This is a genomic window from Streptomyces sp. NPDC050418, from assembly GCF_044458745.1.
Lineage (GTDB): Bacteria > Actinomycetota > Actinomycetes > Streptomycetales > Streptomycetaceae > Streptomyces.
This window is the reverse complement of record NZ_JBITIG010000009.1, coordinates 115,344-173,014: the sequence shown is the minus strand read 5'-3', so window position 1 is coordinate 173,014 and position 57,671 is coordinate 115,344. Positions and strand designations below refer to the sequence as shown.

At 70.4% G+C, this 57,671-nt stretch carries 46 protein-coding genes and 2 pseudogenes (2 of these 48 cut by a window edge); 16 read left to right on the top strand and 32 right to left on the bottom strand.

What is annotated here, in order from left to right; translation table 11 throughout:
- The 4 genes from ACIBI4_RS23015 to ACIBI4_RS23000 form a co-directional block, all read right to left on the bottom strand.
- Nucleotides 1-312 carry the 5' end (the start) of a hypothetical protein gene (locus tag ACIBI4_RS23015; RefSeq protein ID WP_399205864.1) on the bottom strand. 1,866 nt of this gene lie to the left of the window's left edge, so only the first 312 of its 2,178 coding nucleotides appear in the window; the start codon lies at nt 310-312; the stop codon falls past the left edge of the window.
- 203 nt (nt 313-515) lie between these two features.
- Complete coding sequence (locus tag ACIBI4_RS23010) at nt 516-887, bottom strand: DUF6113 family protein (RefSeq protein ID WP_399206080.1); 372 nt, start codon at nt 885-887, stop codon at nt 516-518.
- A gap of 101 nt (nt 888-988) precedes the next feature.
- Entirely contained in the window at nt 989-1,906 is a 918-nt protein-coding gene (gene mshB, locus ACIBI4_RS23005) for an N-acetyl-1-D-myo-inositol-2-amino-2-deoxy-alpha-D-glucopyranoside deacetylase (protein WP_399205863.1), read from the bottom strand.
- Nucleotides 1,907-1,945: 39 nt separating this feature from the next.
- The gene (locus tag ACIBI4_RS23000; RefSeq protein WP_399205862.1) at nt 1,946-2,140 is read right to left on the bottom strand and encodes a hypothetical protein; all 195 of its coding nucleotides are present in this window, start codon (nt 2,138-2,140) and stop codon (nt 1,946-1,948) included.
- Between the two features lie 224 nt (nt 2,141-2,364).
- On the opposite strand from ACIBI4_RS23000, the gene ACIBI4_RS22995 reads away from it, so the two are divergent.
- Nucleotides 2,365-4,491, top strand: coding sequence for an alpha/beta fold hydrolase (locus tag ACIBI4_RS22995; protein WP_399205861.1), 2,127 nt, complete (start codon nt 2,365-2,367; stop codon nt 4,489-4,491).
- Between the two features lies 1 nt (nt 4,492).
- Here ACIBI4_RS22995 and ACIBI4_RS22990 read toward each other — a convergent pair whose 3' ends face one another.
- The 6 genes from ACIBI4_RS22990 to ACIBI4_RS22965 form a co-directional block, all read right to left on the bottom strand.
- On the bottom strand, nt 4,493-5,503 hold the full coding sequence (locus tag ACIBI4_RS22990) for a hypothetical protein (protein ID WP_399205860.1): 1,011 nt from the start codon (nt 5,501-5,503) through the stop codon (nt 4,493-4,495).
- 215 nt (nt 5,504-5,718) lie between these two features.
- A complete protein-coding gene (locus ACIBI4_RS22985; protein WP_399205859.1) occupies nt 5,719-6,810 on the bottom strand; it encodes an ABC transporter ATP-binding protein in 1,092 nt (363 codons plus the stop codon).
- Nucleotides 6,803-7,810 (bottom strand): ABC transporter ATP-binding protein, encoded by a 1,008-nt coding sequence (locus ACIBI4_RS22980; protein ID WP_399205858.1) that lies wholly within the window; start codon nt 7,808-7,810, stop codon nt 6,803-6,805. The genes ACIBI4_RS22985 and ACIBI4_RS22980 overlap by 8 nt, the downstream gene beginning before the upstream one ends.
- Before the next feature lie 7 nt (nt 7,811-7,817).
- Nucleotides 7,818-8,807 (bottom strand): ABC transporter permease, encoded by a 990-nt coding sequence (locus tag ACIBI4_RS22975; protein ID WP_399205857.1) that lies wholly within the window; start codon nt 8,805-8,807, stop codon nt 7,818-7,820.
- A complete protein-coding gene (locus ACIBI4_RS22970) occupies nt 8,800-9,723 on the bottom strand; it encodes an ABC transporter permease (RefSeq protein WP_399205856.1) in 924 nt (307 codons plus the stop codon). The genes ACIBI4_RS22975 and ACIBI4_RS22970 overlap by 8 nt, the downstream gene beginning before the upstream one ends.
- Before the next feature lie 59 nt (nt 9,724-9,782).
- Nucleotides 9,783-11,402 carry an ABC transporter substrate-binding protein gene (locus ACIBI4_RS22965; protein WP_399205855.1) on the bottom strand — a complete coding sequence of 540 codons (1,620 nt, stop codon included), beginning with the start codon at nt 11,400-11,402 and terminating at the stop codon, nt 9,783-9,785.
- 481 nt (nt 11,403-11,883) lie between these two features.
- Between ACIBI4_RS22965 and ACIBI4_RS22960 the strand changes: the two genes are divergently transcribed.
- Together ACIBI4_RS22960 and ACIBI4_RS22955 are read left to right on the top strand one after the other, a co-directional pair.
- Nucleotides 11,884-12,981 carry a HesA/MoeB/ThiF family protein gene (locus ACIBI4_RS22960; RefSeq protein ID WP_399205854.1) on the top strand — a complete coding sequence of 366 codons (1,098 nt, stop codon included), beginning with the start codon at nt 11,884-11,886 and terminating at the stop codon, nt 12,979-12,981.
- Nucleotides 12,978-14,216, top strand: a complete 1,239-nt coding sequence (locus tag ACIBI4_RS22955) for a hypothetical protein (RefSeq protein ID WP_399205853.1) — start codon at nt 12,978-12,980, stop codon at nt 14,214-14,216. The genes ACIBI4_RS22960 and ACIBI4_RS22955 overlap by 4 nt, the downstream gene beginning before the upstream one ends.
- Before the next feature lie 85 nt (nt 14,217-14,301).
- Here the strand turns inward: ACIBI4_RS22955 and ACIBI4_RS22950 are convergent, their stop codons facing one another.
- From ACIBI4_RS22950 to ACIBI4_RS22915, 8 genes are all read right to left on the bottom strand, one after another.
- Entirely contained in the window at nt 14,302-15,450 is a 1,149-nt protein-coding gene (locus ACIBI4_RS22950) for an ABC transporter ATP-binding protein (protein ID WP_399205852.1), read from the bottom strand.
- A complete protein-coding gene (locus ACIBI4_RS22945; RefSeq protein WP_399205851.1) occupies nt 15,443-16,501 on the bottom strand; it encodes an ABC transporter ATP-binding protein in 1,059 nt (352 codons plus the stop codon). The genes ACIBI4_RS22950 and ACIBI4_RS22945 overlap by 8 nt, the downstream gene beginning before the upstream one ends.
- Nucleotides 16,502-16,512: 11 nt before the next feature.
- Nucleotides 16,513-17,469, bottom strand: a complete 957-nt coding sequence (locus ACIBI4_RS22940; protein WP_399205850.1) for an ABC transporter permease — start codon at nt 17,467-17,469, stop codon at nt 16,513-16,515.
- On the bottom strand, nt 17,462-18,391 hold the full coding sequence (locus ACIBI4_RS22935; protein ID WP_399205849.1) for an ABC transporter permease: 930 nt from the start codon (nt 18,389-18,391) through the stop codon (nt 17,462-17,464). The genes ACIBI4_RS22940 and ACIBI4_RS22935 overlap by 8 nt, the downstream gene beginning before the upstream one ends.
- A gap of 142 nt (nt 18,392-18,533) precedes the next feature.
- On the bottom strand, nt 18,534-20,159 hold the full coding sequence (locus ACIBI4_RS22930) for an ABC transporter substrate-binding protein (protein ID WP_399205848.1): 1,626 nt from the start codon (nt 20,157-20,159) through the stop codon (nt 18,534-18,536).
- 518 nt (nt 20,160-20,677) lie between these two features.
- Nucleotides 20,678-22,585 carry a translational GTPase TypA gene (gene typA, locus ACIBI4_RS22925; protein WP_399205847.1) on the bottom strand — a complete coding sequence of 636 codons (1,908 nt, stop codon included), beginning with the start codon at nt 22,583-22,585 and terminating at the stop codon, nt 20,678-20,680.
- A gap of 175 nt (nt 22,586-22,760) precedes the next feature.
- Entirely contained in the window at nt 22,761-23,414 is a 654-nt protein-coding gene (locus ACIBI4_RS22920) for a hypothetical protein (protein WP_399205846.1), read from the bottom strand.
- A gap of 197 nt (nt 23,415-23,611) precedes the next feature.
- The gene (locus tag ACIBI4_RS22915) at nt 23,612-25,765 is read right to left on the bottom strand and encodes an ABC transporter family substrate-binding protein (protein WP_399205845.1); all 2,154 of its coding nucleotides are present in this window, start codon (nt 25,763-25,765) and stop codon (nt 23,612-23,614) included.
- Between the two features lie 308 nt (nt 25,766-26,073).
- Here ACIBI4_RS22915 and ACIBI4_RS22910 point away from each other — a divergent pair, with 308 nt between their 5' ends.
- The 6 genes from ACIBI4_RS22910 (at nt 26,074) to ACIBI4_RS22885 (ending at nt 32,974) form a co-directional block, all read left to right on the top strand.
- Complete coding sequence (locus ACIBI4_RS22910; protein ID WP_399205844.1) at nt 26,074-26,361, top strand: hypothetical protein; 288 nt, start codon at nt 26,074-26,076, stop codon at nt 26,359-26,361.
- 45 nt (nt 26,362-26,406) lie between these two features.
- Entirely contained in the window at nt 26,407-27,246 is an 840-nt protein-coding gene (locus ACIBI4_RS22905) for a hypothetical protein (protein WP_399205843.1), read from the top strand.
- Nucleotides 27,246-29,210: a fumarate reductase/succinate dehydrogenase flavoprotein subunit gene (locus tag ACIBI4_RS22900; protein WP_399205842.1), complete on the top strand. Its 1,965-nt coding sequence runs from the start codon at nt 27,246-27,248 to the stop codon at nt 29,208-29,210. Before ACIBI4_RS22905 ends, ACIBI4_RS22900 begins: the two co-directional genes overlap by 1 nt.
- Nucleotides 29,210-29,998, top strand: coding sequence for a succinate dehydrogenase/fumarate reductase iron-sulfur subunit (locus ACIBI4_RS22895; protein ID WP_399205841.1), 789 nt, complete (start codon nt 29,210-29,212; stop codon nt 29,996-29,998). The genes ACIBI4_RS22900 and ACIBI4_RS22895 overlap by 1 nt, the downstream gene beginning before the upstream one ends.
- 67 nt (nt 29,999-30,065) lie before the next feature.
- Complete coding sequence (locus ACIBI4_RS22890) at nt 30,066-32,174, top strand: TPM domain-containing protein (RefSeq protein WP_399205840.1); 2,109 nt, start codon at nt 30,066-30,068, stop codon at nt 32,172-32,174.
- Nucleotides 32,175-32,260: 86 nt separating this feature from the next.
- The gene (locus ACIBI4_RS22885; RefSeq protein WP_399205839.1) at nt 32,261-32,974 is read left to right on the top strand and encodes a PspA/IM30 family protein; all 714 of its coding nucleotides are present in this window, start codon (nt 32,261-32,263) and stop codon (nt 32,972-32,974) included.
- A gap of 45 nt (nt 32,975-33,019) precedes the next feature.
- Here ACIBI4_RS22885 and ACIBI4_RS22880 read toward each other — a convergent pair whose 3' ends face one another.
- The 7 genes and pseudogenes from ACIBI4_RS22880 to ACIBI4_RS22850 all read right to left on the bottom strand — a co-directional run bounded on the left by ACIBI4_RS22880 (nt 33,020) and on the right by ACIBI4_RS22850 (nt 40,907).
- The gene (locus ACIBI4_RS22880) at nt 33,020-35,608 is read right to left on the bottom strand and encodes a SpoIIE family protein phosphatase (RefSeq protein WP_399205838.1); all 2,589 of its coding nucleotides are present in this window, start codon (nt 35,606-35,608) and stop codon (nt 33,020-33,022) included.
- A 227-nt stretch (nt 35,609-35,835) separates the two neighbouring features.
- A complete protein-coding gene (locus tag ACIBI4_RS22875) occupies nt 35,836-36,243 on the bottom strand; it encodes an ATP-binding protein (protein WP_399205837.1) in 408 nt (135 codons plus the stop codon).
- 167 nt (nt 36,244-36,410) lie between these two features.
- Nucleotides 36,411-36,809, bottom strand: a complete 399-nt coding sequence (locus tag ACIBI4_RS22870) for a (deoxy)nucleoside triphosphate pyrophosphohydrolase (RefSeq protein ID WP_399205836.1) — start codon at nt 36,807-36,809, stop codon at nt 36,411-36,413.
- A 36-nt stretch (nt 36,810-36,845) separates the two neighbouring features.
- Nucleotides 36,846-37,052: pseudogene (locus ACIBI4_RS22865) on the bottom strand (SPOR domain-containing protein); the annotation flags it as partial.
- 149 nt (nt 37,053-37,201) lie between these two features.
- Nucleotides 37,202-38,902 (bottom strand): purine-cytosine permease family protein, encoded by a 1,701-nt coding sequence (locus ACIBI4_RS22860; RefSeq protein ID WP_399205835.1) that lies wholly within the window; start codon nt 38,900-38,902, stop codon nt 37,202-37,204.
- Between the two features lie 192 nt (nt 38,903-39,094).
- Complete coding sequence (locus ACIBI4_RS22855) at nt 39,095-39,847, bottom strand: GntR family transcriptional regulator (protein ID WP_399205834.1); 753 nt, start codon at nt 39,845-39,847, stop codon at nt 39,095-39,097.
- A 94-nt stretch (nt 39,848-39,941) separates the two neighbouring features.
- Nucleotides 39,942-40,907: a septum formation family protein gene (locus ACIBI4_RS22850; RefSeq protein WP_399205833.1), complete on the bottom strand. Its 966-nt coding sequence runs from the start codon at nt 40,905-40,907 to the stop codon at nt 39,942-39,944.
- Nucleotides 40,908-41,073: 166 nt separating this feature from the next.
- On the opposite strand from ACIBI4_RS22850, the gene ACIBI4_RS22845 reads away from it, so the two are divergent.
- The 3 genes from ACIBI4_RS22845 to ACIBI4_RS22835 all read left to right on the top strand — a co-directional run bounded on the left by ACIBI4_RS22845 (nt 41,074) and on the right by ACIBI4_RS22835 (nt 45,339).
- Nucleotides 41,074-41,652, top strand: coding sequence for an RNA polymerase sigma factor (locus ACIBI4_RS22845; protein ID WP_399205832.1), 579 nt, complete (start codon nt 41,074-41,076; stop codon nt 41,650-41,652).
- Nucleotides 41,649-42,551 (top strand): hypothetical protein, encoded by a 903-nt coding sequence (locus ACIBI4_RS22840; RefSeq protein WP_399205831.1) that lies wholly within the window; start codon nt 41,649-41,651, stop codon nt 42,549-42,551. The genes ACIBI4_RS22845 and ACIBI4_RS22840 overlap by 4 nt, the downstream gene beginning before the upstream one ends.
- An 88-nt stretch (nt 42,552-42,639) precedes the next feature.
- Nucleotides 42,640-45,339 carry a glycosyl hydrolase family 65 protein gene (locus tag ACIBI4_RS22835; RefSeq protein ID WP_399205830.1) on the top strand — a complete coding sequence of 900 codons (2,700 nt, stop codon included), beginning with the start codon at nt 42,640-42,642 and terminating at the stop codon, nt 45,337-45,339.
- Between the two features lie 9 nt (nt 45,340-45,348).
- Here ACIBI4_RS22835 and ACIBI4_RS22830 read toward each other — a convergent pair whose 3' ends face one another.
- On the bottom strand, nt 45,349-45,888 hold the full coding sequence (locus tag ACIBI4_RS22830; protein ID WP_399205829.1) for a MarR family winged helix-turn-helix transcriptional regulator: 540 nt from the start codon (nt 45,886-45,888) through the stop codon (nt 45,349-45,351).
- Between the two features lie 106 nt (nt 45,889-45,994).
- Between ACIBI4_RS22830 and ACIBI4_RS22825 the strand changes: the two genes are divergently transcribed.
- Nucleotides 45,995-47,251, top strand: coding sequence for an MFS transporter (locus ACIBI4_RS22825; RefSeq protein WP_399205828.1), 1,257 nt, complete (start codon nt 45,995-45,997; stop codon nt 47,249-47,251).
- A gap of 96 nt (nt 47,252-47,347) precedes the next feature.
- Nucleotides 47,348-48,732 (top strand): annotated as a pseudogene (locus tag ACIBI4_RS22820) (VWA domain-containing protein).
- 41 nt (nt 48,733-48,773) lie between these two features.
- Here ACIBI4_RS22820 and ACIBI4_RS22815 read toward each other — a convergent pair.
- Nucleotides 48,774-49,346, bottom strand: coding sequence for an ATP-binding protein (locus tag ACIBI4_RS22815; protein WP_399205827.1), 573 nt, complete (start codon nt 49,344-49,346; stop codon nt 48,774-48,776).
- Between the two features lie 168 nt (nt 49,347-49,514).
- Here ACIBI4_RS22815 and ACIBI4_RS22810 point away from each other — a divergent pair, with 168 nt between their 5' ends.
- Nucleotides 49,515-49,754, top strand: coding sequence for a DUF397 domain-containing protein (locus ACIBI4_RS22810; RefSeq protein ID WP_399205826.1), 240 nt, complete (start codon nt 49,515-49,517; stop codon nt 49,752-49,754).
- Between the two features lie 116 nt (nt 49,755-49,870).
- Nucleotides 49,871-50,803: a helix-turn-helix domain-containing protein gene (locus tag ACIBI4_RS22805; RefSeq protein WP_399205825.1), complete on the top strand. Its 933-nt coding sequence runs from the start codon at nt 49,871-49,873 to the stop codon at nt 50,801-50,803.
- Nucleotides 50,804-50,837: 34 nt separating this feature from the next.
- On the opposite strand, the gene ACIBI4_RS22800 is transcribed toward ACIBI4_RS22805, so the two are convergent.
- The 5 genes from ACIBI4_RS22800 to ACIBI4_RS22780 all read right to left on the bottom strand — a co-directional run.
- The gene (locus ACIBI4_RS22800) at nt 50,838-51,257 is read right to left on the bottom strand and encodes a VOC family protein (RefSeq protein ID WP_399205824.1); all 420 of its coding nucleotides are present in this window, start codon (nt 51,255-51,257) and stop codon (nt 50,838-50,840) included.
- Between the two features lie 4 nt (nt 51,258-51,261).
- A complete protein-coding gene (locus ACIBI4_RS22795) occupies nt 51,262-51,720 on the bottom strand; it encodes a helix-turn-helix transcriptional regulator (RefSeq protein ID WP_399206079.1) in 459 nt (152 codons plus the stop codon).
- 49 nt (nt 51,721-51,769) lie between these two features.
- Nucleotides 51,770-53,110, bottom strand: a complete 1,341-nt coding sequence (locus tag ACIBI4_RS22790) for an SPFH domain-containing protein (RefSeq protein ID WP_399205823.1) — start codon at nt 53,108-53,110, stop codon at nt 51,770-51,772.
- On the bottom strand, nt 53,107-54,702 hold the full coding sequence (locus ACIBI4_RS22785; RefSeq protein WP_399205822.1) for an SPFH domain-containing protein: 1,596 nt from the start codon (nt 54,700-54,702) through the stop codon (nt 53,107-53,109). Before ACIBI4_RS22785 ends, ACIBI4_RS22790 begins: the two co-directional genes overlap by 4 nt.
- A gap of 259 nt (nt 54,703-54,961) precedes the next feature.
- A protein-coding gene (locus tag ACIBI4_RS22780) for a hypothetical protein (RefSeq protein ID WP_399205821.1) crosses the window boundary here: on the bottom strand, nt 54,962-57,671 show its 3' portion. The gene runs 281 nt beyond the window's last position; the window shows 2,710 of its 2,991 coding nt (coding positions 282-2,991); the start codon falls outside the window, past its right edge; its stop codon occupies nt 54,962-54,964.

Genomic DNA, 57,671 nt, shown 5'->3' with positions numbered 1-57,671 from the left:
GGGCACGCCCGGGATGTCCTGGGTGGACGAGGAGGCGCCGCCGCTGCCGCTGCCCGGCTCGTCGCTCATGGGCTTGCGCACCACGACGGGCGGGATGGGGCGCGAGCCCGGGATGTTGATCCGGATCCGCGTCGTCAGCGTGGTCTGCGTCTCGGGCTCGTCGGCCGGCGGCTCGGCCGGCTCCATGCGGTCCGCGTCCAGGCCCGCGTCCGGCCCGCCCGACGAGGTGCCGTACGGCGGCGTGCCCGAGGGGTAGGCGGCACCTCCGCGCCCCTGGGGCCCGGAGGACGGACTGTCAGTTTCTCGGCTCAAGGCAGGTTCTCCCGATCGGCTTCACCGCCCGGCCCTCGTCTGTACGGACTTCCGAGTCCCGATCGATCCGAGTCCCGTTCTGCAAACGACCGTGTGGGGACGGCCCGGCGGCGCGCACCACCATACTGGCCGCGCCCGACGCGCAACCGGTGACCGCCGTCAAACGGCGGTCACCGGGCCGCGCACGGGCCCGCGGTGGTACGTCACTTGGCAAGTCGGGCGGCCAGGCCGCCCGGTTGCGCGGGCGCGCCGAGCGTGGCGCACATCACAGCAACTGCCATGCCACCGAGGAGATACAGGTACGAACTCGCGGTCGAGCCGAAGAGCAGGTCACCCTCGGGGCGGCTCATGCTCAGGAACAGCACGGCGACCAGCCAGCTCGCGGCCGGCGCATAGGCACCGGAGCGGGCCCTCAGCGCCCGCGCGCCCCCGTAGAAGACACCGGCTGCGCCGAGCAGCGCGAGCAGCAACCCGCCCGGGAACCAGGCGGATTGGACCAGAACACCCGCGACCGCGACCAACACCCCGAAGAGCACCAGCAGGACGAAAAGGGCGATCCGCACTCCGGACGCCATCTCGCCCGCAGGCTCGCGCGCCGCGGACCGAGCGGACGTACCGGACGCACCGGCCCCCTGCGCCTTGGGTCCACCCGTCGCGCGGGACGGCTTGGGCGTGCTCATGCGTTCTCCTCCCGAGGTCCTGCGAGCCCCAGGCCCGCGAAGAGGTCGTCCTCCAGCTGTCCGTCCGCGGCACCGGACTCCCCTTGCACCAACTCGTAGTACTCGTCGGTGAAGAGCGGCTGGGCGAGCATGTTGGAGAGCGCGAACCAGGGTTCGAGCACCTCGATCTGGGTGGCGTGCGCGCGCATCGCGGCGGCCTTCACTCCGCAGTACCGGCTGCCCGCGATCTTCGTGGTGACGGCCGCGTCGTCGACCACACCGGGCACGTCGTCGATGACGGCGGCCTCGGCCCACGGCAGATGACCGAGCGCGCCGCGCAGCACCTCGAAGCGCTCCTCGGCGACCGAGCGCGGTACGCGGTTGTAGTAGACCTTCGCGATGGCGTGCGGCTCGCCGAGGTCACGGCGGAAGGCCTGCTCGGCCGCGAGCGCGGCGGCGCGCAATGCCACGCGGTGGGCCTTGATGTGGTCGGGGTGCCCGTATCCCCCGTTCTCGTCGTACGTGACGAGGACCTGCGGGCGGACCTCGCGGATCACGGCGACCAGCTCGGCGGCGGCCTCGTCGAGGTCGGCGCCCCAGAACCCGGCCTCGTTGGTGGCCAGGCCCATCATCCCGGAGTCGCGGTAGCGGCCGGTACCCCCGAGGAAGCGGTGGTCCGCGACGCCGAGCTCCTTCATCGCCTGCGCGAGCTCGGCGATGCGGTGGGTGCCCAGGGCGTTCTCGCGGCCGGGGGCGAGATGGGCGAGATCATCCGGAATGACCTCGCCCTCCTCGCCGAGCGTGCAGGTCACGAGCGTGACCCGGGCGCCCTCGGCCGCGTACCTGGCCATGGTGGTGCCGTTGTTGATCGACTCGTCGTCGGGGTGGGCGTGCACCAGGAGCAGGCTCCGACGGCGGGCGGGGTCTTCGGTCATGGGCCCCAGCCTACGAGGCGCCCGGGACCACCCCGGGGCTCAGAACCTGATGTCGCCGAGCATCGCCGCGATGTTCGTCGTCACGTCACTGATCGTGGGGGCCACCGAGGAGCTGGCCAAGTAGAAGCCGAGCAGGATGCAGACGATCGCATGGCCGGCGTTCAGACCCGACTTCTTGATGAAGATGACGACGAGGATCGCAAACAGCACCACCGCCGAGATCGAGAGTGCCACGCGGCCTGCCTCCAAGCTCAAGTCCTGTGGCCCGTAAGGGAGTACGGGCCTCCGCCAGGTTCCTACCACCCGGCGTGACGGATCATAACTTTCCGCGGTGCCGCATGGTTGATGCACGGCAGCACAAGGGGGCGCACGCATTCCGGACAGGGAGGCCTGGCGGAGAGTGGAGGAGGTCCGATCACAGGGAGGCGCGGGGGCGTCCGGATCAGTAGCCTCGGGGGATGACCACCGGACAGCAGTCTTTCCCCCGCCGGCACGCGCGTACACAGCGGTTCTCGCTGGGCACCCCGCGCGCGTTCACCGTGTCACCCGATGGAGAGCGTGTGAGCTTCCTGCGCTCCCGTTCGGGTACGGACCGGGCGGGTCTGCTGTGGGTCCTCGACATCGAGGACGGTACGGAGCGGATCGCGGTCGACCCGGAGGTGCTGCTCGGCGGCGCCGAGGAGGAGCTGTCGCCCGCGGAGCGCGCGCGGCGCGAGCGCAGCCGGGAGTTCGGCGCGGGCGTGGTGGCGTACGCGACGGACGCGGCGGCGGAGCTGGCGTCGTTCGCGCTGTCCGGGCGGCTCTTCACCTGCGAGCTGCGCGCGGGCACTTCGCGTGAACTGCGCGTTCCCGGCCCGGTGATCGATCCGCGCCCCTCTCCCGACGGCCGGCTTGTCGCGTACGTGGCGCAGGGCGCGCTGCGGGTGGTGGGCGCCGAGGGCGAGGGTGACGTGGTGCTCGCGGAGCCCGAGGGTCCCGAAGTCACGTACGGTCTCGCGGAGTTCATCGCCGCCGAGGAGATGCACCGCTACCGGGGCTTCTGGTGGTCGCCCGAGTCCGACCGGCTGCTCGTCGCCCGTGTGGACAACGCGCCGGTGCAGCGCTGGTGGATCGCCGATCCCGCGCACCCCGAGGCAGCGCCGGTGCAGATCGGCTATCCGGCCGCGGGGACGCCCAACGCTGACGTACGGCTCTTCGTGCTCGGCCTCGACGGCACCCGCACCGAGGTGGCGTGGGACCGCGACCGCTATCCGTATCTGGCCCGCGTGCACTGGTCGTCGGCGGGTGCGCCGCTGCTGCTCGTGCAGACGCGTGACCAGGGCGGGCAGGTGTATCTGGCGGCCGATCCGGACGACGGGTCCACGCGCATGGTGCACGCCGACGAGGACCCGGCCTGGCTGGAGCTCTTCGCGGGCGTGCCCGCGTGGTCGCCGAGCGGACGGCTCGTAAGGATCGCGGACGAGGGCGGCGCGCGGGTCCTGACCGTGGGCGAACGGCCGCTCACCGGGCCGCAGTTGCAGGTGCGCTCGGTGCTCGACATCGGCGACAGCGATGTGCTGCTTCAGGCGTCGGCGGGCGGCGAGGCCGCCGAGCCCGAGACGGGCGAGGTGCACGTCTACCGGGTCAACGAGCTGGGTGTGGAGCGTATTTCGCAGGAGGCCGGGGTGCACTCCGCGGTGCGTTCGGGCCCGGTGACGGTGCTCGTCTCGGCGCGGCCGGGGCACCCCGGCGCGCAGGTGCAGGTCCTGAAGGACGGCAAGCAGAAGGCGGTCGTCGCGTCGTACGCGGAGCAGCCCGGCATCACCCCGCGCATGACCCTGACCGAGGCGGGCGAGCGGCGCATCCCGTGCGCCGTCCTGCTCCCCACCGGGTACACGGAAGGGGACGGTCCGCTCCCGGTGCTGCTCGACCCCTACGGCGGCCCGCACCACGCCCGCGTCGTCGCCGCGCACGACCCGTACCTCACGTCGCAGTGGTTCGCGGACCAGGGCTTCGCCGTGGTGATCGCGGACAACCGCGGGACGCCGGGGCGGACGCCCGCCTGGGAGAAGGCGGTCAAGGACAATCTGGCGGCGGTCGTCCTGGAGGACCAGGTCGACGCGCTGCACGCGCTCGCCGAGCGCTTCCCGCTCGACCTGGAGCGCGTGGCGATCCGCGGCTGGTCCTTCGGCGGCTACCTCGCCGCGCTCGCGCTGCTGCGCCGGCCCGATGTCTTCCACGCGGCCGTCGCGGGCGCCCCGGTCACCGACCAGCGCCTGTACGACACCCACTACACCGAGCGCTACCTCGGCGACCCGAACAAGCAGCCCGCCGTGTACGCGGAGAACTCCGTGGTCACCGACGAGGGGCTGTCCGGCGCGGCGGAGCCCGCGCGGCCGCTGATGATCGTGCACGGGCTCGCGGACGACAACGTCGTGGTCGCGCACTCCCTGCGGCTGTCCTCGGCCCTGCTCGCGGCGGGGCGCCCGCACGAGGTGCTGCCGCTGTCGGGGGTCACTCACGCGACACCGCAGGAGCAGGTCGCGGAGAACGTGCTGCTGCTCCAGGTCGAGTTCCTGAAGCGGTCGCTGGGGATGGCCACCTGAGCTACCAGCCCGGCGGGAGCGTGGACGGGGGCGGCGGCCCGTAGGTGCCGTCCGCCGGGTCCCAGCCTCCGTACTGCGGCTCGTAGCGGCGCTCGAAGGCGAAGAAGAGGGTGACAAGGGTGATGGCTCCGGCCAGGGCGAACCAGAACGCCGTGAGGACGTCCAGCCGTACCGTCCAGGACAGGTCCCCGAACCTGTCCAGCAGACCGCCCTTCGCCACCGAGTAGATGCCGAGGGAGCCGTACGCGAGATAGACGGCGGACGCGCACATCCCCAGCGCACGGCCGAAACTCGCCCGCTGCAGCACGGCCACCGTGGCCGCCAGGGCGAACAATGACGTGGACCAGGCGATCCAGCCCTTCGGCGGGGAGAGCGGTGTGGCGAGCGGGCCGGTCCCGGTCAGCAGGCCGCGGTAGAACTCCCAGCCCAGTTCCCGGGCGCCGTATATCTCCCACGCGATCCCCGCGAGGGCAGCCACGCACAGGAAGACGAAGGTGGTGCGCGCGGCGCCGAGCGTGGGCCGTACCGGCTCCCGGTCCTCGCCGAAGGCGGACGAGTACCCGGCGCTCTCGCCTGCAGGGCGGCGCCCGAAGGCCGCGAGCAGCAGCAGGATCACGCCGAGTCCGACCGTGGCGCCGGCGCTCGCCAGCGCCCGTACCCGCAGATCGAGGGCGTCGAACCGGTCCACGTCCATCATCAGCCAGACACTCGGGGCACGTGCGATGACCGCGAGGATGCCGACCGCCACGAGCGAGGAGGCGGCGGACGAGGAGCGGACGGCGGTGACGGCGACAGCCGAACCCACCAGGAACAGGACGATGTCCACCAAGCCGGAGTACGGGATCGTCTGAGGCGGCGGCCCGATCACCGCCCACAGCCGCCAGAGCGCCCCCGCGCTCTCCAGCTCGTACAGATCGCGCACGATCCACCCGGCGCTGATCAGCGCGATCGCCGCGGACGCCACGGACCCGGTGACCCGCGCGCCGCGCGTGAGTATCTGCGGCTGCCCCATACGCGGCGATAATCCCGGCAATCGGGGCGTCCAACAAGAGGACGTGCAGCTTCAGCCGGAACGGGATCCGGGTGGGGTGGCCGGCCGGACGACATGGCGCGTCCGGCCGGCCCTACGGCACCCGCACGGCCGTACACGGATCAGCGTGCAGAACGCGTGCTTCACCGCCGCGACAGCCAAGTTGCCTGCGTGTTAACGCACTTGCCGTCCCCGCCTCACGGCGCGTCCGGCTCGTCCGCGTCCGGCACCACGTGCTTCTCCTCCGCGAAGTGGCACGCCGACGGATGCGCCGCCGGGCCCGACGACAGCCGGAAGACCGCCGGGACCGCGAGCTCCGGCACCTCCAGCTCGCACCGCTCCTGCGCCTTCCAGCACCGCGTGCGGAAGCGGCAGCCCGACGGCGGGTTCGCGGGTGAGGGGACGTCGCCGCTGAGGATGATGCGTTCGCGGTGGAGGCGCGCGTCGGGGTCGGGTACAGGCACGGCGGAGAGCAGTGCCTGGGTGTACGGGTGCGTCGGGTGGTCGTAGATCTCGCGGTCGCTGCCGACCTCGACGATCCGGCCGAGGTACATGACGCCGACCCGGTCGGAGATGTGCCGCACGATCGACAGGTCGTGCGCGATGAACACGTACGACAGATTGAACTCGTCCTGGAGCTTCTCCAGGAGGTTGACGACCTGTGCCTGGACGGAGACGTCGAGCGCCGAGACCGGCTCGTCGGCCACGATGATCTCGGGGCGCAGCGCGAGGCCGCGGGCGATGCCGATGCGCTGGCGCTGACCGCCGGAGAACTGGTGCGGGTAGCGGTTGATGTACTCGGGGTTGAGGCCGACCACGTCCAGGAGTTCCTGGACCCTCTGGCGGCGCGAGCCCTTGGGGGCGACCTCGGGGTGGATCTCGTACGGCTCCCCGATGATGTCGCCGACGGTCATACGCGGGTTCAGCGAGGTGTACGGGTCCTGGAAGACCATCTGGATGTTGCGGCGCACCGCCTTGAGCGCACGGCCGGACAGCTTGGTGATGTCCTCGCCCTTGTAGCGGATCTGCCCGGCGGTCGGCTGCTCCAGGTTCACCAGGAGCTTCGCGACGGTCGACTTGCCGCAGCCGGACTCGCCGACGATGCCGAGCGTCTCGCCCGCAGCGAGGTCGAAGTCGACGCCGTCGACGGCCTTGACCGCGCCGATCTGCTTCTTGAAGAGGATCCCCTGGGTCAGCGGGAAGTGCTTGACCAGGCCGCGCACTTCGAGGATCGGCTCGGCGCCCGCGGGCACGGCGTCCTGGAAGGCCTCCTTCGTCAGCTCAGGCATCGCGCAGCGTCTCCTTCCAGAAGTGGCACGCGCTCTGGCGTGCCCCGGCAGCCGCGGCGTCCACCGGTCCGTCCGGGGTGACCTCGGCGAGCGGCGGGACGTCCGTACGGCAGATGTCCTGGGCCATCGGGCAGCGCGGGTTGAAGGCGCAGCCGGGCGGGATCGCCATCAGGTTGGGCGGCAGGCCCTTGATCGCGTAGAGGTCCTGGCCCTTCTGGTCGAGGCGCGGGATCGATTCGAGCAGGCCCTTGGTGTACGGGTGCGCGGGGGCCTTGTAGATGTCGTGCACGGGGGCGCGTTCGACGATGCGGCCCGCGTACATCACGGCGATCTTGTCGGCGACGTCCGCGACGACCCCGAGGTCGTGGGTGATCAGGATCAGACCCATGTTGAGCTCGCGCTGGAGCTCGGCGAGCAGGTCCATGACCTGGGCCTGGACGGTGACGTCGAGGGCGGTGGTCGGTTCGTCGGCGATGATCAGGGCGGGTTCGAGCGCGAGCGCCATAGCGATCATGATGCGCTGGCGCATACCGCCGGAGAACTGGTGCGGATAGTCGCCCACCCGCTCCTTCGCGGCCGGGATGCGCACCCGGTCCATCAGCTCGATCGCCTTGAGTTTCGCGTCCTTGCGGGATGCCCCGCGGTGCACCACGAACATCTCGCCGAGCTGGTCGCCCACGCTGAGCACGGGGTTGAGGGAGCTCAGCGCATCCTGGAAGATCATCGCCATCTCGGCGCCGCGGACCTTGCGCCGCTCCTCCTCCTTGAGCCGGAGCAGGTCACGCCCCTGGAAGAGGATCTCGCCGCCGGTGATCTTCCCGGGCGGCATGTCGAGGATGCCCATGATCGCCTGCGCGGTGACGGACTTGCCGGAGCCGGACTCACCGAGCACGGCGAGCGTCTCGCCGGCGTCCACGGAGTACGTGACCCCGTTGACGGCCTTGGCCACCCCGTCCCGCGTACGGAACTCGACCTGCAGGTCCTTCACTTCGAGCAGCATGCGCCACTCACCTCAGCTTCGGGTCGAGGGCGTCGCGCACCGCGTCGCCGAGCATGATGAACGCGAGCACGGTGATGCTCAGGGCGCCGGCGGGCCAGAGGAGTTCGTGCGGGTAGTTGCGGATGACCTGCGAGGCGTTGGAGATGTCGATGCCCCAGGAGACGGTCGGCGGCCGCAGGCCCACGCCGAGGTAGGAGAGCGTGGCCTCCAGGGCGATGTACGTGCCGAGCGCGATGGTCGCGACGACGATCACCGGGGCGACGGCGTTGGGGGTCACATGCCGCAGCAGCATCCGGGAGTTGGAGGCGCCGAGGGCGCGGGCCGCCTGCACGTAGTCGTTCTGCTTGGCGGTGATCACGGCGCCTCGTGCGATACGGGAGATCTGCGGCCAGCCGAGCAGCACCATGAAACCGACGACCGGCCAGATGGTGTCGGAGACGACGACCGACAGGAAGACCAGACCGCCCAGGACGACGGGGATCGCGAAGAAGACGTCCGCGAGCCGTGAGAGAAGACCGTCCCACCAGCCGCCGAAGAAGCCGGCGAGTCCGCCCATGACCGAGCCGAGGATCGCGACGCCGAGGGTGGCGCAGATGCCGACGGAGATGGAGGCGCGGGCCCCGTACACCGTCCGCGTATAGATGTCGCAGCCCTGCTGGTCGGTGCCGAACGGGTGGCCCGGTCCCGAGCCCTGGTTGGCGCGCGAGAGCTGGCAGGAGTTGGGGTCGCCGCTCGCGAGCAGCGACGGCCAGATCGAGATGAACACGAGGAACAGGATGAGCAGCGCCGAGATGATGAAGACGGGGTTGCGGCGCAGCTGGTGCCAGGCGTCCGACCAGAGGCTGCGGGCCTTCTCCTGCGGCCCGGTGCCCTGCGGTCCGCCGGGCGTCTTCTCCAGTGTCTCGGCCTCGCTCATCGCCAGGTCCATGGCGCCTCCCGCGCCGGTCGGCGCGATGGCCTCCTTGGCGAGGTCCTTCGGGTCGTAGGCCTCAGGCATAACGGATCCTCGGGTCCAGGACCGCATAGAGCAGGTCGACAAGGAGGTTGGCCACCAGGAAGACGATCACGAGGATCGTCACGAAGCCGACCACGGTCGGGGTGTTGCCGCGCAGGATGCCGTTGTAGAGCTGGTAGCCCACGCCGTGGATGTTGAAGATCCGCTCGGTGACGATCGCGCCGCCCATCAAGGCGCCGATGTCCGCGCCGATGAAGGTGACGACGGGGATCAGCGAGTTGCGCAGCAGGTGCTTGGTGATGACGCGGCGCCGCGGGAGTCCCTTGGCCACGGCGGTACGGACGTAGTCGGCGCGGGCGTTCTCGCCGATCGACGTGCGCGTGAGGCGGGTGACGTAGGCGAGGGAGACGAGGGCGAGGACGATGCCCGGCAGGATCAGCTCGTTCAGGGGCGCGTCGGAGGAGACGGTCGGGCGGACCCAGCCGAGTTTGAGGCCGAAGAGGAGCTGCAGCAGATAGCCGGAGACGAAGGTCGGGACCGAGATCACGATCAGCGTGAGGACGAGCAGCGAGGTGTCGAGCGGACGGCCGCGCTTGAGGCCGCTGACGACGCCGAGGGCGATGCCCACGATGATCTCGATGACGATCGCGACGAAGGTGAGCTTCATCGTCACGGGGAACGCCTCGGCCATCAGCTCGGTGACCTTCTGCCCGTTGAACGCGGTGCCGAAGTCCCCCCGGAAGATGTTCCCCATGTAGTGCAGGTATTGCTGCCACAGGGGCTTGTCGAGGCCGAGATCCTCGCGGATGCGCGCCGCCGTCGCCGGGTCGGGCGCCTTGTCGCCGAAGAGCGCGGCGACCGGGTCGCCGAGCGCGTACACCATCACGAAGATCAGGAAGGTCGCTCCGATGAACACCGGGATCATCTGGAGCAGCCGCCGGATCACGTAGCGTCCCATGACAGCTCCGGGGGTCGGGGAAGGGGCCGCCCTGGCGGGCGGCCCCTACGGGGAGTGGGTCAGTTGACCTTGATCTGGTCGTAGACCGGGACGCTGAACTGGTTGAGGGAGACGTCCGAGACGTTCTCCGAGTAGCCGGCCGAGCCGTTCTGGTACCAGAGCGGGATCGCGGGCATCTGCTCGGCGAGGATCTTCTGGGCGTTCTGGAAGTCGGTGACGGCCTTGGCCTGGTCGGCCTCCTGGTTCGCCTTGTCCACCAGGTCGTTGAACTCCTTGTTGTCGAACTTCCCGTAGTTCGACGAGGCGTTCTTGTAATAGAGCGGCTGCAGGAAGTTCTGGATGAGCGGGTAGTCCGCCTGCCAGCCGGAGCGGAACGGGCCGGTGAACTTGTACGCGCCGAGCTGGTTCTTGAAGTCGGCGAACGTACCGATCGGGTTGACCGTGCAGGAACCCTTGCCCAGCGCGTTGTTGATGGAGTTGCAGACCGCGTCCATCCACACGCGGTGCGAGCCGGTGTCCACGTTGGAGGAGATCGTGACCTTGCCGCCGGGCAGCCCGCCGCCCTCGGCGACCAGCTTCTTCGCCTCGTCCGGGTCGTACTTGCAGGCGTCGCCGCACATGTCCTTGTAGCCGCCCTTGTCGCCGAGGGCGGGGGACGTCCAGTCCTTTGCGGGCGTACGGGTCTCCTGGAAGATCCCCTTGGTGATCTCCTCGCGGTTGATCGCCATGGACACGCCGCGGCGGACCTTCTCCATGCCGGCCTTGGACCAGTTCTTGTCGTACATCGGGAAGACAAGGGTCTGGATGATCAGCGCGGGCTGGTTGATGTAGCGGTCGCCGAGGTCGTTCTTGACGTTCTTGAGCTGCTGCGCCGGCACGTCGTCGACGAGGTCGAGGTTGCCGGCCATCAGGTCGGTGTACGCGGTGTTGTTGTCCGTGTAGACCTTGAGGTCGACGCCGTCGTTCTGCGCCTTGTCGTCGCCCTTGTAACCGTCCCAGGCGCGCAGCTTCATCTCCGAGCCCTTGGCGTACGACTCGACGGTGTACGGGCCGTTGCCGACCGGCTTGGAGAGCCAGCCGTCGTGGTCGTCGAAGAAGGACTTCGGCAGCGGCATGAACGCCTGGTAGCCGAGGGTCTCCGGATACGTGGAGAACTTGTCCTGGAGCGCGACCGTGAAGGTCTTGTCGTCCTTGACCACGAGTCCGCTCATGGTCTTCGCCTTGGCGGCGCCGGACTCCGGGTGGACCTCGTCGTAGCCCTTGATGTTCGAGAAGAACGGCGCGTTGTTCTGCTTGCTGTCCACGTGCGCGCCGTAGTTCCAGGCGTCGACGAAGGACTTCGCGGTCACCTTCTCGCCGTTGGAGAACTCCCAGCCGTCCTTGAGCGTGACGGTGAAGTTCTGCGAGTCGGTGGTCTCGATCTTCTCGGCGATGAAGTCCTTGGCCTCGCCGGTCTTCGGGTCGTACTTCTTCAGACCGCGGAAGAGCATGTCGAGGACCTTGCCGCCCTGCACCTCGTTGGTGTTGGCGGGTTCGACCGGGTTCTGCGGGTCACCCCACGAGGACCGTACGACCCCGGAGCCGTCACCGCTCCCGCTGCCCCCGCCGCCGCAGGCGGTCGCCGCGAGTGCGACGGTCACCGCGCATGCGGCCCACTTGGCGTGTGTGGCTCCACGCATGGAGTGCCTCCTTCACAGACCTGATCTCAGTTAGGGCCTAATAGACCCTTACCGGGACAGACCCGCATTTCTTCTGCACCCTTCCGGGGCACCTCACAGGCGCGGGGCCGACGCCCGCGCCCGCACGGCCCGTCCAGATAACGGACACCACGGTCGAATCTCGGCCATAGCTTGATCCACTGGCGTTGTCCGACTTATTGACAATCCTGTTCGACATGCGGAACTTTGTGTCCTGCGCAACGCATGGCCTCGCGAGGCATCAATTCCCGCTCTGACGAATGGAGTTGACGTGGAGAAGACCAAGCAGCTCAAGGCGGTCCCGGCGCCGGAGAAGAAGAAGGTCAGCCTGGGCATCCGCAAGCTGGAGAAGCTCGAGACCACCGGTCTGCGCAACAACGGCTGATCGCTTGGCGGGCGGGGCGGCGGTCATGTCCGCCGCCCCGCCCCGTCCGTCCCGCCCCCTGCCGACTGGAGGTACTCCGTGCTGCGTCCGCGGATCAAGAGCGTGCACGCACCGTTCGCCGTTCCCGGCAACCGCATCGTCATCGGCCTGATGCAGTACGGCATCGCGTCGGAGATGGAGGACGACGCGGACGGCACGATCGAGCGGCTCATCACGTTGCTGGACGGCTCCCGCGACATCGACACGGTCTGCGCGGACCTGACCGCCACCCATCCCGACGTGGACCCGGAGAGCGTGCGGGAGGCCGTCGGCGACCTCGTCGCGTCCGGTTTCGTCGAGGACGCCGCCGCCCCGCTGCCGGCCAACCTGACGGAGCGGGAGGCCGCCCGCTACGAGTCACCCCGGCACTTCTTCGCCTGGATCGACAGTGAGCCGCGGACGTCGCCGTACGAGATCCAGTCCCGTCTCAAGGACGCGCGGGTGACCGTACTCGGCCTCGGCGGCACCGGGTCGGCGGTGGCGGCGGGCCTGGTGGGGAGCGGGATCGGCCATCTGCACTGCGTGGACTTCGACGCGGTGGAGGAGCCGAACCTGTCCCGGCAGCTGCTCTACTCCGAGGCCGATATCGGTCAGTCCAAGACCAAGCGCGCGGTGGAGCGGCTGAGGGAGATGAACTCCCTGGTGACGGTGACAGCGCAGGATCAGCGGATCGAAGGCGTCGACGACATCGCCGCCCTGATGGAGCCGGCGGACGCCTTCGTCCTGTGCGCCGACGAGCCGAACCCCGACATCCTGCACTGGACCAACGAGGCGGCCCTGCGCACCGGCACCCCGTGGTTCGTCTCGCTCTACACCGGCCCCATGGCCGTGGTCGGGGGCTATCTGCCCGGCACCACCGGCTGCTACGAGTGCCTGAGCCGGCAGGAGAACCGGCGGGAGTACTTCAGCGACAACCGGCCGCTCTTCCCCCAGGGACGCGAGAACGCGGTCATCGCGGCGAGTGCGAGCGTCAGCGGCCACCTGGCGGCGCTCGAGGTGGTCTACCACCTCGGCGGACTGCCCACGCAGGTCTCCGGCCGCATCCTGCACTGGAACTTCGCCAACTGGGACCACCACTACTTCATCGACATCCCGCACGACGCCGACTGCACCGCCTGCGGGGAGGCGACGTCTTGACGGTGGCAGCCGACAGCGTGGTCACCGTCCACCCGCTGGCGATCCGCGCGAGCGACGACGATCCGGAGGTCTCGGTGGTCGGCCGGACGGAACTCGGTGAGTTCATCGAGCTCCCCACCATCGGCGCCGAGGCCATCCGGCTGCTCGCCGACGGGCTGAGCATCACCGAGACCGAGCGCCGGATCGCCGACGAGCACGACGTCGAGATCGACGTGGCCGAACTCGCCGAGGCCCTGGCCGAGCTGGGCTTCCTGGCCGCTGTCGACGGCGAGGCCCTGCCCGACCCGGCCGCCGGGCAGCCCGGCTCGCATCTGCCCTGGCTGAAGCCGCGGCACGTGCGGTGGCTGTTCGGCCGCGTGGCCCTCGCCGTCTGGGCGGCGGCGCTGCTCGCCGCGGTCATCACCTGGTGGCGGCAGCCCGACCGGCTGATGGAATCGGGCGACTTCTACTGGACCTCGTACGTCGGCCTGGCCGTGCTCGTCAACACCGCGCTCTTCTCGGTGAGTCTGAGCGTCCACGAACTGATGCACCTGGCCGCGGCCCGGGCCCACGGCGCACCGGCGCGGATCAGTTTCGCCACCCGTCTGCACCACCTCGTGGTGCAGACGGATGTCAGCGCCGTCTGGGCGGCGCCTCGTGCCGCGCGCATCCGCGTCTACCTCGCCGGGCTCTACTGGGACACCTTCGTGATCTTCGGCTGCACGCTGCTTGTCGCGTACGGCGGACTGCCGCCACTGGCCGACCGGCTGCTTGCCGCACTGGCGCTGGTCGTGATGCTGAGCGCCTTCATGCAGGCGCAGGTGTACATGCGGATGGATCTCTACTTCGTGCTGATGGAGTGGCTGCGCTGCGGCAACCTCTTCGAGGACGGCTGGGCGTACGCCCGGCATCTGGGTCTGCGGGCCTGCCGACGGGACAGCGACGACCCCACGTCGGCGCTCGAGACGCGTGAGCGGCGCGCCGTGCGGGTGTACGCGGTCGTGATGGCCGTCTCCTGTGCCGTGGCGCTCGGCGTCTTCGTCGTGTTCGGCGCGCCCATCATGATCGAAGGGGTGGTCAGCGCGTTCTCGAACGTCGCCGACGGCCTGCGGGGCGGCGACATCCCGCTTGCCCTGGACAGCGCGGCGATCATCGTGGTGGAGGGCGGTCTGCAGGTGCTGTTCCTGCTGACCTTCTACCGGCTGCACCGGCACTGGTTCCGGTTGCGCCGCCGCACAGACCTCAAGACGGGCTGACGTTCTGCCCGGACCTCGATACGGCAGAAGGCGCCCGGAACCGAAACGGTTCCGGGCGCCTTCCTCTGTCTGCCGCAGAGAGGAATTACGCCGCGTGCACGACGTCCTTCTCCTCGGCGAAGTGGCACGCCGACTCGTGGGCGGCCGGGGTGTCCTTGCCGGCGAAGCGCTCCGGGATCGCGAGCAGCGGGACCTCGGTGGAGCAGCGGTCCTGGGCCTTCCAGCAGCGGGTGCGGAAGCGGCAGCCCGACGGCGGGTTGGCGGGCGAGGGCACGTCACCGGTGAGGATGATGCGCTCGCGGCCCTCACGCGACTCCGGGTCCGGCACCGGCACCGCGGAGAGCAGCGCCTGGGTGTACGGGTGGGTCGGGTGGTCGTAGATCTGCGTGTCCGTGCCGATCTCGGCCATCTTGCCCAGGTACATCACGCCGACACGGTCGGAGATGTGCCGCACGATGGACAGGTCGTGCGCGATGAAGACGTAGGACAGGTTGAACTCGTCCTGCAGCTTCTCCATCAGGTTGATGACCTGTGCCTGCACCGACACGTCGAGCGCGGAGACCGGCTCGTCGCAGATGATGATCTCGGGGTTGAGGGCCAGACCGCGCGCGATACCGATGCGCTGGCGCTGACCGCCCGAGAACTGGTGCGGGTAGCGGTTGATGTACTCGGGGTTGAGACCGACGACGTCGAGCAGGTCCTGGACCTTCTTGCGCCGGTCGCCCTTCGGGGCCACCTCGGGGTGGATGTCGAAGGGCTCGCCGATGATGTCGCCGACCGTCATACGCGGGTTCAGCGAGGTGTACGGGTCCTGGAACACCATCTGGATGTTGCGGCGCACGGCCTTGAGCGCACGGCCCGACAGCCGGGTGATGTCCTGGCCCTTGTAGAAGACCTCGCCGGCGGTGGCGGTCTCCAGCGTCATCAGGAGCTTGGCGACGGTGGACTTGCCACAGCCGGACTCGCCCACGATGCCGAGGGTCTCGCCCTGGTAGAGGTCGAAGGAGACCCCGTCCACGGCCTTGACCGCACCGATCTGCTTCTTGAAGAGGATGCCCTGGGTCAGCGGGAAGTGCTTGACCAGGTTGCGCACCTGAAGGATCGGCTCACCGCGCTCCACCGGCGCCTCGATGGCCGCGACGGCCTCCTCGGCGGTGGAGGCGTCGACCGTCTCCACGTCGGTGACGTTGGGAGTGGCGTCCACAGCCTCGTCCTTCTTGCTGAGCTCAGCCATGGATCGTCTCCTTCCAGAAGTGGCACGCGCTGCCGCGGCCGGGAAGCTCGCCGCCGTCCCGCTCGGTCACCGGGATCAGCGCCGGGATGTCCGTGCGGCAGAGGTCGGTGGCCTGCGGGCAGCGCGGGTTGAAGGCGCAGCCGCTCGGGATACGGGTCAGGTTGGGCGGCAGACCCTTGATCGCGTAGAGCTCCGAACCCTTCTGGTCCAGACGCGGGATCGAGTTGAGCAGACCCTTGGTGTACGGGTGCGCCGGGCGCTTGTACAGCTCGTGCACGGGCGCGGTCTCGACGATGCGGCCCGCGTACATCACGGCGATCTTGTCCGCGACGTCGGCGACGACGCCGAGGTCGTGGGTGATCAGGATCAGACCCATGTTGTACTCGCGCTGCAGATCCGCGAGGAGGTCCATGACCTGGGCCTGAACGGTCACGTCGAGCGCCGTGGTGGGCTCGTCCGCGATGATCAGGTCCGGCTCCAGGGCGAGCGCCATGGCGATCATGATGCGCTGGCGCATACCGCCGGAGAACTGGTGCGGGTAGTCGTTGACCCGCGCCTTGGCGGCGGGGATCTTGACCCGGTCCATCAGCTCGATGGCCTTGGCCTTGGCCTCCTTCTTGGAGAGGCCCTGGTGCACACGGAACATCTCGCCGAGCTGGTAGCCGACGGAGAGCACCGGGTTGAGCGAGGAAAGCGCGTCCTGGAAGATCATCGCGATCTTCTGGCCGCGGATGTTGCGCCGCTCCTCGTTGGACATCTTCAGCATGTCCTGCCCGCGGAAGAAGATCTCTCCCTTGGGGATACGGCCGGGCGGCATGTCCAGGATGCCCATGATCGCCTGCGCGGTCACGGACTTGCCGGAGCCCGACTCACCGAGGACCGCGAGGGTCTCGCCGGCGCTGACGGTGTAGTTCACACCGTTGACGGCCTTGGCCACGCCGTCGCGGGTGCTGAACTCCACGTGCAGATCGCGGACTTCGAGCAGCGGGCCGCCGAAGTCGTCCGAGCCGCGAGGGCTGGGGACGCTCGACTTCTTGTCGATGGTGGTCACGTACGCCTCCCTCAGCGCAGCTTGGGGTCGAGGGCGTTGCGGACCGCATCGCCGAACATGAGGAACGAGAGCACGGTGATCGAGACCATCACCGAGGGGATGATCAAGGTGTGCGGGTCGTTACGGATGTGCTCACGTCCGGCGGACACGTCCAGGCCCCACGAGATCGCGGGCTCGGACAGTCCGATTCCGAGGAAGGACAGCGTGGCCTCGGCCGCGATGTACCCGCCGAGCGCGATGGTGGCGACGACGATGATCGGCGCGAGAGCGTTCGGCAGAATGTGCCGGAACAGGATCCGCGAGGTGGAAGCGCCCAGCGCTTTGGCCGCCACCACGTAGTCGGACTGCTTGATGGTGATCACCGCGCCGCGGGCAACACGTGCGATCTGCGTCCAGCCGAGGAACGCCAGAGCCATGATCACGACCCAGACACTGCGCTGCTCGAATGCGTTCAGAACAACCAGAGCACCGAGCAGGAAGGGGATGCCGAGGAAGATGTCGGTGACCCGGGACAGCAGCGTGTCGGTCCAGCCACCGAAGTAGCCGGCGATCATTCCGACGATGGTGCCGATCACCGTGACGCAGACGGTCACACCGACGCCGACTGTGATCGAGGCACGGGCACCGTAGATGATCCGCGCGTAGATCGAGCGTCCCTGACCGTCGTAGCCGAGCCACTCGGGAGAGAAGAAGTGACCCCACTCCGGGTTCTTCAAGTAGTCCCTTGACAGGTTCTCGACGTCCCGAGGAGATGCGCTGGTGAACAGGCCCGGCCAGATGGCCATGACCAACAAGAACACAATCAGCAGCGCGGAGATGATGAACAGAGGCTGACGGCGCAGGTCGTGCCAGGCGTCGGACCAGAGGCTGCGCGGCTTGCCCGTGGGGGCAGGGCCCGCATCCGTGGCGGCGGCCGGAGCCGGCTCGCCGGTGGTGGTGGTGACCTTCTCAGCGGTCTTGTCAGGCATACCGGATCCTCGGGTCCAGGACCGCGTAAAGCAGGTCGACGATCAAGCTGGCGGCGAGGTAGATGAGCACCATCAGCGAGGCGATGCCCACGACGGTGGCGCCTTCACGTCGCTGAAGTGCCTCGAAGATCTCGCGGCCGACACCCTGCACGTTGAAGATGCCCTCGGTGACGATGGCGCCGGTCATCAGGTTGCCGATCTCGATACCGAGGAAGGTGACCACGGGGATCAGCGAGTTGCGCATCAGGTGGACACCGATGATGCGCCGGCGCGGCAGGCCCTTGGCCACCGCGGTGCGCATGAAGTCCGCGCGCAGGTTCTCCGCGACCGACGTGCGGGTCAGTCGGGCGACGTATGCCAGGGAGAGCGATGCCAACACGATTGCGGGCAGGAGCAGTTCGGACATGTTCGTGGAGTCCTGGACGTTCGGCGTCATCCAGCCGAGCTGGAACGCGAACAGGTACTGCAGCAGGTAGCCCAGCACGAAGGAAGGCATCGAGACCAGCACCAGCGTCAGGCCGAGCAGGCCGCGGTCGCGCACCGAGTTGGGGCGCAGGCCGGCGATGATGCCGAGGCCGATGCCCACGAGCGAGACGAAGGCGAACGCGAAGATCGTCAGGCGGATCGTCACCGGGAAGACCCGGGCGATCACGTCGGCGATCGGCTCCTTGCTGGCGATCGTGGTGCCGAAGTCGCCTTGGACCAGGCCAATCATGTAGTCCGCGTACTGCTTGAGGATGGGCTGATCGAGCCCGAGGTCCTTCTTGATGCTCGCGACCACGGTCGGGTCGTAGGCCTGATCGCCCATCATCGCCCGGACAGGGTCGCCGGGCAGGGCGTACATCATGAGGAAGATGAGCAGTGTCGATCCGATGAACACTGGGATCATCTGGAGCAGTCGTCGTGCGACATAGCGCCCCATTGGTGCCTCCGTGAGGGGTTACTGCAGCTGTGGGGGCCGTTCCCCGCGATTGATATCGAGGGGAACGGCCCCGCACAACCCCCACCGCCACCAGGAGATGCGGTGGGTTTACGGCCGAGTGGGAAGAGGCCCTAAGGCTCCGTTACTTGGTGGTGACTGCCCACACCTCGAGGTCACCGTGGAAGTCGACCTTGACGTTGTCGACGTCCTGGCTGTGACCACCGTTGATGCGGTAGTACCAGAGCGGGATGGCCGGCATGTGCTCGACCAGCTTCTTCTCGACCTCCTGGAAGGCCTTCACGGACTCGTCCAGGGACTTCGCGTTGTCCGCCTTGTTCATGGCCTCGTCGATCTCCTTGTTGGAGAAGCGACCGTTGTTGGCCTCGGCGGTGGAGTGGTAGAGCTCCTTCATGAAGTTGGCGTTGACCGGGTAGTCGGCAACCCAACCACCGCGGTACATGCCCTTGACCTGGTCGTTGTCACGGGCCTCGAGGTCCGTGGCAAAGTCAGGCTTGGCGTCGCCGACGCACTCCACACCGGTGTTCTTGCGGATGGACTCGCAGACCGCGGTCACCCACTCCTTGTGCCCACCGTCGGCGTTGTACTGGACGGTGAACTTGTTGCCCGGAACGCCGCCGCCCTCTTCGATGAGCTGCTTGGCCTTCTTCGGGTTGAACGTGAAGACGTCCGTGTCCAGGTCCTGGTTGCCCTTGACGCCGGGCGGCGTGAAGGACTCGGCCGGGGTACGGGTGTTGTTCAGGACGGTCTTCGTGATGGTGTCACGGTCGATCGCCATGGACAGACCCTGGAGAACCTTGGGGTCGATGTCCTTGAACGTCTTCGAGTAGAACGCCGGGGTCAGCGTCTGGATGGCGGCGTAGGGCTGCTCGATCGCGCCGTCACCGAGGTCCTGCTTGTAGTTCGGCAGGTCCGTCGGGCCGACCTGGCGGATCATGTCCAGGTTGCCGGAGCGAAGGTCCTTGTACGCGGCCTCGACGCCACCGGCGTAGTGCTTGAACTGGATACCGCCGTTGGCGGCCTTGTTCGGACCCTGGTAGTCCTTCCAGGCCTTGACCTGGATGAGCTTCTTGTGGGTCCACTTCTCGAAGGTGTACGGACCGTTACCGATCGGCTTCTGGCCGAACGCCTTCGGGTCGTCGTAGAAGACCTTCGGCAGCGGGGCGAACGTGGCGTAGCCCAGCTTGTAGTTGAAGTACGGGACCGCGGCCTTCAGCTCGATGGTGAAGGTGTGGTCGTCGACAACCTTGAGGCCCGACATGGTGTCGGCCTTCGGGTCGCCCTTCTCCGGGTGGACATCGGCGTAGCCCTTGATGTCCTGGAACCAGAAGGAGTTCTGCTGGTTGTTCTTGATGTTGGCGTACCAGTTCCACGAGTCGACGTACGACTTCGCGGTGACGTCCTCACCGTTGTGGAACTTCCAGCCCTTCTTGAGCTTGACCGTCCACGTCTTCGAGTCCTTGGTCTCGACCGACTCGGCGTTCGTGTAGACGATGTTGCCGTCCGCGTCGAAGTCCAGCAGCTGCGTGAACAGGGACTGGATGACGTACGAGCCGTTGGACTCGTTGGTGTCGGCCGGGATCAGCGGCTTCTGGGGCTCGCCGACGTCGATGGAGACGTAGCCGGCGGGCTTGCCCGCGCCGCCGTTGTCCTTCTTGTCGTCGTCGCCGCCACCGCCGCCACAGGCAGTCGCACCCAGCGCCACCGCGGTGGCTATCGCGACCCACTTGGCGCTCTTGGCACCACGCATGGGTTCCTCCTCATGAGTCCACTTGTTCACTACAAGAGGGGGTACACGCGATCTCGCCGACACCCCTGACGGCGAAGATCAAGTACCCCAGTGTGCTCGTGAGTCGGCGCTCCCCACAGCGCGTGACCCATTGACCCGAGCTCTACGCCGTCAACTATTAGCCATGGGGTACGAGCCGACCACACTCTTTTGGTCTCGGTTCGATCACACCTGTCGCCTACTTCTTCCGAAATACGGACAAACCGATCCGAGATAGATGCTCGCGAAACGGACTCGTTACACATCTATCGGTCAGGAGCGTCCGGATTCCGAACAGAACGGTGCGGAAAACCAGTTGCGGGTCAACACGCGTAGCGTCGGGCGGCCCACTGAGCGTGGCGACAGGGCGAAGCGGTCCCCCAGGGACCCCATCGGGCCCCCCGGGAAGACGAACGGCCCGACTCTACGCCCAAGAGGGCGTGGAATCGGGCCGGTTCGGCCAGGCTTGAATCAGCCTTGAAGCAGGTGCCGCAGGTGCGTCAGCTGTTCTTGGCGCGCGAGGCGGCGCGAGCGCGCGTCGTCTTGTCCAGGTCGACCTTGCGGATACGCACGGCCTCCGGGGTGACCTCGACGCACTCGTCGTCGCGGCAGAACTCCAGGGACTGCTCCAGGGAGAGCTTGCGCGGCGGGACGATCGCCTCGAAGGAGTCGGCCGCGGCCGAGCGCATGTTGGTGAGCTTCTTCTCCTTGGTGATGTTCACGTCCATGTCGTCGGCGCGCGAGTTCTCGCCGACGATCATGCCCTCGTACACCTCGGTGCCGGGGTCGGTGAACAGGACACCGCGCTCCTGCAGGTTGGTCATCGCGAAGGCGGTGACGGCGCCGGCGCGGTCGGCCACCAGCGAACCGTTGTTACGGGTCGCCAGGGTGCCGAACCAGGGCTCCAGGCCCTCGTGGATGGAGTGCGCGATACCCGTACCGCGGGTCTGCGTCAGGAACTCCGTACGGAAGCCGATGAGGCCGCGGGACGGGACGACGAACTCGAGGCGGACCCAGCCGGAGCCGTGGTTGGACATGTTGTCCATGCGGCCCTTGCGGACACCCATGAGCTGCGTGACGGCGCCCATGTGCTCCTCGGGCACGTCGATCGTCATGCGCTCGACCGGCTCGTGCGTCTTGCCGTCGATCTCCTGCGTGACGACCTGCGGCTTGCCGATGGTCAGCTCGAAGCCCTCGCGGCGCATCTGCTCGACCAGGATGGCCAGCGCCAGCTCACCGCGGCCCTGCACCTCCCAGGCGTCGGGGCGCTCGGTGTCGAGGACGCGCAGCGAGACGTTACCGATCAGCTCGCGGTCGAGGCGGTCCTTGACCTGGCGCGCGGTGACCTTGCGGTCCTTGACCTGGGTGCCCTTGTCGGCGCCCTTGCCGGTGGCGCCGCGGCCGACGAGCGGCGAGGTGTTGGTGCCGATGGTCATCGAGATGGCCGGCTCGTCCACCGTGATGAGCGGCAGCGCGACCGGGTTCTCCGGGTCCGCCAGCGTCTCGCCGATCATGATGTCCGGGATACCGGCGACCGCGCAGATGTCGCCCGGGCCCGCGTACTCGGCGGGCTTGCGGGTGAGCGCCTCGGTCATCATCAGTTCGGTGATGCGCACGTTCTGCACCGAGCCGTCGCGCTTCATCCAGGCCACGGTCTGGCCCTTGCGCAGCTCACCCTGCTCGACGCGGAGCAGGGCGATACGGCCGAGGAAGTTGTCCGCGTCGAGGTTGGTGACGTGGGCCTGGAGCGGGGCGGTCTCGTCGTACTGCGGGGCCGGCACGTGCTCGAGGATCGTGGAGAAGAACGGCTCCAGGTTGGTGGAGTCCGCCGGGACCGTGCCGTCCTCCGGCTTGGTCAGCGAGGCGATGCCGTCGCGGCCGCAGGCGTAGACGATCGGGAACTCGATCTGCTCCTCGTCGGCGTCGAGGTCGAGGAAGAGGTCGTACGTCTCGTTGACCACGTCGTCGATGCGGGAGTCGGGGCGGTCCGTCTTGTTGATGCACAGGATGACGGGCAGCCGCTGCTGGAGGGCCTTGCGGAGCACGAAGCGGGTCTGCGGGAGCGGGCCCTCGGAGGCGTCCACGAGCAGGACCACCGCGTCCACCATCGACAGACCGCGCTCGACCTCGCCGCCGAAGTCGGCGTGGCCGGGGGTGTCGATGATGTTGATGGTGATGACGTCGCCGCCATCCTTCGGGTGGTACTTCACCGCGGTGTTCTTCGCCAGGATCGTGATGCCCTTCTCACGCTCCAGGTCGTTGGAGTCCATCATCCGGTCGTCGACGGACTCCAGCTGGTGCGCGGCGAAGGCGCCGGCCTGCTTGAGCATGGCGTCGACGATGGTCGTCTTGCCGTGGTCGACATGGGCGACGATGGCGACATTGCGGATGTCGTGGCGCGTGGGCACGTGCGGTGCTTCTCCCGGGACGAGTGGTGCTTGCGAGCGGCTGTGCGTAGCTCTGATGTACGCCTCTGCCGCGCCGGGCTGGACACGCCACGGCCTTACCCCATCTTACGTGGGCCGGCGGGGGTGGGCCTGCTCGGGTCCCGTCGCCTTGTCTGACCTGCAGTTTTTCGGCCGTTTACGCTGCTTCGGCGGGCTCGGCTGCCGCAGGCGAGCCCGCCGGGCAGCGCGCGAGGGCGGCCTCGTGCGCGACGTCCGCCAGGTCTGGGTCGTCCGCCGGGTTCCGCTCGATGCGCTCGGAGCACGGCAGGGCGGCTGTGCCGGTGCCGGACCAGGTGGAGACGTGGCCCTCGGCAGGGGCGGCGCTGCCGCAGCGGTAGGTGTAGTCGGCGTCGACCAGCGGGACGTAGACGTAGGCGAAATAGTGGCCTGCGGCGGCACGGGTGTCCGAGAGCGTCAGCCGCCCCGGATCGGTCGCCTTCTCGCCCGGCCTGCCGAGCGGAGAGACGTCCAGAAGACGGCCGAGCGCCTTGACGGTGTCCGCCGGCCGCGGCCCCCGGGCGGCGGAGGCGCCCAGAACGCTTGCCTTGTGGGAGCGCCCATCGACCGGCTCGAAGGTGGCGTTGTAGCCACGGCCGTCCTTCGTCACGTGAATCGGCTTCGCCAGACCCGAGAGCTCGGTGCGACGCTGCACCGAGCTCCAGGTGTACGCGTCCTTGCCACAGGACTGCCGCTGCGGAGCCGCTTCCTCCGGAGAGCCGGACGACGTGCAGGCCGTCGCGCCGGCGCTCAGCGCCAGCAGGGCAGCACCCAGTGGCAAGATCCGCTTCATATCCGTATCCCCCGCAGGAAAGCCGACAAGAACGTCACGACCGGACAGCGAGGGGAGAGCGCCGTGGTCAAGCAGGGGGACGGCGCAAGATGACCCGGGTCAAGAGTCGGAGATGACCTTGCCCGCCGGATCGACCGGCGGGCAAGGGACTTGAGGTAGTTCTGAGCTAGGGGATCACTGCCTTCACGTCATGCGCACTACTTCTTCGCCGACTTGAGGAACCCGATGTCCTCGTACGACGGCGACTCGAAGCCGAACGCACCCGTGTTCGCCAGGGACGGGCGGACCGCGACGAGTTCGGGGCGCTGGTAGAGCGGGATGGAGCCGGCCGCGGCCCAGATGCGGGCGTCGGCCTTCTTCACCAGGTCACGCGAGGCCTTCTCGTCCAGCTCGGCCAGCGCCTGGTCGAAGAGCTGGTCGATGTGGTCGGTGCCGACGCGGGCGTAGTTCTGCTCGACGTTCAGCGAGCCGTCCGCCGCCGGTTCGGGCTTGGCGAAGATCGGGCGGGCGTCGGTGGCCGGGTAGGCCGAACCGGGCCACGAGTAGAGGGCCATGTCGAACTGGCCGGACGCGATGTGGTCCTTGAAGTAGCTGTCGTCCGGGACCTTGGTGATCTCGGAGTTGATGCCGACCTTCTGCAGCATCCGCTGGATCCGCTCCCCGACCGCCCGCAGCTGCTCCGAGCCCGGCCCCGACGGCAGTACGAACTTGAGGTTCAGGGCCTTGCCGTCCTTGGCGAGCGGACCGCCGGCCGGCTGGGGCGCGGCCGTTCCCTTCGGCGCGTACGCACCCTGGGCGCCGCCGCGGTGCGCCTCCTTCTTGCGCTCCTCCTCGCGCTTGACCTTCGCCTCGGGCTGGTTGTCGGCGCGGACCTCGAAGCGGTCGTCGGCCCGCGGCTTGCCGTCCTCCTGGCCGACGATGTAGGTGCCGTCCTCGTCGGAGGCCGCTGCCTTCTTCGCCTTCTTGCCCTTGCTGCCCGCGGTCTTGACCGGGCCGCCCTGCACCCAGCCCGCGTCGGCGAGCAGGGCGCGCGCCTCGGCGGTGTCCTGGTCGCCGAGCGCGCCGCTGTTGTCGGAGTACGCCTCCTGCCCGGCGAGCGCGACATGGCTGCCGACCGGGTCCGCGGGCAGGCCGAGCGGCTTGAGTACGACCCGGGCCAGCTCCTCGCGGTCGAGGGCGCGGGCCACGGCGCGCCGTACGCGCTCGTCGGCGAGCGGGCCGCCGGAACCGTTCAGGGCGAGCTGGGTGTAGGCGGGTTCGAGGGACTTGCGGACCACGAAGCCCTGCAGGCCCTTCTGCTCCTTCGCGTACTTCTTGATCGCCTTGTGGGTCTTCTCGATGGACGCGGAGGCGGCCTCGGCGCGCTCGTAGTCCTCCGGGTCGTTGGCGACGGCCCACGTGCGCAGCGCCTTCGCGGGGGTCAGCTCGGCGCCGGGTCCGTGCGCGAGCGGGCCGCTCGTGCCCTTGTCGCGGGCGGCGTGCGCGATGCGCTCGGCGTCGGCCGGGGTGATCTCGGCGATGTCCACGTCACCGGCGGCGAGGGCCTCGGCCCGCTCGTCGCGCGGGACGGCCTTGAGGACCATCCGCTCCAGCTTCGCGGGCCGGCCCCACCAGCGCGGGTTGCGGGAAAGCGTGAGCTCGCCGGACCCGCGGTCGACCTTCTCGATGCGGAACGGGCCGGCCGTCGCCTTGAGCTTCTTGCGGGCGCCGTCGTTGAAGGAGTCGGGGGTGCCCATGACCTCCTTGGGGTACAGCGGCGAGAAGAGGGAGCGCCAGTCGGTGTACGGCTTCGCGAAGGTGACCCGTACCTCGAGGTTGTTGGCGCCCTTCTCGATCTTCTCGATCCGGTCGTAGCCCGCGTTGCGCGCGGTCCAGAACGCGGAGTCCGCGCCGGACAGGGCGCGCCACTGGGCGGCGAAGTCGGCGGCGCCGATCTCGCGGCCGTCGCTCCACACGGCCTGCTGGTGGAGCTTGTAGAGGACGACCTGCTTGGGCTCGGTCTCGACGACCTCGGCGCTCTCCAGGTAGTCCGCGTTGCGCACGGCACGGCCGCGCTCGTCGAGTTCGTACATCGACGGCAGGACGGCGCCGGCGATCCGCGAGGTCGTCGGACCGGCGTCGGACTGGAAGGTGTTGAGGGTCTCGGGCAGTGCGTCCACGGCCCAGGTCGCCCGGCCCCCGTCGGCGATCAGGTCGCGCTCGGCGGAGGCGATGTCCTGTGCGGCGAAGGGTGCGCCGGCGGTGTCCTCGGAGCTGCCGCACGCGGAGAGCGCGGGCAGCGCGAGCACGCCCGCGATGAGGAAGACCGTCGCCCGCACTGCGGGGCGTACAGCGGGGTCGCGTGGGGGCATGGCGTGGGACCTCCGGGGCTCGCCCGGCCACCGCGCTTCCCTTGAGGTGCCGGGATCGTTCACTTTTGGGGGAATTTGAGTGCTGATCACACGGATACGGGCTTCACTGAACGGGATCCCTCGGAGACGGCGCGGGCGACACGTCGGCGGGCCCGCGCAAGCCCACCCGTGCGGCCCAATCCGGCCACCGTCCGCTCTCGTACGGGGGAATCCGCGCAGATCCCTTCACAATCCGGGATGTGACGCGCAACACTCGCAGGCGCACGATCCATGGGATCCGCCGCGAAGAGGCGAGTGGAGGGCAACTCATGTCCCTGCACGATGATTTGACGGCCGTTCAGCGCTGTCTCGACGACCTCGTGCGCTCGGTCGCACGACTGGAACAGCATGTCGGGTCCGGCCTGGACATCCGCCGGGTACGCACCGACGCCGATCATCTGCGCGACAGCGTCGCGCTGCTCAAGGAAGCCGCTCCGGCGCTGCCGCCGAAGCCGCGTCCCGAAATGGTCAGCATCCCGGACACCCCGTACGACCGGTCCTTGTGGACCGATGCCGACGACGAGGGTCTGGGTGCCAGCGACCGCCGCGCACCCTGAGCCGCCCGCCCCCAGGACAGAGAGCCGTATCGACTGGAGACCCCGTTGGCCACTGGCACCGATTCCCAAGCCTCAGAGAAGTCCAGCCATAGCGGGGGCGGGGTGCGCGGCGCGGGCCGCGCCGCCATCGCCGCCCCGCATCTGCGCACCGACCGCTGGTGGCTGCAGCCCGCCGCGACCGCCGCGGGACTGCTCGCGTTCGTCGTCTACTCGACGTGGCGGGCCTTCGCCAACGCGGACTACTACGCGGCGCCGTATGTCTCACCGTTCTACTCGCCCTGTCTCGCGGAGAACTGCCAGGAGATGAAGGGCGGGCCCAACTGGGAGATCTTCGGGAGCTGGTGGGGCCTGTCGCCCGCGCTGCTCATCCTGATCTTCCCGCTCGGCTTCCGGCTGACCTGCTACTACTACCGCAAGGCCTACTACCGGGGCTTCTGGGCCTCTCCCCCGGCCTGCGCGGTGGCCGAGCCGCACCAGAAGTACAGCGGCGAGACGAAGTTCCCGCTGATCTTCCAGAACATGCACCGCTACTTCTTCTACGCGGCCGTGCCGGTGGCGGGCATCCTCACGTACGACACCGTGCTCGCCTTCCGCGACGAGAACTACGAGTGGGGCCATATGGGCCTCGGCACGCTCGTGATGCTCGTCAATATCGTGCTGATCTGGGCGTACACCCTCTCCTGCCATTCCTGCCGGCACATCGTCGGGGGCAAGCTCAAGCACTTCTCCAAGCACCCGCTGCGCTACCGGATGTGGAAGGGCATCGGCCGCCTGAACGGCAGTCACATGCTGCTCGCCTGGGCCTCGTTGATCTCTGTGGCCCTCGCCGACTTCTACGTCTATCTCGTTGCCAGTGGCGCATTCGATGATCCGAGGTTGTTCTGATGACGACGGTTGAGCGGCAGCAGTGGGATGTTGTCGTGGTGGGCGCCGGTGGCGCCGGACTGCGGGCCGCGATCGAGGCGCGGGAGCAGGGCGCGCGGACGGCGGTGATCTGCAAGTCGCTGTTCGGCAAGGCCCATACGGTGATGGCCGAGGGCGGGATCGCCGCCTCGATGGGCAATGTCAACGACGGCGACAACTGGCAGGTGCACTTCCGCGACACCATGCGCGGCGGCAAGTTCCTCAACCAGTGGCGGATGGCCGAGCTGCACGCGCAGGAGGCCCCCGACCGCGTCTGGGAGCTGGAGACCTGGGGTGCGCTCTTCGACCGCACGAAGGACGGGCGGATCTCGCAGCGCAACTTCGGCGGCCACGAGTACCCGCGGCTCGCGCATGTCGGCGACCGTACGGGCCTTGAGCTGATCCGGACCCTGCAGCAGAAGACCGTCTCGCTGCAGCAGGAGGACTTCAAGGAGCACGGGGACTACGAGCACGGTCTGAAGGTGTTCCAGGAGTGCACGGTCACGCGCATCCTCAAGGACGACGTGGACGGGCGTGTGGCGGGGGTCTTCTGCTACGAGCGCGAGTCCGGGCGCTTCTTCGTGATCGAGGCGCCGACCGTGATCCTCGCGACGGGCGGGATCGGCAAGTCCTTCAAGGTGACGTCCAACTCGTGGGAGTACACGGGGGACGGGCACGCGCTCGCGCTGCTCGCCGGGGCGCCCCTGCTGAACATGGAGTTCGTGCAGTTCCATCCGACCGGGATGGTCTGGCCGCCGTCGGTGAAGGGGATCCTCGTCACCGAGTCGGTGCGCGGGGACGGCGGGGTGCTCAGGAACTCCGAGGGCAAGCGGTTCATGTTCGACTACATCCCGGACGTCTTCAAGGAGAAGTACGCGGAGTCCGAGGAGGAGGGCGACCGCTGGTACGACGACCCGGACCGCAACCGCCGGCCTCCCGAACTGCTGCCGCGTGACGAGGTCGCACGGGCGATCAACTCCGAGGTGAAGGCGGGGCGCGGGTCGCCGCACGGCGGGGTGTTCCTGGACGTGTCCACGCGAATGCCCGCGGATGTCATCCGGCGCCGGCTGCCGTCCATGTACCACCAGTTCAAGGAGCTGGCGGATGTGGACATCACGGCCGAAGCGATGGAGGTCGGGCCGACCTGCCACTACGTGATGGGCGGAATCGCCGTCGACTCCGACAGCGCGGCCGCGGTCGGGGTACCCGGCCTGTTCGCGGCCGGTGAGGTCGCGGGCGGGATGCACGGCTCGAACCGGCTCGGCGGGAACTCGCTCTCCGACCTGCTGGTCTTCGGCCGGCGGGCCGGGTTGCACGCGGCACAGTACGCGGCGGGCCTGGCCGGTGACCGGCCGGTGATCGAGGAGACCCAGATCGATCTGGCCGCCGCGGAGGCGCTGCGGCCGTTCTCGGCGGAGAGCCCGGAGGCCGGGGAGGCCGGGGAATCCGGTGAGGTCGCCGCCGGTCCCGCGGAGAACCCGTACACCCTGCATCAGGAACTGCAGCAGGCCATGAACGACCTCGTGGGCATCATCCGCCGCGAGGAGGAGATGGCGACGGCGCTCCGCAGGCTCGCCGACCTGCGGGTCCGTGCGCGGCGGGCCGGGGTCGAGGGGCACCGGCAGTTCAACCCCGGCTGGCATCTGGCGCTCGATCTGCGGAACATGCTCCTGGTCAGCGAGTGCATCGCGCGCTCCGCGCTGGAGCGCTCGGAGAGCCGCGGCGGCCATACGCGCGAGGACTATCCGGGGATGGACCGCACGTGGCGCCGCGTCAATCTGCTGTGCCAACTGGCCGATCCGACGGGAGGGTTGGCGGCCACGGATCCGGTACGCGGCCAGATCCGCCTGGTCCGCAAGGAAACGGAACCGATCCGCCCGGACCTGATCGCCCTCTTCGAGAAGGAAGAGCTGGTCAAGTACCTGACCGAAGAGGAGCTCCTCTGATGAGTACGGCTGCATCGACCTCGTACGAGGCGCACTTCAAGGTCTGGCGTGGGGACACCGACGGGGGCGGGCTGGAGGATTTCACCGTCGAGGTGAACGACGGTGAGGTCGTGCTCGACATCATCCACCGGCTGCAGGCCACGCAGGCGCCCGATCTCGCCGTGCGGTGGAACTGCAAGGCGGGCAAGTGCGGTTCGTGTTCCGCGGAGATCAACGGACGGCCGCGGCTGATGTGCATGACGCGGATGTCGACGTTCGAGCGGGACGAGACGCTGACCGTCACTCCGCTGCGGGCCTTCCCCGTCGTACGGGACCTCGTGACCGACGTCGGCTTCAACTACACGAAGGCCCGCGAGGTCCCCTCCTTCGTACCGCCACAGGGGCTCGGGCCCGGCCAGTACCGGATGATGCAGGAGGACGTGGACCGCTCGCAGGAGTTCCGCAAGTGCATCGAGTGCTTCCTGTGCCAGGACACCTGCCATGTGGTGCGCGACCACGAGGAGAACAAGGCGGCGTTCGCCGGGCCCCGGTTCCTGATGCGGGTGGCCGAGCTGGACATGCACCCGCTGGACGGGGCGGCCGATGAGGGTCTGGACCGCAAGGCCACGGCGCAGGACGAGCACGGGCTCGGGTACTGCAACATCACCAAGTGCTGCACCGAGGTCTGCCCCGAGCACATCAAGATCACGGACAACGCGCTGATCCCGCTGAAGGAGCGCGCCGTGGACCGCAAGTACGACCCGCTGGTGTGGCTGGGCAACAAGATCCGGCGGCGTACGGAGAGCTGATCCACCGGGTCGCGGCCGGGAGCACGCCCGGTCGCGACCCGCCATATGCGGACATACGCTCACCTATGTGACGCCAACCCGCCGCACCCTGCCTCACATAGCCGCGCGGGCGGTGCTCGCCGCGCTCTTCGTGGTGGCGCTGCCCCTGCTCCTGGCCGGTCCCGTACGGGCCGAGGGGCCGATCACGTTGTCGCGGGACGGGCAGATCACCGACAAGGTGGGAGCGCTCGGTGACCGCGAGGGCGAGGTGACCAAGGCGCTCGACCGGCTCTACGACGACCGCGGGGTGCAGCTCTTCGTCGCGTACGTCCGCGATTTCTCCGGCCAGTCCGCGCAGTCCTGGGCGAACAGCACCGCCGAGCGCAACGGGCTCGGCCTCGACGACATCCTGCTCGCGGTGGCCACGCACGACCGGCAGTACGCGTACTCCGCCGACCAGGACGCGAAGCTCGGCGAGGCCGAGATGCGGGAGGTGGCCTCCACCGCCATCGAGCCCGCGCTGCGGCAGAGCGACTGGGCGGGCGCCGCGGTCGGGGCCGCGAACGGCTACAACGCGGTCCTCGCCGGTCAGCCCGTCCCCACCCCGGCGATCACGCCCGGTGAGCGCGACCCGGGAGCGGCCGAGGACCACGGTCCGGCCACGGGCGACCTGGTGCTTCCGGTGATCGCGGTCGGCAGCGCGGGCGCGCTCGCCGCGTACGCGTACACCCGGAACAAGCGGAAGAAGAACGGCGGCGGCAAGGGCGCAGGGGCCGCGGGCCGGCACCAGGGCCCCGCCCTGAAGCCACTGCCCGAGCTCGACCAGGAAGCGCGGCTGCTGCTCGTGCAGAGCGACGACGCCGTCCGCACCTCCACCGAGGAACTCGGCTTTGCCGCCGCCCAGTTCGGCGACGACGCCGTCAAGCGCTTCCAGGACGCCGTGGCGTACGCGAAGAGCGAGCTGACCGCGGCCTTCAAGGTGCGCCAGCAGCTCGACGACGCCTTCCCCGAGGACGACGCCACCAAGCGGCGGATGCTCGACGAGATCATCTCCCGCTGCACCGAGGCGAACCGGCGCCTGGACGCCGAGACCGCGGACTTCGACCGGCTGCGCGCGCTCGGCGAGAACGCCCCCGAGGCACTGACGCTCGCCGAGGGCCGCTTCCGCGAGGTCGGTGCGCTGACGACCGCGGCGGCCGCTACGTACACGACGCTCACCACGCGGTACGCGGAGTCGGCGGCCGCGCCCGTGAGCGGGCATGTCGAGGAGGCGAAGGAGCGGCTGCTCTTCGCGACGGAGAACCTCAACCAGGCGCGCCAGGCCGTGGACGCGGGCCAGAACGGGCCCGCCGCGGTCCATCTGCGGGCCGCCGAGGGCGCCGTCGACCAGGCGGGCACGCTGGTCGAGGCCGTGAACCGGCTCGCGGCGGAGCTCGGGCAGGCCGAGGCGAAGCTCCCCGGCGCGCTCACCGAGACCGAGACCGATCTCGCGGATGCGCGCGGGCTGCTCCAGGGCACGGCGGCCGGGACCTCCACGGCCGATCTGCAGGGCCGGATCGCGCGCGCCGAATCGGTCCTCGAGGACGTACGGGGTGTGGTGGCGGGCGGCCGCCACGACCCGATCGACGCACTGCGCCGGATCGAGGAGGCCGATGCCGCGCTCGACGAGGCGCTGGCCGGGGCGCGCGAGCGCGAGGTCGCCGACCGGCGGGCGCGCGGAATCCTCGACCAGACGCTGCTGACGGCGCGCAGTGCGGTGGGCGCGGCCGCGGACTACGTCACCACGCACCGTGGCGGCGTGGGCAGCGAGGCGCGGACGCGGCTCGCGGAGGCCCAGCGGCATCTCGCGCAGGCCGAGTCGCTGGCCGCGTCCGACGCGTCCGGTGCGCTGGCGCAGGCGCAGCAGGCGGACGCGATGGCACGCCAGGCCCAGCAGCTCGCGGAGCGCGACGTGCGCTCCTTCGACCCGTACGGCGGCGGGACGGGCGGCGGCCGGCCGCGGTCCGGCGGGATGGGCGGTGCGGTGCTCGGCGGGATCATCCTCGGCGAGGTGCTCGGCGGGATGGGGCGCGGCATGGGCGGCGGCGGCTTCGGCGGGTACGGGCGCGGGGGCGGCGGCGGTGGGGGCTTCGGCGGGCCCGGGAGCTTCGGCGGGGGTGGGACGCGGGGGCGGATGGGTGGTGGAGGCCGCTTCTGACCGACGCCGCAGGTCCCGTATCGCAGGTCCCGTATCGCAGGTCCTGTACCGCACGTTCCGCAACCCACGTTCCGTAGGAGTTCACCATGACCAAGCAGACCATCCTGGGCCGTGTGACCCAGCTCGCGAAGGCCAACATCAACTCGCTGCTCGACCAGGCCGAGGATCCGCAGAAGATGCTCGACCAGCTGATCCGTGACTACACCAACAACATCCGCGAGGCGGAGGAGGCGGTGTCGACCACGATCGGGAATCTGCGGCTCCTCGAGGCGGACCACAAGGAGGACGTGGAGGCCGCCGGCGAGTGGGGCGGCAAGGCGCTCGCGGCCAGCAAGAAGGCCGACCAGCTGCGGTCGGGCGGTGACACGGCCGGCGCCGACAAGTTCGACGCGCTCGCGAAGGTGGCGCTGCAGCGGCAGCTGCAGTCCGAGAACGAGGCGAAGGACGCCGAGCCGACGATCGCGGCCCAGACCGAGGTCGTCGACAAGCTGAAGTCGGGCCTCGACCAGATGAAGGCCAAGCTCAGCGAACTCCAGGCGAAGCGGGACCAGTTGGTGGCCCGGGCCAAGACGGCCGCGGCCCAGAACCAGATGATGGACGCGGCCCAGAACATCGACGTACTCGACCCGACGAGCGAGCTGTCGCGCTTCGAGGACAAGGTGCGGCGCGAGGAGGCGCGGGCGGCGGGGAAGCAGGAGCTGGCGGCGTCGTCGTTGGATGCGCAGTTCGAGCAGCTCGACTCGCTCGGGGATCAGGCCGAGATCGAGGCGCGGCTGGCCGCGATGAAGGCCACGGCGTGAATCCAGGCTTCGCCCGGATGGCCTCGACAGCCGGCCGGGCTGACATCAGAACATGCTCAAAAGGGCGTCCACCGAAGGCTCCGTGGGTGACTCACCGTCCGGCAGCGGGAGTTCGAACCACACCGTTTTGCCGCGTGGGGTGCGGCGGGCGCCCCACGCCGCGCTGAGGAGGCCGACCAGCTGGAGGCCGCGGCCGCCCTCGTCCGTGTCGCGGGCGCGGCGGCGCCGCGGCTGGACGAGGCCCGCGTCCCACACCTCGCAGACCAGGCTGCGGTCCAGGAGGAGCCGGAGGCGTATCTCGCCTTCGCCGTAGCGCAGCGCGTTGGTGACCAGCTCGCTGACCAGGAGTTCCGTCGTGTCGACGAGCGCTTCGAGGTCCCAGGCGGCGAGCTGGGCGCGGGCCAGTTCGCGGGCGCGGCCCACCGAGCGGGCCTCGCGCGGCAGGGTCCAGTCGCCGACCGATTCGGTGGGCAGGCCCTGGACGCGCGCCATGAGCAGGGCGATGTCGTCCTCGCCGTGGTGGGTGTCGAGGGTGCCCAGGACGTGGTCGCAGACGTCCTCCAGGGGGCGGGCGGGGTCGGTGAGCGCGGAGCGGAAGGCGCGCAGGCCCTCGTCGAGGGGGTGGTCGCGGGATTCGACGAGGCCGTCGGTGTAGAGGGCGAGCAGGGAGCCCTCGGGGAGCTGGACCTCGACCTCCTCGAAGGGCTCGCCGCCGACGCCGAGCGGCATGCCCGGCGGTACGTCGAGCATCAGGGCCTCCTCGCCGGGCTCGACGAGGACGGGCGGCAGATGGCCGGCGTTGGCGAAGGTGCAGCGGCGGGTGACCGGGTCGTACACCGCGTACACGCAGGTGGCCAGATACACCTCGGAGGGGTCGACGTCGCGGCCCTGCAGCGCGCGGCGCGTGGACTGCGGGGAGTGCGGGTGCTGGCCCCACGGAGTGGGCGCGCCCAGGCCTCGGGCGATCTCGTCGAGGGCGCTGAGCACCTCGGCCGGTTCGAGGTCGAGGAGGGCCAAGGTGCGGACGGCGGTGCGGAGTTCACCCATCGCGACCGCGGCGCGCAGGCCGCGGCCCATGACGTCGCCGACGACGAGGGCCGTGCGGTGGCCGGGCAGTTCGATCACGTCGAACCAGTCGCCGCCGACCTCGGTGGCCGCGTTGCCCGGAAGGTAGCGGCAGGCGATGTCGAGTCCGGAGGCCTCCGGGTCGCCGGGCGGGAGCAGGGAGCGCTGGAGGATCAGGGCGCGTTCGTGCTCGCGGCGGTAGAGCCGCGCGTTGTCGATGCAGACGGCGGCGCGGGCCGCGAGTTCCACGGCGAGGGTGCGGTCGCGGTCGGAGAAGGGCTCGCTGCCCATCGTGCGCGAGAAGCGGACGAGGCCGACGACGGTGTCGTGCGCGACCATCGGTACGGCGAGCGTGGAGCGGACGAGACCGCCTTCGGTGCGCGGGATGGTGACGGGGCGTGCGGTGCGCAGGGCGTCGGCGCAGGGCGAGTTGAAGGCGTACCGGTGCAGTGCGCCGACGGCGACCGGCTCGCCGCAGTCGTCGAGCGGGACGTCGGAGACCGCGCTGGAGAACGCGACGCGGCGCAGTTCGGCGCTGCCGTCGGCGAGGCTGTGGCTCTGGAGCGTGGCCTCGTCGCCGTCGAGGAGGCCCTGGTAGAGGTCGACGGAGGCGAAGTCGCAGAAGACGGGGACGGTGACGTCGAGGAGTTCGCGGGCGGTGGTCTCCAGGTCCAGCGAGTTCCCGATACGGGAGCCCGCCTCGTTGAGCAGCGCGAGGTTGCGGCGGGACTGGGCGGCCTCGCGGGCGGCCGCGTGGCGGCGGGTGACGTCGGTGCCGAGCCCGGCGACTCCGATGGGGCGGCCCGTGCCGCTGTGCACGCGGTAGAGGTTGATCGACCAGTGCCTGCGGTCCTGCGAACCGGGGGCGGGGCCGACGATCTGCATGTCCGTGACGGACTCGCCGGTCTCCAGGACCCGGCGGAGCGCCGCGGCCATCCGGTCGGCCTCGCCGCGCGGCAGATAGTCGTGGACGGTGCGGCCGCGGTGGTCGTCGGCGGCGCCGCCGAAAACGGACGCGAAGCGTCTGTTGGCGCGCTGCACGCGTAGATCCGTGCCGAACAGCAGGAATCCGAACGGCGATTGGCCGAAAATGGCCTGGGAGGCGGCGAGGTCGGTCTCGATACGGCGCAGGGCGCGGACGTCCACGACGATGCAGACGGCGCCCCGCTCGCCCTGCCCGGTCCCGGTCGGCATGACATAGACCTCGGCGACGCCGTCGAGCGTCCCGTCCTGCGCCATCCGGAAGGGGACGATGCCCGTCCACTCCTTGCCGTCGAGGATCTCGGCGACCCTGCGATGGCCGACGTCGCGCAGGCCGTCGGGGACGAAGGCGTCGATCGGGTCCTTGCCCACGGCCTCGGCGGCGGAGACGTGGAAGAGCTGCTCGGCGCGGAGCGACCACTGGTCGATCCGGCCGTCGGCGCCGAGGGAGAACGAGGCGACCTTGATGTAGTCGTAGATCGAACCGGGCGGACTGGCCTGCCACAGAATGTCGGCCGGGCCGCGTGCCGCTTGCGCACGCTCCACAGGCTGCTCGGGTTCAGGAGCCCCGGCTGGTATCTCGCTCACGCGACCGTCCCCTCCAGCTCGCCGTCATGGACCGGACCTCTCGACGGCTTGCCCGCAGTATCCAGCACTACGGCCGCACGCAACACTGCGTTCACAGCTCCCACGCGATACGGCCGTTTTCAGCCTTGCCCAAAGCCTCGTCCGAAGCTCTTTCGATGGCCGCGCCGCTGGGAGATCGGCTCTAGTTCACCTTCTAACCATGCGGAGGGTCCATCTAACCCCGAGAGCTACGCGGGAAGCGTCAGCTCGAACCAGACCGTCTTGCCCGTGTGCCCCTGCCGGGTGCCCCAGCGGCTGGCCGAGCAGGCGACGAGCTGCAGGCCACGGCCGCCTTCGTCGTCCGGGGTCGCCTGCCGTTCCAGTGGCGGGTCCGGGAGCGGATCGGAGACTTCCGCGCGGAGTACGCCGGGTGTGCCGGAAGGGCGCACGAGACGGACGCCGATCGGGCCCGAGGCGTACCGCAGGGAATTGGTCACGAGCTCGCTGACGAGCAGCACCGTGACATCGCCGAGGGTGCCGAGCCCCCAGTGGGCGAGCTGCTTACGGACGACGGCACGGGCGGTGCGCACGGCGGTGGGGTCGGCGGGAAAGCTCCACTCGGCGCAGTCGCCTTCGGTCTCGATCACGCCGATCACTTCCCGGGCCGGGGGCCGGAACCTCTGTCCGGTTTCTTGGGGTTAATCAGCACATACCCGATATCAAGGGGCGCCTACCGCTTCCCTCGGCGCACTGTGGCACAAACGGCGTAGGGGGTGTGCGTCAGCCGGGGGTGCGCTCCCCGCGCTCCCCGGGCCATGAAACCTCACGGCGCCGGACGTTTCACGGCCTCCCACACCGCCGGACGGTCCTGATCCAGCCAGTCCACGGCGTCCAGTTCGTCGGGGCCGAGCCAGCGCAGCGCGTCGTGGTCCTCCAGCGGGGCGGGCTCGCCGGAGAGGAGTGTGGCCGACCAGACCTGGAGCACGTACGGGGGACGGCCGAGCGGCCACTCCCCCGGGATGCGCTCGACGGGCTCGGCCTCGACGCCGAGCTCCTCGCGCAGTTCGCGGACGAGCGCCTCCTCGGGACGCTCACCCTCCTCGACCTTGCCGCCCGGCAGCTCCCAGCGGCCGGCCAGCTCGGGCGGGGCGCTGCGCCTGGCGGCGAGCATGCGCCCCTCGTGCCACAGCGCGGCACCGACGACCACGATCCGTTCACTCATGCGCCGGAGCCTACGGGTCCGCACGTTCCGCTTGGGTCATCCGGCCTGGCGGTCCAGGCGCTCCACCCAGTAGAGCTGCTTGTGGCCGCGGTCCTCCAGCGTGGCGACGACCTTCTCGGCCTCGGCCCTGGTCGCGTACTTGCCCACGCGGTACCGGTTCCCGTTGTCGTCCTGGCGTATGACATGCCAAGGGAGCGTGGGAGTGCCGTCGTTCATCGCTCGCCCGCCCCTCCGTTTGGCGCGCGCCGCATCGCGCCCTCCCTGGAAACCGCAGTCCGCATATGCCTGAGCCTACGCCCGACCTTCACTCTGCGGAGCGGGTATGGCACAAAGAGGTAGCGAATCGGCCATGCGCGAGGGGGCGCACCCGATGGATGCGCCCCCTTTTGCGGTCAACTCACAGTCGCCGTACGGACCGTGGGAAGCGGCATCAGGACCGGCTCGCCGCTCGGCGCCTTGCGGCAGACGTCGCCGCAGTCGGCGTCGAGGGAGCAGCAGAGCGAGCAGATGGGGCCGTTCCGGACCGGGCAGTCGGCGATGTCCGGCAGCTCGTAAGCCGTTTCGCAGACCGCGCAGTCGTGGGTCGCGGTCTCGTCCTCCACGACGACGTCCGGGCCGTTCACCGGGTTGGGGCGCGCCAGGTAGTACTTGCCCTTCGTGGCCCAGGCGATCAACGGGCAGAGGATCAGGGCGAGTCCGGCGGCGATGAAGGTCGAGAAGGCCTCCGCGTAATCGCCGAAGAGCCCGAAGAAGGCGAGGATCGAGACCGTCGAGGCGACCACCATCGCGCCGAAGCCCGCCGGGTTCACGGCATAGAGGTACGCGCGCTTGAACTCGATGTACTTGGGGCTCCAGCCCATCCGCTTGTTGATCACGAGGTCGGCGGCGACCGCGGTGATCCAGGCGATGCCGACGTTGGAGTAGAAGCCGAGCAGCTTGCCCAGCGCGGCGAACATGTTCATCTCCATCAGCGTCAGCGCGATGACGAGGTTGAGGAAGATGTACCAGACCCGGCCCGGGTGCTTGTGCGTGATGCGCGAGAAGAAGTTCGACCAGCTCAGCGAGCCGCTGTAGGCGTTGGTGACGTTGATCTTGATCTGCGAGACGATCACGAAGACGGCGGCCGCGGGCAGCGCGACCGAGCCGAGCCAGGGCTTGAGCGCCTCGATCTGCGGGGCGATCGGTTCGAGCGCGTGCGTCTTGCCGACGGCTTCCAGGGCGACGAAGGCGAGGAAGGCGCCGCCGAGCTGCTTGGCCGCGCCGATGATGACCCAGCCGGGCCCCGCGGCGAGAACGGCCAGATTCCATCGGCGCTTGTTCGTCGCGGTCTTGGCGGGCATGAAGCGCAAGTAGTCGGCCTGCTCGCCGATCTGGGCGATCAGCGAGAGGGCGACGCCGGTGCCGAGCCCGAAGCCGATCCAGTCGAAGCCGGAGCCCGCGCCCTCGGTGCCGCCGAAGGAGGCGAACGCGCCCCAGGCGTCGGGCGCCTCGAAGGCGAGGACGAGGAACGGCAGGATCATGCCGATGATCCAGACGGGCTGGGTCCAGGCCTGCACCTTGGCGAGCGCGCCCATGCCGCGGAAGACGATCGGGATCACGATCAGTGTCGTGACCAGGTATCCGATCTCCACCGGGAGTCCGACGGCCTGATGCATGGCCTGCGCCATGATCGAGCCTTCGAGCGCGAAGAAGATGAAGGTGAACGAGGCGTAGATGAGCGACGTGAGCGTCGAGCCGAAGTAGCCGAAGCCGGCGCCGCGGGTCACCAGGTCCATGTCCAGGCCGTACTTGGCGCAGGCCCGGGCGATGGGGATGCCGGTGAGGAAGATGATCGCGGCCGCGGTGAGGATCGACGCGAAGCCGCTGGTGAAGCCGTAGGTGAAGACGATCGAGGCGCCGATCGCGAAGTCCGCGAGGTAGGCGATGCCGCCGAGCGCGGTACCCGCGACCATCGACGGCGACCAGCGCCGGAACGAGTGCGGGGCATAGCGCAGCGAGTAGTCCTCGCGGCTCTCGTCGGCCGCGAGCTTGGCGTAACTCCGTTGGGGAGGCGGCGGGTTGACCTCTTCGGTGCGGGCGACCGTGTCCGTCATGCTGGCTCCTTCGCGCTTTCACCGACGGGGCGTGCGGGTTCGGTCGGTGAAAGTAGGAGCCGGACATGACGATCCGTAGCGGTATACCATTAACCGGGTGTTACGCGGCCGGGCGCGCGGTTAACAGCGGGTCACGGCGGCGGACGCGGCACTCCGGGTATCGGTCAGCGGGGGCCGGGTGCCGGGCGGCCGTCACTTCACCGGCAGGTGGTACGCCACGCGGTAGCGGTCCGCCGGGATGACCACGTCGGCCGTCTCGACCGGGCGGCCCGACGCGAAGTACGTCCGCTCGATGACCACGACGACATGGCCGGGCACCCCGCCCAGGAGATGCAGCTCCTCGGCGAGGCCGGGGCGGGCGCCGACCTCCTCCGCGACGTTGTCCACGACGACGTCGATGGCCGCCATCCGCTCGACCACGCCGCAGCCGCCGAGCGGGCCCTCCTCCGGGAGCATCACGGGAGTACGGCCGGTGATCGCCAGCGGTTCGTACGACGTGGAGAGCATCATCGCCTCGCCCGCGTCCCGGAAGACATACGAGGTGCGCATCACGCGGTCGCCGATCTCCAGGGAGAGGCGGCGGGCGATGTCTCCGTCGGCGAGCGCCTGTTCGCTGCGGGACTCCCAGGTGCCGCGCGCGCCGCTCTCGGCCTGCTCCTGGCGGAAGGGCGAGAGGCCGCCGCGGTGCCGGTAGGCCGCGCGCGAGACACGGCGCGGGACGGGCCGCTCGCGCACATAGGTGCCCGAGCCCGAGCGGCCCTCGACGAGGCCCTCGGCCATGAGGACCTTGCGCGCCTCCAGCGCGACCGTGTCGGAGACCCCGTACTCCTCGCGGATGCGGGCCTGGGAGGGGAGCCGGGTGTGCGGCGGCAGCGTGCCGCTCACGATCTGCTTGCGCAGATCGTCCGCTACGCGCAAATACGCGGGCTGCTCACCGAACGTCACTGGCCACTCCCATCAGGTTGACAGACAGCAACAGCCTGGCAACCGTGGGTTGTTGACCGCAACCAGAGGCCAAAGAATCACTCGAAGTGATGACTTACACGTCGGCGCCCTCGCCGGGCGCGGGATCGGCACCCGGGTCCTCGGTTCCGGAGCCGCCGTCCGTCCCTCCGTCGGTGCCCGCGTCCGTACCGCCGTCGGAACCGCCGTCCGAGCCCTTCGCGTTCCGTAGCGAGCCGGTGGTCTTTCCGCCGTCCTCCTTGCCGAGGATGCAGGTGACCTCGCGGTCGCCGAGGTTCCAGCTCTGGGACGTGGGGGCGTAGAAGAAGATGAAGGTGTCCTCGGGGGTGGCGTCGATGTCGCCGACGTAGTCCTCGACGAGCGCGCCGCACTTCTCGTTGGCGAGATCGTCGATCCTGGACTGGCCCGGGTACTCGTCGTGGTCGAGGTCGAAGGAGCCGAAGGCCTCGCCGTCGTGCGGCTCGGCGCAGGGCACCACGTCGAGCTCGTACGTCAGGCCTTCGAGCTCACCGCCGGGTGCGTTGAAGCACTCCCCCTTGTCGGGCGAGGCGATCTGCTCCTGCTGCGCGTCCTTCATACCGTCCCGGAAGTCGTCCCAGAACTCGCCGGCGCCGCCGGTGACGACGAAGACGGCGGTCAGGGCGAGGGTCACGGAATTCACGATGATGCCCGAGAGCGCGAGCCCGCGGCCGCCCTGCCCGGTCCGCTTCGTCTGCCGCAGGGCGACGATGCCGAAGATCAGACCGAGCGGCAGGAAGCAGAGGAGGCAGGTGACGAGCGCGGCGACGGCGAAGCCGTTGGTCTTCTGCGCGACGGGCAGGGGCTGCCAGCCGTTGCCGTAGCCCGGGTACTGGCCGTAGGGCGCCTGGGCCTGCTGGCCGTAGGGGTCCTGCGGGTTCTGGACGTACGGTGGCGGTGCCTGCTGACCGTACGGGGCCTGCTGACCGTAGGGCTGCTGCGGGACCTGGCCGTACGGTGCGGGCTGCGGGGTCTGGGGCGGCGGGCCATACGGGTTGTCCTGGGGCGGCGGGGGTATGGCCACGGGTTCCGGTCTCCTCGGCATCGACGTTCGCGACCGAATCGTACGGCCTTGCGAGGCGTGGCAGCGCGGGCCGTCGTGCTCCGGGCGGCGAGGGCGCGAACGCTCGGTGCGCCCGCCGCCAAGTACCGGGTGAGACCGCCGACCGGCGGTCACGAGGGAGGGTTCCGTGAGGAAACACGGGGACCGCGGCGCGGACGAGGACGCGCTGGTGCGCTCCGGCCGGCGGCCGGAGGCCTTCGCACCGCTCGTGGAGCGGCACGCGGTCGCACTGCACGGCTACTTCGCCCGCCGTGCACCCGGCGCCGCGGACGATCTGCTCGCCGAGCTGTGGCTGCAGGCGTACGCGACACGGCGGGGCTTCGACCCCGAGCGCGGCACAGCGCGTGCGTGGCTGTTCGGGGTGGCGCGGAACGTGCTGTCGGGGCACTGGCGGCGGCTCGCACAGGAGCGCCCGATGGCCCTGGCCGGTGACACGGAGACGGTGGACTGGGCCGCGGTGGACGCCCGGCTCGACGCGTCCGCGCTCGCGCCCGAGCTGCGCCGGGTGATCGGCGAACTGCCCTCCGAGGAGCGGGAGCTGCTGCTCCTGGTCGCCTGGGAGGAGCTGTCGCCCACGGAGGCGGCCGCGGTGGTCGGCATCCCAGCGGGCACCGCACGCTCACGGCTGCACCGGGCCCGCGCCCGGCTGCGCGGCCACACGGCGCTCACGCCCTCACGGAACGGTCTGGCAGGAGGAACGGCATGAACGAGCGGGACGAGATCCTTGATTTCCCGGGGGCACAGGACCTGATGGCGGCGGGACGGGTCGAGCCGCCGTCGGCTGCGGTGCTCGCGGCGGCCCGGCCCGCGATGCTCTCCGACGAGGGGGCGGGCGCGGTGCCCGACGCCGTGGTCGTACCACTGCGCCCGAAGCGGCGCAGGCGGCTCCTGGTCGCCGCGGCGGCGGTCGCCGTGCTCGCGGCGGGCGGGGTGGCGGTGCCGGCGATCGGGTTCGGCGAGGGGGCGCCGCCCGCCACGGCGGCGGCCGCGGACTTCCTGCACCGCGTGGCCGACAACGCGGCGGACGGGTCCGTGTCCTCGGCGCCGTACTGGAAGTACGCGGTCGAGGTCGACAACCCGGACGACGGGCTGCGCCGGTCGACCGAGTACTACGACCGGGCGAGCGCGGTCTGGCTGGCCGGGGCGGACGGTCCCGAGAAGGCCGGGGACAAGCCGAAGGTCTGGCCGGTAGGTGACGGTCTGATGACCCGGGCCCAGCTCAACGGGCTGCCCTCCGATCCCGACGCGCTGCGCGAGCGGCTCGGTGACCAGGCCGTCCTCCAGTCGGTCGACCTGCTCTCCTCGGCCCCGCTCGGGCCCGAGCTGCGGGGGGCGCTGTTCGACGTGCTCGCCGGAGCCGACGGCGTGCGGCTGATCGGTCCGGCCGAGGACAGCAAGGGCCGCGAGGGCACGGCGGTGGAGTTCACGCTGCCCGGCGGGAGTTACGAGGCGGACGGCACGAAGCACGAGCTGCCGCCGCGTACCGAGCGCGTCGTGATCGACGAGCGCAGCGGGAAGGTCCTGGAGTCCGTGGGCCGGACCGACGGCAAGCAGACGGACCGCGTGACGGTCCTGGAGTCGGGACCGTCGGACAAGGTGGGCTGACAGGGGGCGGGTGCGGGGTTCGGCCGACGGGCCGAACCCCGCGCGCCGCACCCCCGTGCCGGACCGCCCGCTTCCTAGGGTCGGCTGCGTGAGCACCCCACGCAGTCGCCGCGTCCGTCGTACCCGCGCCGCCGCTCTTCGTCATGGCACCGTCGCGGCGGTGCTCGCGCTGCTCGGCGGGGCCGTGAGTGCGGCCGCGGCGGACGGTCGCGTACCGGCTCGCGTACCGCAGGCGCGGCCCTGGCCCGTCGATCCGGCCGACCGCACCGCGCCCGGCGGGAGGTGTGCGCCCTCGCCGGGGTGGACGCCCTCGTCCACGGACCCGGCGAAGACCGGCCCCGCGCACGCGTACGTCGGCAACGGGGCGCTCGGCGTGCGGGTGCCGCCGCGCGGTCACGGGTACGCGGTGTCCGACGCGAAGACCGGCTGGCCGCTGTTCACGCCGCGCTACGACGGGGCGTTCGCAGCCGGGCTGTACGCCGTCGACAGTAAGTCCGGGCGGCAGGCGCTCGCCGCGCTGCCCACCTGGACCACCCTCGACTTCCTCGCCGGCGACGAGGCCTACGGCTCCGGGGGCACCACCTCCGCGTACCGCCAGACGCTCTTCCTGCGCTGCGGATTCGTCCGGACGGAGCTCACCTGGACCGCGTCCGACGGCCGCCGCACCGATCTCGTCTACGACGTGCTCACCGACCGCAACGCCCCGCAAAACGGCGCGGTACGGCTGAAGATCACCCCGCGCTGGAACGGCACCGCGACCGTCGTCGACCGGATCGACGGCCGGGGCGCGCGCCGTCTCGCGCACGAGGGCGGCGGGCCGAGCGGACGGGCCACGGTCGACGTGGCGTTCCGCGCGGAGGGGACCGGGACGCGGGGTGCGGTGGCGTCGACGCTGCGGGCCCCCGGACGGATCCGGCAGACGGCCGCCGCGAAGAAGCTGGGCAACGCGCAGTCCGCGCGCTTTCGCGTGCGGTCCGGCAAGAGCTACGAGGTCGTGAAGTTCGTCGGGGTCGGCGGCGAGAAGACGACCGCCACGTCGCGCAAGGCCGCGATCCGCTCCTCGCAGCACGCGGCGCTGCGCGGCTGGCCCGCGCTGTTCGCCGCGCACACCTCGGCCTGGCGCACCCTGTGGTCGTCGCGGATCGAGGTGCCGGGCCGCGAGGATCTGCAGCTGTGGACGCGTTCGGCGCAGTACGGCCTGTACGCGGCCCTGCGCCGCGGCGGCCGCGACAGCATCGCGCCGACCGGCCTGACCAGCGACAACTATGCGGGGCTCATCTTCTGGGACGCCGAGACCTGGATGTTTCCGCCCCTGCTCGCGCTGCGCCCCGAACTCGCCCGCCCCGTCCTGGACTACCGCTACCTCACGCGCGACGGCGCCCGCGACAACGCCCGGCGGCTCGGCTACAAGGGCCTGTTCTTCCCGTGGACCAGCGGCACCGACGGCAAGCTCTGGCCGGAGTGCCACAGTTGGCGCCCGCCGCACTGCCTGACGCAGGTCCATCTGCAGTCCGACATCGCGCTCGCGGCCTGGCAGTACTGGCTGGCGACCGGCGACCGCGCCTGGCTGAAGGAGCGGGGCGCACCGCTGCTGCGCGGCATCGCGGAGTTCTGGGCCGACAAGGCGGAGCGCAACGAGGACGGTTCGTACTCGGTCCGCGACACCGCGGGACCCGACGAGTACAGCAACGGCGTGGACGACGCGGTGTTCACCAACGCGGGCGCGGCGACCGCTCTGCGCCACGCCGCCGAGGCCGTCGAACTCCTCGGCGGGCGGCCCGATCCCGCCTGGCGCCGGATCGCGGACGGGCTGCGGATCCCGTACGACGCACGCCGGAAGATCTTCTGGCAGTACGAGGGCTTCGAGAAGCTGAAGAACCCGCGGATCAAGCAGGCGGACACCGTGCTGCTGATGTACCCGCTGGAGTGGCCGATGCCGTCCGGCGCCGCGGCCGCGACGCTCGACCACTATGCGGCGCTCACCGACCCCGACGGACCGGCGATGACCGACTCGGTGCACGCGGTCGCCGCGGCCGCGACCGGTGAGCCCGGCTGCTCCTCGTACACCTATCTGCAGCGCGCCATCCGGCCGTTCGTACGCGGCCCGTTCGCGCTCTTCTCGGAGGCGCGCGGCGAGAAGGCCGGCGCGCACGATCCGCTCGCGGGCTCCCCCGCGCAGGACTTCCTCACGGGCAAGGGCGGCTTCCTGCAGACCTTCACACACGGTCTGACGGGGCTGAGGCTGCGGTCCGACGCGCTGCGGCTCGATCCGGTCCTGCCGCCTCAACTCGGCGAGGGCGTCCGGCTGTACGGGATGAGCTGGCGCGGGCGTACGTATGACGTGAGCGTGGGCCCGCGCGAGACCACCGTGCGGCTGACCAGCGGGAAGCCGTTCACGGTCGAGTCGCCCGAAGGGTCGTTCACCGTCGAGCCGGGACGCCCGGCGGTCCTCGGGACCCGCCGCCCCGACCTCGCCCCGGGCGGTTCGCTCGCTCGCTGCCGCCCCGTGACGGCCACGTCCGAGGAGCCCGGTCTGTACGCGGCGGCCGCGGTGGACGGGAGCGCGGCGACGGCGTGGCGGCCGGAGCGTGCGGGGGCCTCGCTGACCGTGGATCTGGGGCGGGCGCGGACGGTGAACTCCGTGGACGCGGACGGGAGTCACCGCGTGGAGACATCCGTGGACCGCAAGCGGTGGGTGCCGTTCAACGAGGGCGGGTCCGTGCGGTGGGTGCGGATCGTGCAGACGGGGGCGGAGCCCGAACCGGTCGCCGAGGTCACCGTGGAGTGAGCCGGGCGGTCAGCCGATGCTGGTGTCGCCGAGGGATACGAGGAGCTTGCGGAGTCCGTCCGCGAGCTGCCCGGTCTCGTCGCGGCCGAGGACGCCGAGGACGCGGGCCTGGTGGGCGAGGTGCTCCTTGATGACCTTGCTCGTGAGTTCTTGGCCGCGCTCGGTCAGCCGGATCTTCACCGCGCGCCGGTCGCCGGTGTCCCGGACGCGCTCGACGAGGCCCTTGGCCTCCATACGGTCGATGCGGTTGGTGATGGCGCCGGAGGTGACCATGGCGGCCTTGCGGAAGGCGCCCGCGGTCAGTTCGTACGGGGGGCCGGAGCGCTGCAGTGTGGTGAGGACGTCGAACTCGCCGACCTCCAGGCCGTGTTCGACCAGGAAGGACTTGATCTCCTTCTCCATGATCCAGCCGAGCCGCTGCAGCCGGCCGGTGACCTGGACGGGCCAGAGGGCCTCGGTCAGGTCGGGGCGTTCGGCTTCCCACTGACCGATGATCGCGTCGACCGCGTCGACCGCCTCGTCCGTTCCTCCGCCGGTCTCTCCGCTCACCATTGCCTCCCAGCCCAGAAATCTCTCAACGTTGAAACAGTTGACGCTGAACGATACCTGATGCTTTTATCTCAACGTTGAAATAGTCAATGTTGAGGGGGTCGTCATGGCTGTCCAGTCCGTCACCCGGTCCACCGCCCGGTCGCGCACCGGGGCCGATCCGGCACTCAAGGCGTCCGGCGAGCGTCAAGTCCCGGCCCTGCTCCTGGCGTTGCTCGCCGCGCCGATCGCCGCCGGGGCCAACGCGCCGGTCCTGATCCTGCCCGCGACGGCGGGTTCGCTCGGGGTGTCCACCGCCTCCGTCGCCTGGATCGTCACCGCCTTCGCCTGGGCGATGGCCGTCGGCACACCGCTCTTCGCGGGGCTGCTGCGCTCGCGCGGGGTGACGACGACACTGCGGGTGAGCGCCGCGTTCGTCGTCGCGGGCAGTGCGCTGGTGGCGTTCGCGCCGGGGCTCGCCGCGCTGCTCGCGGGCCGGGCGGGACAGGCGCTCGGCGGGGCCGGGTTCGTGGCGGTCGCGATGAGTCTGGCGGCCGGGTCCGCGCGCCGGATGGGCGTGATCACCTCCGGGTTCGGGGTGCTCGCGGCCTCCGGACCGCTGCTCGGCTCGGTGCTCGCCGACGCCGCCTCCTGGCGCGTGGCGCTGCTGATCTCGGCGGCGGCCCTGGTCGCGGTGCCGGTGGTGGCGCGGCGGGCGGCCGACACTCCGGTCGCCGCCGCGCGGGGCGCCTTCGACGTACGGGGAGCGGGCGCCGTGGTCGCGCTCGCCACCTCGCTCGTGCTGCTGCCGCAGACCGGCGCCGCGCTGCCCGTGGTGCTCGCCGCCGTCGTCGCGGCCGGGCTGCTCGTGGTGCATGTGCGGCGGCGGCCCGAGGGTCTGGTGCCCGCCGCGGTGGTCCGCTCGCCGCGCTTCATCGGTGCCTCGCTGACCGCGCTGGCCGTCTCCACCTCGTACTTCACGCTGCTCTTCGCCCTGCCGCGGCTGATCACCGACCGGGCCGGGTGGACCCAGAGCGCCATCGGTGTCGGGCAGCTGGCCGCGCTGCTCGCCGGGTCCGCGCTGTCCTGGGCGCTCGCGGCGGCCTCGCTGCGGATGGGGCCGCGTGCGGTGTACGCGGTGATCCTGACGCTCGGTGTCACGGCCCCGCTCATCGCCGCGTACGCGTCTTCGGCGCTGCTCCTCCTGGTGGCCGCGACCGTCGGGGTCTTCGCCGCGACGGGCAGCAGCGCGGTGCTCTCGGTGTACTCGGGGCAGCGGGTGCCCCAGGCCCAACGGCCGTCCGCGATCGGCCTGTTCATGCTCGCGTACCAGCTGGGCGGGGCGTTCGGACCGGCGATCGCGGCGGTGCTCGTGCTGGGGTGACGCCTGCGGTACGGGCGGCCTCCGGCCGGTGACCGGGCCCTTGGGCTCTGGTTGCCGGCCGCAGGCGTGGGCAGACTGGGGCGGGTGACCACTCCCTTGCGCAAAGGCGCCAACGTCCCCGTCCACGCCGCCGCAGTCCGCGCCGTGCTCAGCCGGGCCGAGCGGCCGGGCAGTCCGGACGCGGATGTCTCCGCGCTGCTGCTCACCGGGGCCGGGAAGGTGCGCGACGATCTCGACTTCGTCTTCTACAACCAGCCCGAGCACGCGTCGGGCGCCGTGCGGTACCTGGGCACCTCGCGGGAACCGGGCGTCGTGGCGAACGCCGTCGAGGTCCGGCTGACCGCGCTGGAGCCGGGGATCGAGCGTGTGGTCCTCACGGCGTCGTCCGACGGCGACACCTTCGGCCAGCTCGGGCCTCTCACCCTCAGGTTGCTCGACGCCGGTACGGGCGCGGAACTCGCGCGCTTCGAGACGGAGGCGGGCGACGAGACGGCGTTCATCGGCGGGGAGCTGTATCTGCGGGCCGGGCAGTGGAAGTTCCGGGCGGTGGGTCAGGGGTACGCGTCGGGGCTCGCGGGGCTGGCGACGGACTTCGGGATCACGGTGGATGAGGAGGATGCGGCGGGGGCGACCGGCGCCGCGGGTGCGGGGCCCGGCTTCGGTCCGGCGCCTTTGCCCACGCCCCCAGCCGCCCCCACCGGAGCCGCACCCCCGCCCCGTATGACCAAGGGCGAGGAGAATCTCCCGTCGACATGCGCAAGCGCCTCAGTCTGCGCAAGGAGAAGGTGGCCGTCAGTCTCGCCAAGCACGGGGCCACCGGGGTGCGGGCCCGGGTGATCCTCGTGCTCGACGCGTCCGGTTCGATGTCGGCGCTGTACCAGCGCGGCACGGTCGCCGGTGTCGTGGAGCGGATGGCCGCGGTCGCCGCGCAGCTCGACGACGACGGGGCGATGCAGGCGTGGACCTTCGCCTCGAACCCCGCCCGCCTGCCGGACCTGTGGCTGGGCGAGCTGCCGGGCTGGCTCTCCCTGCACGTACGCGTCGGCGAGATCAGCCTGTTCCGGCCGAAGAAGCGCAAGAAGGGGCTCACCGACGAGCAGGTCGACATGCGGCTCGTCGGCATCCAGAACGAGGAGCAGAAGGTGATCGCCGAGGTCCGCTCGTACGTCCGCGCGCACCCCACGCCCGATCCGACCTTCGTCCTGTTCTTCTCGGACGGCGGTGTCTACCGCAACGCGGAGATCGAGGCGCAGCTGCGCGAGGCCGTCGAGGAGCCGGTGTTCTGGCAGTTCGTGGGGCTTGGACGGGCGAAGTACGGCGTCCTCGAACGTTTCGACACACTGCCGGGCCGGCGCGTGGACAACGTGGGCTTCTTCGCCGTCGACGACATCGACAAGATCTCGGACGAGGAGCTCTACGACCGGCTGCTCTCCGAGTTCCCGCTGTGGATCAAGGCGGCGCGGACGGCCGGGATCCTCTGAGGCGGGCAGGGTTCAGAGCAGTCCGCTGAAGGGGCCAGGGTCTAGAGCAGTCCGCGCACACCCGGCGGCCGTTCCGCCGTCACCAGGTGTGGGCGCGGGCTGCCCGTGAACAGCTCCGCGAGGAGCAGGAGGCGCCGGGTCAGGGCGGGCGAAGGGGCGCTGCCCGTCGGCGAGAGCGCGGACCAGACCGCCTTGCCCCACGGGCCGGGCTCCGTCCAGCCCCAGGCGTCGCTCGCCGCGGCGACCAGGTGCAGGCCGTGGCCCTGCCCCTTGCGCGGGAGGCCCGTGCCCGGATCGAAGACGGCGCAGAGAAGGTCGGGGCCCTCGCTGAGGAGCGTGATGACGAGCGGGTGGGGAAAGGGTTCTGCGCGAGGGTCGGCGGTGGCGTCCGCCAGTCCGTGCTCCAGGGCGTTCGCGACCAGCTCACCGGCCGCGGTGTGCACCCGCGGCGAGAGCGCGGTGCGGCGCAGGCGGATCAGGGTGGAGTCCACGAAGGCCCAGGCCGTCTTCTCCGCCGTGAAGTCCGCGGCGAGCGACAGGGTGGCCGTGTCGTCGGCGCTCCCCACCCCCTCCGGCAGCAGCGGTTCCGCCGGGCGGCGCGCCGCAGTGGTCACCTGAACTCCCTTGTCCGAAAAGGGCCCTTGGTCAAGGGGCCGTGCGCACATGGTGCGGCGTCACCCGCGCCACTGCAAGCACATCGGCAAGAACACCTGCAACGACGTCTGCACTTACGCTTGCACTTACAGATGCACGTACACGTATCGCTCCGGGGGAGAGTCCGTATGCGTTCAGGGCACCACGAAAACGGCATGTCCGCGGCCGCGTTGCACGGGGTGACCTGGCGCAAGAGCGGGCGTTCGAACGCGAACGGCGAATGCGTGGAGCTCGCGGAGCTCCCCGACGGCGCCATCGCCGTCCGCAACTCCCGCTTCCCCGAGGGCCCGGCCCTCGTCTACACGCGCGCGGAGATCGCCGCGTTCGTCGCCGGCGCGAAGGACGGCGACTTCGACGACCTCGCGTAGGCCGCTAACTACCTTGTGTGCAGCGGAAGTTCCATTGGCCCGGAAAGCTGTACACGTCACGCGCGCCGGTGCGACACTGAGCCGCCAGAAGGCCTACAGCGGGGAGCGGATGGGGCATGACGGGCTCTCGGGCAGAGGGTGCAGCGGCTGCGTCCGGACCGACGGGGACACCTCACCGGGCGGCACCCGCTCAGCGGCACGGCGGTCCCACGGTCCTGCGTATCGTCCTCGGCACACAGTTGCGCCGGCTGCGCGAGGCGAGCGGTGTCACGCGCGAGGAGGCCGGTGACGCGATCAGGGCCTCGCACGCGAAGATCAGCCGCGTCGAGCTGGGCCGGGTCGCGCAGAAGGAGCGGGACGTAGCGGATCTGCTGACACTCTACGGGGTCACCGACCCCGAGGAGCGCGCGGAGTACCTGGAGCTGGCGCGACGGGTCGGCACGCCCGGCTGGTGGCAGAAGTACAGCGATGTCATGCCGAGCTGGCTGGAGACGATCCTCGGTCTGGAGGAGGCGGCCTCCGTCATCCGCAGCTACCAGGTGCAGTTCGTGCCGGGGCTGCTGCAGACCGCCGATTACGCGCGGGCCGTCTGCAGCCTCGGCGAGGCGCGCGGTTCGGTGCGCGAGATAGAGCGCAAGGTCGAACTGCGGCTGCGCAGGCAGCAGTTGCTCACCCGGCCCGAGGCGCCCAAGCTCTGGTTCGTGGTGGACGAGGCGGCGCTGCGCCGCCCGATGGGCGGCAGCCTCACGATGCGGACGCAGCTGCGGCGGCTGATCGAGGTCGCCCAGCTCCCCCATGTCACCCTGCAGATCGCACCGTTCGGCGCGGGCGGGCTCGCGGCGGCGGGCGGACCCATCACCATCCTGCGCTTCGACGAGCCCGACCTGCCCGACATCGTCTATCTGGAACAGCTCACGAGCGCGCTGTACCTCGACAAACGGGCCGACGTCGAGAACTACATGATGGTGATGGACCAGGTCAGCGCGGCCGCCTCGGGCACGGAGAGCAGCGTGCGGTTCCTTGAGGAGCTGCTCGACTCGTACTACTGAGGCGAGTGTCCGCCTCCTGAGGCCAGGGTCCGCCTCAGGCCGCCTTGGGGCGCTGGGCGAACCGGAGGAGGTTGCCGGCCGGGTCGCGGAAGGCGCAGTCGCGTACGCCGTACGGCATGTCCATCGGCTCCTGGATGACCTCGGCGCCCGAGGCCGCGAGCTTCTCGAACGTGGCGTCGCAGTCCTCGGTCGAGAAGATCACGCCGCGCAGCATGCCCTTGGCCATCAGCTCGGCCATGGCCTGGCGGTCGTCGGGCGAGGCGTTGGGGTCGGCGAGCGGCGGTTCGAGGACCACCTCCACGTCGGGCTGCGTGGGCGAGGAGAGCGTCACCCAGCGCATGCCCTCGAAGCCGACGTCGTTCTGCACTTCGAGACCGAGGGCGTCGCGGTAGAAGGCGAGTGCCTTGTCGTGGTCGTCGACGGCGATGAAGCACTGCTTCAGTTTGATGTCCATGGCTTCACGGTACGGCCGGGCCCGGACGGTCCGCTTCTTCATTCGTGACCGATGCGGGCCGGTCCGGCTTGGCGTTGCGCAGCGGCCGGGAATAGATCATCGCGACGCACGCCGGGATCCCGGAGACCTCGTCGTGGTCCCGCGCCCGGTACGCGCTCGGCGACTCCCCCACCAGCTCCGTGAAGCGGGTGCTGAACGAACCGAGCGAGGTACATCCCACGGCGAAGCACACGTCGGTGACCGACATGTCCCCGCGCCGCAGGAGCGCCTTCGCGCGTTCGATCCGGCGCGTCATCAGATAGCTGTACGGGGTCTCGCCGAAGGCGGAGCGGAAGCTGCGCGAGAAGTGGCCCGCGGACATGTGCGCATGGCGCGCGAGCCGCTCGACGTCCAGCGGCTCGGCATAGTCGCGGTCCATCAGATCGCGGGCCCGCCGCAGCCGCTTCAGGTCGTCGAGCGGCACCTTTCCCGTCACAAGGGACAGGATGGCACGCAGGACCTCTCAGGCCGGCCTAGTCGTCCGCTTCCCCGTCCCCGTCGAAGTACTCGCGCAGCGCCTGCACCTCGCCGCGTGCCTGCGGCAGGGCGGAGACCCTCGGCAGGAGCTGGGCCGCGAGGAGGGTCGAGAGGGCCGAGGTGTCGGTGCCGCCGCCCCCGTCCGTGCGGACGACCACCGGCTGCGGTGCCTTCGTGGCCAGTTCCGCGCCCACTTCGAGGCGGCGGCGGGCCAGTTCGTACTGCAGGATCGCGCGGTTGTCTCGGTACGCCTTCGCGAGGGCCTGCTGGGCGCGGGCCTCGTTCTGCGCGGAGATCAGGCCGCTGCGGCCGCGGGTCTCGATCTCGAAGCGGACGCGCTGCGCGTTGGTCTCCTGCTGCTCCAGGAGCTGGGCGACCTGCTCGCGCGCCTTGTTGAGGGCCGCCTTGACCTCGACGATGCGGGCGTCCCGCACCTTCTTGGCGCGCTCGATGTCCATGCCGAGGCTGTCGATCCGGCGCTTGCGGGTCAGGCCCCACTCCTGCTCGTACGCCGTGCGCTCCTTGGCCACCCGCTCGCGCGTGGCGAGGTGCTGCTGGTACTGGGTGGGGAGCTGGACGTCCGGGATGTTGCTGCCGGTGATGCGTACGCCGTAGCGGTCGAGCTGGCGGTTGAGGAGCTGCTGCATGTCGGCGACGTCCGAGCCGCGCAGGTCGTAGGCGCGCTCGGTGCTGATGATGCGGGCGCGCTGACGGATGGCGTCCTGGACGGCGCTGGAGAGCACGAGGTCGAAGTTGCCCGCGCCGATGGTCCGGACGAAGAGCACCGCGTCGGTGATGCGGAACTTGAGGAAGAACTCGATGGACCGCAGCGGGACGTTCTCGCGGGTCGGGCAGGCCATCACCGGTGCGGAGTACGGGATCTCGGTGGCCGTGTCGACCACGAAGTCCACGCGGGACCAGGGGTGCCACAGGTAGTGACGGCCGGCGTCGAGGGTGCGGGTGACGGCTCCGTAGCGGGTCAGGACGCCGTTGGTGCCCTGCTCGATCTCGACGATCGAGGAGCGCCACCACCAGAGCATGCCGATCACGAGGAACAGTCCGCCGGCCGCGTACGAGAGGGTGCCGAGCGCCCCGTACGCGACATCTTCGATGCCGTCGGAACCGGCCTCCCGCAGCGTCAGCATCACGGCGGTGAGCAGCGTGAACACGCCGAGCCAGAGCGGCAGCATCCACCACAGGCGGCGGGTGGAGCGCGGGATGATGACGGGGATCAGGGTGCCGGACTCGCCGCCGCCGCGCAGGAGCTGGGCGACGCGGCCCCAGGGGGCGACGGCCTCGGAGATCACCGAGCGTCGGTGGGTACGGGTGGTGCTCATGCCTCGTCCTCCTCGGTGAGCTCGGCGACTTCCCTCGCCGCGGGGACCGTCGGCCGCTCGGCCGCGAGCAGCCGCTCGATCTCCTCCTGGCGTGCGGCGATGCGCACGGCGACCTCGTCGAGCCGGGCCCGTACGGCCGCCATGTCGGTCTCGGTGAACAGCTCGTCGCCGTGCTCGCCCACCAGCTCCCGCGCAAGGCGCAGGAAGTCGACCCCGGCGGCGCCGTCGGCGTCCGCGCCGCCGATGCGGACCAGGTGCGGCAGATGGTCGGCCACCTGCTCCAGGGTGTCGAGGATCTGCTGCTGGTAGCGGTACTCGAGGATCTCCGGCGCCTCCGCGGCCGTCACCGCACGGATGTCGAGCGCCTGCGCTTCGAGCAGTGCCGCGTTCGCCTTCGCCTCCGACTCGGCCTGTACGTACCGCTGGTGGGCCAGGGCCTGGGCGCGGTTCGTCTCGCGCTCGACGGCCGTGTCCATCTGCGCCTGGTACTGGGCGATGTCGGCCTGGATCGCGGAGAGCGTCTCGTGGCTGCTCGCCAGCTCCTTGCTGAGGTCGCCCTCGTCCTGCTCCTTGCGGAGCATGAGCGCGTACTCGTGCGTGTAGGCCTCCTTGGCCATCCGCACCATCTCGGGTGCGGCCAGGTCCATGCGGTACGCCTGGTCGGAGGGTTCGGCGTGCGTGATGTTGGCGTTGGTCAGCTCGACGGCCGGGCGGAACTGCTGGTTGAGCTGTTCCAGGAGGCGGCCGGTGTCCTCGCCGACCATGTCGTAGATCCCGGCGGCCTCCTGCTCGTAGATGAGGCTGCGGATGGTCTCGCTGACCGCGTTGCCGAGCTTCTCCTCGAAGCCGCGGACGGCGCCGAGGGTGTAGACGAACTCGGTGGGGTCGCTGATCCGGAACTGGATGAACAGGTCGATCGAGGCCTTCACGCCGCCCTTGGTGGGGGCTTCGCGCACGGGCGCGTTGAAGGGGTACTCGCGGGTCGTGTTCACGATGTACGAGACGCGCTTCCACGGGCTGATCAGCGTGACGCGGCCGGGGCCGACCACCTTCTCCAGCTTGCCGAAGCGGGTGATCAGGGCGTGGCAGCCGTCCGGCACCATCACCATGCCCTGGCGCCACCACACGAAGGCGACGGCGGCGAGCGCGATCACCCAGTAGTGCAGGCCGAACAGCGGGTTGGTGAGCGGCGCGTCGTCCGTGGCGGACACGATCACCGTGCCCACGACGCCGATGACGAGCAGCAGGAGCACCGGCAGCATGCTGATGAAGGAGCGGCCCTTGGGCAGCACCATCGGGCAGATGACGTGGACCTTCTCGCCGTCCTCGCGGCTCTGTTCGCTGCGGTTGAGCGCCTCGCCGGCCTCGTCGAGCGAGACCGACTTCTGCACCATGACCGTGGCGAGACCGCCCTGTTCGCGGGCGGCCGGGAAGTCGGCGGGGTCCATGCCTTCTTCCTGCGGCTCGTACGACTCCCCCGTACCGCCGCCGACCCGGCGCCGGATCTCCTCCTCGGCCAGCTGCCGCGGATCGGCCCCCGCGGCCACCGCGGACACGGCCCTCCGTACGCTCTGCGCCCTTGTGCGCGCCACCTGATCGCCCCCTCGTCCCCGTTGTTGCGTGCTTGCTGCGACGTCAGCGCGGCCCTCCGCGGTTGCCCGGCAGGCGTCGTCGCTGCGTACGCCGCCATCCTGTCAAGAACGCGTAAAGAGGCGCATTGCCGCAGCCCGGCAGTCTTCGCGGCGGGCGGGTGCCGGAATCATGAGGTCAAGGCCCGGCTCGAAAAGGAGCCGGGCCCTGGTCAGGCGGGGTTCAGCGCTCGCGCGGTGCCGTGCCCACGCTCCGCCGGTCTCACTGGTCGCGCAGGTCGGACGCCAGCTCGGTCAGCGAGGCGGCCTGGTCGGTGCGGCCCAGGGCGGTCAGGCGGGCGATCGCCGCTTCCACGCGGGCGAGGGCCGGTCCGGTGCGCTCCAGGTAGTGGCCCTCGACGGCGCCCGCGAGGCGGACGCACTCGACCCATTCGCCGAGCCGGTCGTCCTCCTGCGCCCCGGCGTCGTCGAGCAGGGCGGTGGCCCGGGCGAGGGCGGTGAGGGCGTTCTCGTACTCCCCCGCGTAGGCGTTGATCCGCCCGTGCTCGTAGGCGAGCGCGGTCTCCAGGGACCGGCCCTGCGCGCGGTACCCGGCCGCGCGCGCCTCGTCCGCGACCCGCTCGGCGTCCGCGAGCAGGGCGCGGGCTCCGGGCAGGCCCTCCTGGCCGAGCTGCTTGGCCTGGAGGCGGGCGACCTCGCGCAGGTTGTTGCTGAGCTGCTCGAAGCGCGGCGCCCGCGCGTGGGCGGCGAGCGCCTGGCCGACGGCCTCGCGGGCCGCGTCGAACTCGCCGGATTCCGCGAGCAGGACGGCCGTCTCGCCCGCGATCATCGCGTGGCTGCCGGGGTCGTCGTCCCAGCGTGCCGATTCGGCCGCGAGCGTGGCGAACTCGGTGGTGGCCGCCTTGAGATCGCCGCCCGCGTGCAGGGCGCGGGCGCGGGTCAGCCGCAGTTGCGCGGTGAGCCGGTCGTCCAGTTCCCCGTCGGCGACGTCCGGTTCGGCGAGGACGGAGTCGAGCAGGGCGATGGCGTCCTCGACGCGTTCGAGGTCGACGCTGAGCTGGGCGGCGTTGCTGTACGCGCAGAAGCCGTCGATGCGGCTGCCGTGGCGCAGGTGGTGCTCCGCGGCGCGGGTCAGGTGGCGCAGCGCCTCGTCGGTCCGGCCCAGGTGCATGCAGGCATCGGCCAGGTCGGCGTGCGTGCGGCCGAGGTCGTTGGCGTCCGCGGGCCAGTCGGCGGCGCAGCGCAGGGACTCGGTGAGGTCGGTGTACGCGCTCTGCGCGTCCTGCAGGCCGAGGTGGAGGCGGCCGCGCAGGCCCAGGGCGCGCGGCAGGTGCCAGGCGGGTCCCGCGGTCCGCAGCGTGGGCAGCAGCGCGTCGACCGCCGTGACCGCCTCGGGCAGCTTGCCGGCCAGCGCGTGCACGGTGGCGCGCAACAGGGCCGCACCCGCGCTCTGCTGGACGAGGCCGTGCCGGTCGGCGAACTCCTGCAGCAGATCGTGCTCGGCGTACGCCGGGGCGATGTGCTCCTCGCTGCGCGTCGCCTGGAGCCGGATCCCGTACGCGGAGGCGCGCAGCCGCAGCAGCCGTGCTTCCTGGTACGGGGTGAGACCCGGGGTCTCCTGGTGGAGCCGGACGAGGCCGGCGTACGCGGCGTTCAGCGCGTCGACGTGCGCGGCCGTGTCGCCGTCGTCCGGTCCGCCGGCCTGTTCCGCGCCCACGGCCTCGGCGCCGGCGAGCAGGGCGCAGCCCCGGGACACGGCGGCGTGGCCCGGCAGTCCGGCGTCCTCGTAGAGGCCGGCCGCCTCTTCGTGCAGGCTCGCCGCCTCCGCGTACTCGTCCTTCTCGCGGGCCCCGTACGCCTCGTCGGTCAGCAGGTCCGCGCGCAGCTGGAGGAACGTGCCGACGGCCGGGTCCTCGGGGTGGCGGTAGTCGCGGGCGGCGGTCAGGACGCGCAGCCGGGCCCAGCAGGCGGTGTCGTCCGGGTGCCCGATCTCGTCCAGTTCCCGTGCCTTGAGGATGAGTTCGGGCAGCGCTTCGGGGACGCTGGCGGTGGGCCGGGCGGCCGTGGCGGGCGCCGCGGGGGCGACGGATCCGGCGGCGGGTGCGGGCAGGGCGGCCGCGGCCACGTCGTCGAGGGCGCGCGGGCGCAGGGTCAGCTCCAGCGCGTCGAGCAGCGGGGCGCGGTCGAGGCGGGCGCGGCGGTAGGCGCTCTGCGTCGCGGTGCCGTTGCGGCTGTCGAAGCGGGCGGCGAGCTCGTCGGCGCGGGTGGCGATCTCGGCGCGCAGGCTCGTGACGGTCCAGGTACGGCCCGCGTACCCGGGGGCGTTGAGCTCACCGTGGCCGAGGAGTTCGACGCGCCGGAGCAGGACCTCCACGCCCGTGAGGAAGTCGAGGAGCTCGGACGGGGAGTCCACCTCCTCGAACAGGGTCCGGTTCTCGGCGAGGAGCTCCAGACCGCGCGCCTCGTTGCCGGTCAGTGCGCAGAACTCCAGGTGGCGGCCGACCTCCCCGGCCATGGAGGCCGTGCGGCGGCAGGCGCGGTAGCCGGCGAGGTGCAGTTCGCGGGCCCGGTCCTGCTGCCCCGTCCGTACGAGGGGGAGCAGAGCGTACGACATGGAGCGGGCCGGCTCCTCCTGGCAGGAGCCCTGCCCGGCGAGCACGGGCTCCCAGATGTCCAGGGCACGCCGGTCCTCGCCCTTGTCGAGGTGGTACCGGGCCCGCCCGCTGGTCTCGCAGGACTCGCAGTCGCTGTACTGGACGCGGGTGCGGCTCGCCCACAGGTCGTAGGCGGTGTCGGTGTCCTCGCCGGTGTGCGTGGCCAGCCAGTACGCCTGTCCGTAGTACGGCTGGAGACCGATCCCGGCCTTGGTGTACCGGTCGCGCATCTCCGCGAGCCACTGCCGCAGGGTGGCGAGGGGGATCTCGGGAAGGGCGACGAGCGCGTTGGCCACCCACTTGAAGCGCCAGAAGAGC

Bases quoted from the DNA above. Each gene is read 5' to 3' on its own strand.
- ACIBI4_RS22920 (WP_399205846.1), bottom strand. From the start codon at position 23,414: ATGAAGCGGATCTTGCCACTGGGTGCTGCCCTGCTGGCGCTGAGCGCC.
- ACIBI4_RS22990 (WP_399205860.1), bottom strand. From the start codon at position 5,503: ATGGGGCAGCCGCAGATACTCACGCGCGGCGCGCGGGTCACCGGGTCC.
- ACIBI4_RS22900 (WP_399205842.1), top strand. From the start codon at position 27,246: ATGACGACGGTTGAGCGGCAGCAGTGGGATGTTGTCGTGGTGGGCGCC.
- ACIBI4_RS22995 (WP_399205861.1), top strand. From the start codon at position 2,365: ATGACCACCGGACAGCAGTCTTTCCCCCGCCGGCACGCGCGTACACAG.
- ACIBI4_RS22975 (WP_399205857.1), bottom strand. From the start codon at position 8,807: ATGCCTGAGGCCTACGACCCGAAGGACCTCGCCAAGGAGGCCATCGCG.
- ACIBI4_RS22825 (WP_399205828.1), top strand. From the start codon at position 45,995: ATGGCTGTCCAGTCCGTCACCCGGTCCACCGCCCGGTCGCGCACCGGG.
- ACIBI4_RS22970 (WP_399205856.1), bottom strand. From the start codon at position 9,723: ATGGGACGCTACGTGATCCGGCGGCTGCTCCAGATGATCCCGGTGTTC.
- ACIBI4_RS22805 (WP_399205825.1), top strand. From the start codon at position 49,871: ATGACGGGCTCTCGGGCAGAGGGTGCAGCGGCTGCGTCCGGACCGACG.
- ACIBI4_RS22810 (WP_399205826.1), top strand. From the start codon at position 49,515: ATGCGTTCAGGGCACCACGAAAACGGCATGTCCGCGGCCGCGTTGCAC.
- ACIBI4_RS22885 (WP_399205839.1), top strand. From the start codon at position 32,261: ATGACCAAGCAGACCATCCTGGGCCGTGTGACCCAGCTCGCGAAGGCC.
- ACIBI4_RS22860 (WP_399205835.1), bottom strand. From the start codon at position 38,902: ATGACGGACACGGTCGCCCGCACCGAAGAGGTCAACCCGCCGCCTCCC.
- ACIBI4_RS22950 (WP_399205852.1), bottom strand. From the start codon at position 15,450: ATGGCTGAGCTCAGCAAGAAGGACGAGGCTGTGGACGCCACTCCCAAC.
- ACIBI4_RS22790 (WP_399205823.1), bottom strand. From the start codon at position 53,110: ATGAGCACCACCCGTACCCACCGACGCTCGGTGATCTCCGAGGCCGTC.
- ACIBI4_RS22930 (WP_399205848.1), bottom strand. From the start codon at position 20,159: ATGCGTGGTGCCAAGAGCGCCAAGTGGGTCGCGATAGCCACCGCGGTG.
- ACIBI4_RS22985 (WP_399205859.1), bottom strand. From the start codon at position 6,810: ATGCCTGAGCTGACGAAGGAGGCCTTCCAGGACGCCGTGCCCGCGGGC.
- ACIBI4_RS22840 (WP_399205831.1), top strand. From the start codon at position 41,649: ATGAACGAGCGGGACGAGATCCTTGATTTCCCGGGGGCACAGGACCTG.
- ACIBI4_RS23010 (WP_399206080.1), bottom strand. From the start codon at position 887: ATGGCGTCCGGAGTGCGGATCGCCCTTTTCGTCCTGCTGGTGCTCTTC.
- ACIBI4_RS22800 (WP_399205824.1), bottom strand. From the start codon at position 51,257: ATGGACATCAAACTGAAGCAGTGCTTCATCGCCGTCGACGACCACGAC.
- ACIBI4_RS22940 (WP_399205850.1), bottom strand. From the start codon at position 17,469: ATGCCTGACAAGACCGCTGAGAAGGTCACCACCACCACCGGCGAGCCG.
- ACIBI4_RS22980 (WP_399205858.1), bottom strand. From the start codon at position 7,810: ATGCTGCTCGAAGTGAAGGACCTGCAGGTCGAGTTCCGTACGCGGGAC.
- mshB (WP_399205863.1), bottom strand. From the start codon at position 1,906: ATGACCGAAGACCCCGCCCGCCGTCGGAGCCTGCTCCTGGTGCACGCC.
- ACIBI4_RS22965 (WP_399205855.1), bottom strand. From the start codon at position 11,402: ATGCGTGGAGCCACACACGCCAAGTGGGCCGCATGCGCGGTGACCGTC.
- ACIBI4_RS22870 (WP_399205836.1), bottom strand. From the start codon at position 36,809: ATGAGTGAACGGATCGTGGTCGTCGGTGCCGCGCTGTGGCACGAGGGG.
- ACIBI4_RS22915 (WP_399205845.1), bottom strand. From the start codon at position 25,765: ATGCCCCCACGCGACCCCGCTGTACGCCCCGCAGTGCGGGCGACGGTC.
- ACIBI4_RS22935 (WP_399205849.1), bottom strand. From the start codon at position 18,391: ATGGGGCGCTATGTCGCACGACGACTGCTCCAGATGATCCCAGTGTTC.
- ACIBI4_RS22910 (WP_399205844.1), top strand. From the start codon at position 26,074: ATGTCCCTGCACGATGATTTGACGGCCGTTCAGCGCTGTCTCGACGAC.
- ACIBI4_RS22895 (WP_399205841.1), top strand. From the start codon at position 29,210: ATGAGTACGGCTGCATCGACCTCGTACGAGGCGCACTTCAAGGTCTGG.